Annotated in this window: 43 protein-coding genes and 3 pseudogenes; 30 read left to right on the top strand and 16 right to left on the bottom strand. The window is 49.4% G+C overall.

Annotated elements, in window-relative coordinates:
- Positions 1-413: 413 nt before the first annotated feature.
- The 4 genes from AYY16_RS17845 to AYY16_RS17830 all read right to left on the bottom strand — a co-directional run bounded on the left by AYY16_RS17845 (position 414) and on the right by AYY16_RS17830 (position 5,997).
- Positions 414-617 carry an HHA domain-containing protein gene (locus AYY16_RS17845; RefSeq protein ID WP_067369990.1) on the bottom strand — a complete coding sequence of 68 codons (204 nt, stop codon included), beginning with the start codon at positions 615-617 and terminating at the stop codon, positions 414-416.
- A gap of 64 nt (positions 618-681) precedes the next feature.
- Positions 682-1,041 carry an Hha toxicity modulator TomB gene (gene tomB, locus AYY16_RS17840; RefSeq protein WP_067369782.1) on the bottom strand — a complete coding sequence of 120 codons (360 nt, stop codon included), beginning with the start codon at positions 1,039-1,041 and terminating at the stop codon, positions 682-684.
- A 570-nt stretch (positions 1,042-1,611) separates the two neighbouring features.
- Positions 1,612-4,773: an efflux RND transporter permease subunit gene (locus tag AYY16_RS17835; RefSeq protein ID WP_082970799.1), complete on the bottom strand. Its 3,162-nt coding sequence runs from the start codon at positions 4,771-4,773 to the stop codon at positions 1,612-1,614.
- Positions 4,774-4,803: 30 nt separating this feature from the next.
- The gene (locus tag AYY16_RS17830; protein WP_067369776.1) at positions 4,804-5,997 is read right to left on the bottom strand and encodes an efflux RND transporter periplasmic adaptor subunit; all 1,194 of its coding nucleotides are present in this window, start codon (positions 5,995-5,997) and stop codon (positions 4,804-4,806) included.
- A gap of 127 nt (positions 5,998-6,124) precedes the next feature.
- Here AYY16_RS17830 and acrR point away from each other — a divergent pair, with 127 nt between their 5' ends.
- The 3 genes from acrR to mscK all read left to right on the top strand — a co-directional run bounded on the left by acrR (position 6,125) and on the right by mscK (position 10,687).
- Entirely contained in the window at positions 6,125-6,772 is a 648-nt protein-coding gene (acrR, locus tag AYY16_RS17825; protein ID WP_067369773.1) for a multidrug efflux transporter transcriptional repressor AcrR, read from the top strand.
- Positions 6,773-6,811: 39 nt separating this feature from the next.
- Complete coding sequence (locus tag AYY16_RS17820) at positions 6,812-7,165, top strand: DsrE/DsrF/TusD sulfur relay family protein (RefSeq protein WP_067369770.1); 354 nt, start codon at positions 6,812-6,814, stop codon at positions 7,163-7,165.
- Positions 7,166-7,276: 111 nt separating this feature from the next.
- Entirely contained in the window at positions 7,277-10,687 is a 3,411-nt protein-coding gene (gene mscK, locus AYY16_RS17815) for a mechanosensitive channel MscK (RefSeq protein ID WP_067369765.1), read from the top strand.
- On the opposite strand, the gene rsmS is transcribed toward mscK, so the two are convergent.
- Together rsmS and priC are read right to left on the bottom strand one after the other, a co-directional pair.
- Positions 10,675-10,839, bottom strand: a complete 165-nt coding sequence (gene rsmS, locus AYY16_RS17810) for a pleiotropic regulatory protein RsmS (protein ID WP_067369762.1) — start codon at positions 10,837-10,839, stop codon at positions 10,675-10,677. The genes mscK and rsmS overlap by 13 nt on opposite strands.
- Positions 10,840-10,932: 93 nt before the next feature.
- Positions 10,933-11,478, bottom strand: a complete 546-nt coding sequence (priC, locus tag AYY16_RS17805; protein ID WP_067369759.1) for a primosomal replication protein PriC — start codon at positions 11,476-11,478, stop codon at positions 10,933-10,935.
- A 164-nt stretch (positions 11,479-11,642) separates the two neighbouring features.
- Here priC and apt point away from each other — a divergent pair, with 164 nt between their 5' ends.
- From apt to AYY16_RS17710, 18 genes and pseudogenes are all read left to right on the top strand, one after another.
- Positions 11,643-12,194 (top strand): adenine phosphoribosyltransferase, encoded by a 552-nt coding sequence (apt, locus tag AYY16_RS17800; RefSeq protein WP_067369757.1) that lies wholly within the window; start codon positions 11,643-11,645, stop codon positions 12,192-12,194.
- 93 nt (positions 12,195-12,287) lie between these two features.
- Positions 12,288-14,232, top strand: a pseudogene (gene dnaX / locus AYY16_RS17795) (DNA polymerase III subunit gamma/tau).
- A gap of 44 nt (positions 14,233-14,276) precedes the next feature.
- Positions 14,277-14,606 carry a YbaB/EbfC family nucleoid-associated protein gene (locus AYY16_RS17790; RefSeq protein ID WP_067369754.1) on the top strand — a complete coding sequence of 110 codons (330 nt, stop codon included), beginning with the start codon at positions 14,277-14,279 and terminating at the stop codon, positions 14,604-14,606.
- Entirely contained in the window at positions 14,606-15,223 is a 618-nt protein-coding gene (gene recR / locus AYY16_RS17785) for a recombination mediator RecR (protein WP_067369751.1), read from the top strand. The genes AYY16_RS17790 and recR overlap by 1 nt, the downstream gene beginning before the upstream one ends.
- Positions 15,224-15,381: 158 nt before the next feature.
- Positions 15,382-17,259, top strand: coding sequence for a molecular chaperone HtpG (gene htpG, locus AYY16_RS17780; protein ID WP_067369748.1), 1,878 nt, complete (start codon positions 15,382-15,384; stop codon positions 17,257-17,259).
- Between the two features lie 211 nt (positions 17,260-17,470).
- On the top strand, positions 17,471-18,115 hold the full coding sequence (adk, locus tag AYY16_RS17775) for an adenylate kinase (protein ID WP_067369745.1): 645 nt from the start codon (positions 17,471-17,473) through the stop codon (positions 18,113-18,115).
- A 338-nt stretch (positions 18,116-18,453) separates the two neighbouring features.
- Positions 18,454-19,407 carry a ferrochelatase gene (gene hemH / locus AYY16_RS17770; RefSeq protein ID WP_067369740.1) on the top strand — a complete coding sequence of 318 codons (954 nt, stop codon included), beginning with the start codon at positions 18,454-18,456 and terminating at the stop codon, positions 19,405-19,407.
- A gap of 176 nt (positions 19,408-19,583) precedes the next feature.
- A complete protein-coding gene (locus AYY16_RS17765) occupies positions 19,584-20,555 on the top strand; it encodes a Wzz/FepE/Etk N-terminal domain-containing protein (RefSeq protein WP_235846351.1) in 972 nt (323 codons plus the stop codon).
- 114 nt (positions 20,556-20,669) lie between these two features.
- Positions 20,670-21,980 carry an inosine/guanosine kinase gene (locus AYY16_RS17760; RefSeq protein WP_067369738.1) on the top strand — a complete coding sequence of 437 codons (1,311 nt, stop codon included), beginning with the start codon at positions 20,670-20,672 and terminating at the stop codon, positions 21,978-21,980.
- 424 nt (positions 21,981-22,404) lie between these two features.
- On the top strand, positions 22,405-22,929 hold the full coding sequence (locus tag AYY16_RS17755) for a hypothetical protein (RefSeq protein WP_067369735.1): 525 nt from the start codon (positions 22,405-22,407) through the stop codon (positions 22,927-22,929).
- Entirely contained in the window at positions 22,916-24,211 is a 1,296-nt protein-coding gene (locus tag AYY16_RS17750; RefSeq protein ID WP_162271074.1) for a calcium-binding protein, read from the top strand. The genes AYY16_RS17755 and AYY16_RS17750 overlap by 14 nt, the downstream gene beginning before the upstream one ends.
- Positions 24,212-25,001: 790 nt before the next feature.
- A complete protein-coding gene (locus AYY16_RS17740; protein WP_150385108.1) occupies positions 25,002-26,000 on the top strand; it encodes a 3-oxoacyl-[acyl-carrier-protein] synthase III C-terminal domain-containing protein in 999 nt (332 codons plus the stop codon).
- On the top strand, positions 25,997-27,001 hold the full coding sequence (locus tag AYY16_RS17735) for an NAD-dependent epimerase/dehydratase family protein (protein ID WP_067369721.1): 1,005 nt from the start codon (positions 25,997-25,999) through the stop codon (positions 26,999-27,001). Before AYY16_RS17740 ends, AYY16_RS17735 begins: the two co-directional genes overlap by 4 nt.
- Complete coding sequence (locus AYY16_RS17730) at positions 26,998-27,798, top strand: MBL fold metallo-hydrolase (RefSeq protein WP_067369718.1); 801 nt, start codon at positions 26,998-27,000, stop codon at positions 27,796-27,798. The genes AYY16_RS17735 and AYY16_RS17730 overlap by 4 nt, the downstream gene beginning before the upstream one ends.
- Positions 27,795-29,072, top strand: a complete 1,278-nt coding sequence (locus tag AYY16_RS17725) for a F390 synthetase-related protein (RefSeq protein WP_067369715.1) — start codon at positions 27,795-27,797, stop codon at positions 29,070-29,072. Before AYY16_RS17730 ends, AYY16_RS17725 begins: the two co-directional genes overlap by 4 nt.
- A complete protein-coding gene (locus tag AYY16_RS17720) occupies positions 29,069-29,686 on the top strand; it encodes a phosphatase PAP2 family protein (protein WP_067369712.1) in 618 nt (205 codons plus the stop codon). Before AYY16_RS17725 ends, AYY16_RS17720 begins: the two co-directional genes overlap by 4 nt.
- Positions 29,679-30,803, top strand: a complete 1,125-nt coding sequence (locus tag AYY16_RS17715; protein WP_067369709.1) for a sterol desaturase family protein — start codon at positions 29,679-29,681, stop codon at positions 30,801-30,803. The genes AYY16_RS17720 and AYY16_RS17715 overlap by 8 nt, the downstream gene beginning before the upstream one ends.
- The gene (locus AYY16_RS17710) at positions 30,790-31,899 is read left to right on the top strand and encodes a fatty acid desaturase family protein (RefSeq protein ID WP_067369706.1); all 1,110 of its coding nucleotides are present in this window, start codon (positions 30,790-30,792) and stop codon (positions 31,897-31,899) included. The genes AYY16_RS17715 and AYY16_RS17710 overlap by 14 nt, the downstream gene beginning before the upstream one ends.
- A 40-nt stretch (positions 31,900-31,939) precedes the next feature.
- Here the strand turns inward: AYY16_RS17710 and ybaL are convergent, their stop codons facing one another.
- A complete protein-coding gene (gene ybaL / locus AYY16_RS17705; RefSeq protein ID WP_396673333.1) occupies positions 31,940-33,823 on the bottom strand; it encodes a YbaL family putative K(+) efflux transporter in 1,884 nt (627 codons plus the stop codon).
- A gap of 552 nt (positions 33,824-34,375) precedes the next feature.
- Here ybaL and ushA point away from each other — a divergent pair.
- Complete coding sequence (ushA, locus tag AYY16_RS17700) at positions 34,376-36,043, top strand: bifunctional UDP-sugar hydrolase/5'-nucleotidase UshA (protein ID WP_067369984.1); 1,668 nt, start codon at positions 34,376-34,378, stop codon at positions 36,041-36,043.
- 53 nt (positions 36,044-36,096) lie between these two features.
- Here the strand turns inward: ushA and ybaK are convergent, their stop codons facing one another.
- The 3 genes and pseudogenes from ybaK to copA form a co-directional block, all read right to left on the bottom strand.
- Positions 36,097-36,576, bottom strand: coding sequence for a Cys-tRNA(Pro)/Cys-tRNA(Cys) deacylase YbaK (ybaK, locus tag AYY16_RS17695; RefSeq protein WP_067369703.1), 480 nt, complete (start codon positions 36,574-36,576; stop codon positions 36,097-36,099).
- A gap of 50 nt (positions 36,577-36,626) precedes the next feature.
- Positions 36,627-37,436, bottom strand: a complete 810-nt coding sequence (locus tag AYY16_RS17690) for a TraB/GumN family protein (RefSeq protein ID WP_067369700.1) — start codon at positions 37,434-37,436, stop codon at positions 36,627-36,629.
- A 216-nt stretch (positions 37,437-37,652) separates the two neighbouring features.
- A pseudogene (gene copA, locus AYY16_RS17685) lies at positions 37,653-40,398 on the bottom strand (copper-exporting P-type ATPase CopA).
- A 141-nt stretch (positions 40,399-40,539) separates the two neighbouring features.
- On the opposite strand from copA, the gene cueR reads away from it, so the two are divergent.
- The 6 genes and pseudogenes from cueR to AYY16_RS17660 all read left to right on the top strand — a co-directional run bounded on the left by cueR (position 40,540) and on the right by AYY16_RS17660 (position 50,148).
- Complete coding sequence (gene cueR / locus AYY16_RS17680) at positions 40,540-40,959, top strand: Cu(I)-responsive transcriptional regulator (RefSeq protein ID WP_067369697.1); 420 nt, start codon at positions 40,540-40,542, stop codon at positions 40,957-40,959.
- 186 nt (positions 40,960-41,145) lie between these two features.
- Positions 41,146-42,855: a ShlB/FhaC/HecB family hemolysin secretion/activation protein gene (locus AYY16_RS17675; protein ID WP_067369694.1), complete on the top strand. Its 1,710-nt coding sequence runs from the start codon at positions 41,146-41,148 to the stop codon at positions 42,853-42,855.
- 36 nt (positions 42,856-42,891) lie between these two features.
- Complete coding sequence (locus AYY16_RS17670; protein ID WP_067369689.1) at positions 42,892-47,532, top strand: hemagglutinin repeat-containing protein; 4,641 nt, start codon at positions 42,892-42,894, stop codon at positions 47,530-47,532.
- Between the two features lie 244 nt (positions 47,533-47,776).
- Positions 47,777-48,001 carry a hypothetical protein gene (locus tag AYY16_RS21585; protein WP_328585688.1) on the top strand — a complete coding sequence of 75 codons (225 nt, stop codon included), beginning with the start codon at positions 47,777-47,779 and terminating at the stop codon, positions 47,999-48,001.
- Entirely contained in the window at positions 47,991-48,419 is a 429-nt protein-coding gene (locus tag AYY16_RS17665; RefSeq protein ID WP_328585687.1) for a hypothetical protein, read from the top strand. The genes AYY16_RS21585 and AYY16_RS17665 overlap by 11 nt, the downstream gene beginning before the upstream one ends.
- 243 nt (positions 48,420-48,662) lie before the next feature.
- Positions 48,663-50,148, top strand: a pseudogene (locus AYY16_RS17660) (C69 family dipeptidase).
- A 273-nt stretch (positions 50,149-50,421) separates the two neighbouring features.
- On the opposite strand, the gene AYY16_RS17655 reads toward AYY16_RS17660, so the two are convergent.
- The 5 genes from AYY16_RS17655 to tesA form a co-directional block, all read right to left on the bottom strand.
- Positions 50,422-50,874: an NfeD family protein gene (locus tag AYY16_RS17655; RefSeq protein WP_067369685.1), complete on the bottom strand. Its 453-nt coding sequence runs from the start codon at positions 50,872-50,874 to the stop codon at positions 50,422-50,424.
- On the bottom strand, positions 50,871-51,809 hold the full coding sequence (locus tag AYY16_RS17650) for an SPFH domain-containing protein (RefSeq protein ID WP_067369683.1): 939 nt from the start codon (positions 51,807-51,809) through the stop codon (positions 50,871-50,873). Before AYY16_RS17650 ends, AYY16_RS17655 begins: the two co-directional genes overlap by 4 nt.
- A 180-nt stretch (positions 51,810-51,989) precedes the next feature.
- Positions 51,990-52,856 carry a co-chaperone YbbN gene (locus AYY16_RS17645; protein WP_067369681.1) on the bottom strand — a complete coding sequence of 289 codons (867 nt, stop codon included), beginning with the start codon at positions 52,854-52,856 and terminating at the stop codon, positions 51,990-51,992.
- A 59-nt stretch (positions 52,857-52,915) separates the two neighbouring features.
- Positions 52,916-53,701, bottom strand: coding sequence for an SDR family oxidoreductase (locus AYY16_RS17640; RefSeq protein WP_067369678.1), 786 nt, complete (start codon positions 53,699-53,701; stop codon positions 52,916-52,918).
- A gap of 61 nt (positions 53,702-53,762) precedes the next feature.
- On the bottom strand, positions 53,763-54,389 hold the full coding sequence (tesA, locus tag AYY16_RS17635; protein WP_067369981.1) for a multifunctional acyl-CoA thioesterase I/protease I/lysophospholipase L1: 627 nt from the start codon (positions 54,387-54,389) through the stop codon (positions 53,763-53,765).
- Here tesA and ybbA point away from each other — a divergent pair.
- The gene (gene ybbA / locus AYY16_RS17630) at positions 54,357-55,043 is read left to right on the top strand and encodes a putative ABC transporter ATP-binding protein YbbA (RefSeq protein ID WP_067369675.1); all 687 of its coding nucleotides are present in this window, start codon (positions 54,357-54,359) and stop codon (positions 55,041-55,043) included. The two genes, tesA and ybbA, sit on opposite strands and share 33 nt — an antisense overlap.
- Positions 55,040-57,472 carry a putative ABC transporter permease subunit YbbP gene (gene ybbP / locus AYY16_RS17625; RefSeq protein WP_067369672.1) on the top strand — a complete coding sequence of 811 codons (2,433 nt, stop codon included), beginning with the start codon at positions 55,040-55,042 and terminating at the stop codon, positions 57,470-57,472. Before ybbA ends, ybbP begins: the two co-directional genes overlap by 4 nt.
- Here ybbP and AYY16_RS20660 read toward each other — a convergent pair.
- Positions 57,469-57,671 (bottom strand): hypothetical protein (locus tag AYY16_RS20660; protein ID WP_208020749.1); only part of this gene is annotated, 203 nt, incomplete at its 5' end. The two genes, ybbP and AYY16_RS20660, sit on opposite strands and share 4 nt — an antisense overlap.

Below are 57,671 nucleotides of genomic sequence, written 5' to 3'. Positions count from 1 at the left end.
CCTGTTTAGCGCAAACAGGTACAAACCTGAGATAGCCCCCGTCAGTGTTCTGCCGCAATTAAAGTGAAACAGGCTATTTGTCCCGGGTTGAATGATATGTCTCTCATCAGAAAATAGCATGATAAGATCAATTTATTATACTTGATTCAACTCACTGGATGAGTAAAAAGAATAAATACACTTTCTGCTATTATATAAACACAGTGTTCTATTCAATAACTTTGGGAAGGAATAAGTCAGGAAATATACATTTTTCTTATAAAGTGTATATTTATCGTAATATAAAAAATGAACAACGCGGGAAAGATGAGATAAACGGATGAGTATGATCGGAGCCAAAGTCAGTAGTGTCTTTGGCTCTGGATCACTAAAATAAGACTATTACTTTATAGGTCGCCGGCTACAAGACCGAATTAACGTACGAATTTCCAGACAGATGGCGGAATTTTATCGTACAATTTATTCATGGTTAATTCTGCCAGACGATGGTCGGCGGCTGAATAAAAAAGCTCCAGTTCATCATCAGTCAGTTCATACTTGTTCTTCTCAATAACACGTTCCAGTGTTTCGATAGAAGTGCACTTGCGTAAGCGCATCAGATAGTCTGTTTTAGTCATCATAATATTATCTTCTTGCTGGTTTATTGTTGCGCAATGTATTGATATTTAAGTTTATATTCCCTTAATGAACAAGATGTCCCTCGCTGGTGAGCATACAGCTTACAAGCGACGCCATCTTCTTCCATTCCTCAATATCATTAAATGAAACTTCCATACACCCGAAAAGCGCATAGGTTTCATCGATATATTCATCGATAAATGAAATGAGGTCCTTATTTTGAGTATGTTTTATCTTAAAACTCCAGACTACGTCAGCAATGTAGCCTAATAATTCATTTAGTTTTAAGTTTGAATCAGATGTTAAATCATTAACCCAATAACTATTGCTTCTGATGAGTGTGTGTATGCCATCGTGGCAGAGTTCATCACACAGATACTTCAGTACCGCAATATCGTAATTTCGTGGCGTATACTCGTCCATAATCACCTCCTGGATGTAGCCGAGAATGATAAGGCGCTGAAAAACGTTAAATAATAATTAACACGTGAGTAAGTTATTACGTTATCGTCGTCGGTATATTTAAATATAGTCAGCCTTTATTTATAAATAAAGGTAATGTAAAGTTTGACGCTATTTGAAACAGTAGGTCACACAGACTCTGATTAAGTGTTAAATCCATTTCAGTTAATGAACATGGTGTTCTGAAAAAAAGATGCGGATAAAGAGATCTGAGATAACCTTGCCTGTAATATAACACTATTTATGCTGATGTCACTAGCTAAAATACAAAAAAATGCAAAGGTAAATGCAGAATAAATGCACTAATACGTAAGTTGTAATTACACAGGTACTTAAATTTACTGATTTTTTTTATGGATGGCTGATACTAAATATAATTTAGCATGACAAAACATTACATTATCCGTAATGTTATAATTTACATTTATCAATTGTTTATTTAAGTTCCGATGACACAAATTTAAAAATATTCATAATGATAACGAAATAAAAAAAAGGTCACTAATGTGACCTTTTTACGTTTAAGCAGGATTAAAATCCGTCGGGGCTATTACTCTTCTGAGTCACTGCATGAGCATGCTCAATGTCTTCATTCTTGCTGCCAAAGCGGCGACGAATCACCACATAGAAAACAGGAACGAAGAAGATAGCCAGTGAGGTTGCGGCAATCATACCACCGAATACCCCTGTACCTACGGCGTTCTGTGCACCGGAACCGGCACCGTTACTCAGGACTAACGGAATAACCCCGAGCATAAAGGCCAGCGATGTCATCAGAATCGGACGCAGACGCATTTTGACAGCTTCCAGCGTGGCTTCGATAAGCCCTTTGCCTTCTTTCTCCATCAGGTCTTTGGCGAACTCAACAATCAGTATGGCGTTCTTCGCCGATAGCCCGATCGTTGTCAGTAAGCCGACCTTAAAGTAAACGTCGTTATCCAGTCCGCGCATGTGGGTCAGTAACAGAGCACCAATTACCCCGAGTGGAACAACTAACATAACAGAGAACGGCACAGACCAGCTTTCATACAAGGCTGCCAGGCAGAGGAAGACCACGATGAGTGAGATGGTGTACAGAGCAGGTGCCTGGTTACCGGAAAGTTTCTCCTGGTAAGACATACCCGTCCACTCAACACCAAAGCCCTGTGGTAACTCTTTTGCCATGCTTTCCATCAGCGCCATTGCATCACCACTACTTTTACCCGGTGCCGCACTCCCCTGGATTTGCATCGCAGGTAAGCCGTTATACCGTTCTAAGCGTGGTGAACCAAATGTCCACGGATCTTTCTTTGTATCGATAAAGGCGGAGAACGGTACCATTTGCCCGACATTATTGCGGACATACTGCTCAGCAATATTCTTCGGCTGCATACGGAACGGTGCATCGGCCTGAACAAAGACTTTCTTCACACGACCACGGTCGATGAAGTCGTTGACATAAGTACCACCGAACATGGTGCTCAGTGCGGCATTGATAGTACTGATATCAACACCGAGTGCTTCCGCTTTCTGCTGATCGATATGGATACGATACTGTGAGGTATCTTCCATCCCGTTCGGACGAACCTGAACCAGCATATCCGGATGTTCACCTGCCATTTTCAGCAGTTGGTTACGGGCGGCGGTCAGCGCAACGTGACCCTGGTTTGCGTTATCCATCAGTTCGAGATCGAAACCACTGGATGAACCCAGTTCCACAATCGGCGGAATATTAACGGCGAAAATCATGGCGGAGGATTGGCCGTAGAAGTGCTGGTTAGCACGATCAACAATCGCTTCCACTTTATCTTCTTTGGCTTTACGTTCATCCCAGTTTTTCAGAACGACGAATGCCAGACCCATATTCTGTCCCTGACCCGCGAAGCCGAAGCCGTTAACGGTAAAGACAGATTCCACCACTTTTTTCTCTGTTTCCAGATAGTATTTACTGACATCACTGAGCACAGTCTGTGTCTGCTCCTGGGTTGATCCCGGTGGTAACTGAACCATCGAGAGCAGAACCCCCTGATCTTCTTCCGGCAGGAAGGAGGTCGGCAGGCGGGTGAACATAACGATCATGGCCGCTACCAGCAGTACATAGATAACCAGATAACGACCTGTACCACGCAGCATACGGCCTACGCTGTCAGTGTAATGGTTAGTCTGTTTCTCAAATATGCGGTTAAACCAGCCGAAGAACCCGGTTTGTGAACCGTGGCTGCCTTTGGCGACAGGTTTAAGCATGGTGGCACACAGTGCCGGTGTCAGAATCATCGCAACGAAAACGGAGAGAACCATTGCCGCAACAATCGTGACGGAGAACTGACGATAAATAGCCCCGGTTGACCCGCCGAAGAAGGCCATCGGGATAAATACCGCAGATAACACCATCGCGATACCGACCAGTGCACTCTGAATCTGTACCATTGATATTTTTGTGGCTTCTTTCGGCGGAAGCCCGGTTTCCTGCATTACACGCTCAACGTTTTCAACCACAACGATGGCGTCATCCACAAGAAGACCGATGGCCAGCACCATCGCAAACATCGTCAGGGTATTTATTGAATACCCGAACGCGGCAAGGGTGGCGAATGTCCCCAAAAGAACAACCGGTACGGCAATCGTCGGGATCAGTGTGGCGCGGAAATTCTGTAAGAACAGATACATCACCACGAACACCAGCATAATTGCTTCAGCCAGCGTTTTTACCACTTCAAAAATAGAGATCTTAACGAAAGGCGTTGTATCGTACGGATAAACCAGCTCCAGGCCTGCCGGGAAAAACTCGGACATTTCAGTCAGGGAATCACGTACGGCTTTGGCGGTATCCAGGGCGTTAGCCCCGGTTGCCAGTTTGATACCGATACCTGATGCCGGTTTCCCGTTATAGCGTGCGATAATACCGTAGTTTTCCGCGCCCAGCTCAACATAAGCCACATCTTTCAGGCGGACGACTGAACCATCGGTATTAACCCGCATCATGATTTCCTGAAACTGCTCAGGTGTATTCAGACGGGTCTGCGCGATAATTGAGGTGTTCAGACGCTGGTTTGCAACCGGCGGTGTTCCCCCTAACTGACCGGCAGCAACCTGGTTATTCTGGACTTTAATGGCATTGATGACATCCAGTGTGCTCAGGTTGTATTTGATCAGTTTGTCCGGATCAAGCCACACACGCATTGCATACTGTGTACCGAAGAGCTGAGTTTCACCCACCCCGGTAACACGGCTTATCGGGTCTTTTATATTTGATCCGACGTAGTCTGCAATATCGTCCTGCGTCATATCTCCGTTTTCAGAAACAAAGCCGGCAACCAATAAGAAGGAACTGGTTGATTTCTCAACGGTAATACCCTGCTGCTGCACTTCCTGCGGCAGTAAAGGCATGGCCAGTTGCAGTTTGTTCTGCACCTGAACCTGTGCGATATCCGGGTTGGCGTCAGCGTCAAAGGTCAGCGAGATATTCATGTTACCCGCTGAGTCACTTGTTGAAGACATGTACACCATTTTGTCGATACCGTTCATGTTCTGCTCGATAACCTGGGTTACCGTATTCTGAACTGTCTCGGCATCTGCACCCGGATAGGTTGCAGAAATTGAAATTGTCGGTGGTGCAACAGAAGGGTACTGTGCCACCGGCAGTTTCATGATCGCCAACAGACCTGCAAGCATGGCAATAATCGCTATTACCCATGCAAATATCGGTCTTTCAATAAAAAAACTTTGGCATGAATCACTGACTCCTTATTGGGACTTCTGAGCAGATTCAGTATTTTTTGGCGCAGCCGCCGGCTGTGCATCTGAACCTGCTTCAGTTGCCTTAACGACAGTGCCGGGCTTGATTTTCTGGAAGCCTTCGGTCACAACGCGTTCACCGTTACTTACACCAGAGGTCACCAGCCAGTTGTTACCGTATGCCTGACCAACAGTGACCGGGCGGACTTCAACTTCATTTTTGGCATTGACGACGTTAACAACGGCACCGCCTTTCGCTGTACGGATAACTCCTTCCTGCGGAATAAGGATGGCATCAGGGCGCACACCTTCGTCCACGCGGGCACGGACAAACATACCCGGCAGCAGAGATTCAGACGGATTAGGGAACACCGCCCGCATCGTGATTGAGCCGGTGGTTTCATCGACAGTCACATCGGAGAATTCCAGATACCCTTTATGGGTATAATCTTTGTTCTCAGCAGTCACAAGGCTGACCGCAATCTTGCCTTGCTCTTTATTGACAGCACCACTGGCAATTTCCTGCTTCAGACGCAGGTAATCATCACTGGACTGGGTCACATCGACATAAATCGGGTCGATTTGCTGAACCAGTGTCAGCGCCTGAGCTTGTCCTGAGGACACTAATGCGCCTTCTGTCACAGTGGATTTACCGGAAAGCCCGGCAATCGGTGATGTGACTTTGGTGTAGTTCAGGTTTATCTGAGCAGTCTGAACAGAAGCCTGTCCTGCCTGAACAGCAGCCTGAGCCTGCGCGAGAGTTGATACTGCCGTATCATATTCCTGGCGGCTGATATAGTTAGTACCCAGCAACGATTTATAGCGGTTCACTGTCAGGCGGGCCAGCTCTGCATTGGCTTTGGCTTTGGCCAGTTCAGCCTGAGCGCTGCTGAGTGTTGCCCTGAAAGGGGCCGGATCGATCTGATAGAGCGATTCGCCCTCTTTGACGTCACTTCCTTCTTTATAATTGCGTTTTAAAATAATGCCGCCGACCTGCGGACGGACTTCGGCAACGCGGTAAGCTGAAGTTCGGCCCGGAAGCTCGGTACTCACGGTCAGTGGTCCGGCTTTCAGTGTGACGACTTTAACGTCCGGCGGTGGCATTTCGCCCCCTTTTTGTTGCTCTTCACCACAGCCGGACAGCAGAATACTTCCGGACAGGACGAACAGCGCCAGAGGTAGAACGCCTCTGTTTTTTCGCATAGTAAACCTCTATAAAATGTCGATATTTCAACCAGTGAAATAGGGTTGCTTCACTCTTAATTCAGCGTGCTATAATACAAACATACACGAATGTATGTAAATTAACTTCAGGTGATACTGACCGTACATGGCACGAAAAACTAAACAACAGGCCCTGGAAACCCGCCAGCAGATTATTGATGCCGCATTAATCGCCTTCAGTGAGCAAGGCGTTTCGTCGACGTCATTAGTGGATATTGCAAAACAAGCGGGTGTCACCCGTGGCGCGATCTATTGGCACTTCAAAAATAAAGTGGATCTGTTTACTGAAGTCTGTGCAATAACTGATACAAAAATTGGATTGATTGAACAAGAGTATCGGGCAAAACACCCGGATAATCCACTTTTAGTGTTTAAGAAAATATTAATTTACATTTTAAAATCAGCCGCATTGGATCCGAAAATGCGGGCCATTATGAGTATGTCATTTCACAAATGTGAATTCACCGGTGAAATGAGTGAGCTTATTGCTATTCGTCAGAATTTATACGCAGCAGAATATTCCAGAATTGAAGTGTATTTGATCGAAAGTGTCGCGCAGGGGTTCCTGCCCGCCACTCTTGACCTGCGCCGTGCCGCCATTATGTTGCGGGGAATGATAACCGGGCTGTTAGAAAACTGGCTCTTTTCCAATGAGAGTTTTAATATTGTCGGACAGGCTGAATATTTGGTTGACGGTTATCTGGATATGCTGATGCTCAGTAATAATATGCAACTACCGCCGGCAGACGCCTGACACCTATTTTCCGAACAATCTGACTCAAGGATCTCATGTATGAAGCCTGTATTAATTATTGCCAATGGTGCTGCGTATGGCAGTGAATCTCTGTTTAATGCACTACGTCTGGCTATTGCGATTAAAGAACAAGACGGTCAGGTGCCGATGAATGTCTTTCTGATGTCTGATGCCGTTGTCGCCGGGTTACGCGGGCAGCAGCCGAAAGAGGGATATAATCTGAAACAGATGCTGGAGATATTGCTGGCGCAGCAGGTGGAGATTAAACTGTGCAAGACCTGTACCGATGCCCGCGGAATGACAGACCTTCCTCTGGTTGACGGTGTGCAGATTGGCACACTCGGTGAACTGGCACAGTGGTCACTGGATGCTGAAAAAATTATTACGTTTTAATTATTATATACCCAACGTCATTCAGGATGCAGTCAACCAACCTGCGGTTTGAGTGAAAAAGTGGATACAAACTGAAACAGAACGCCGGGGCAGGTACAGGTGAATATTACTATGAAGCGAGTCAGTCGCATCCCGGCGTCCGGTTTATCCCTGATGCTTTTTTTCCGTATATTCACCTGTTCTTTACTGATGCTGTCAGTGCTGTGGCAGAGTGCCGCTCTTGCGACAGCACAGGATATTCCGGACCGCAATACTATTCAGACTGAACTGAGTGCGCTGAATAACCGCAAAGACCAGACCGCAAATGACAAGCTTGCGGTTCAGGATCTGGAACGCGCCCTGGTTTTTTATGACAATCTCGATTCCCTGAAAGATAAATCACAGCAACTGAAAAAACAGGTGGATGAAGCCCCGCGTCTGTCTGAACAAGTCTCACAGAAATTAACGCAGATAAAATCATTAACGGATGAAGGGCTGGCGGAGTATAAAGTCAGTATTGAGAACCTGCCCCTGGCTCAGCTTGAGCAGAAGCTGAACAGCACACTTGAAGCCTTACAGACGGCACAAAATAATCTCTCTTCTTATAACAGTGACCTGATAGCACTTCAGACCCAGCCTGAACGCGCACAAAACATTATGTATGCCAATGTGCAGCGTCTTCAGCAAATCCGCGCGCTGCTTAATGACTCTCAGGCGGCACAAAAAGTGCTGCGCCCGACGGAGATCGAAGCCCTCCAGATAGAGCAATATACCTTACAGCAGCAGATTGATTACCAGAAACGGGCATTACAGTCGAACACCCTGTTGCAGAATGTATTACAACTCCAGCGTGATTATGTGGTGGAGCGCATTAAGCAACTGGAAGGGTATATTGATGTCATTCAGGAAACGGTCAGTGGCAAGCGTCTGGATTATTCGGAAGAGGCGGCTAAGGAAGCGCAGAGCTCGGATGACAGCCAGCGCAATATTCAGGATGATCCGCTGGTCCTGCGTGAAATTGCACTAAATCATGATTTAAGTGAAAAATTAGTCGCCGCAACCCGCAATAATAATCAGCTTGTGCAGCGGAGTATTAAAGTCAAAAGTATTCTGGATCGCGCACTGCAATCAGAACGGAACCTGAAAGAACAGATAACCGTTTTGCGCGGCAGTTTGCTGCTCTCCCGCATTTTATTTAAAGAACAAATCGACCTGCCGCAGGATTTACTGATTAAGGATTTACCTGACCGGATAGCAGACCTGCGTCTGGAGCAGTTTGAAATTAATCAGCAGCGCGACAAGCTCTATCAGCCGGACAGTTTTGCAGATACCCTGATTGCTGATTATGCCAAAACCCATGATATGCCGGCATCTGAAGCCGGGCAGCGGGCGCAAAAACATGCCCTGGTGCAGGTGGTGTCAGTCCGCCAGGATCTGCTTGATCAGCTCAACACCCAGATGGGTAATCAGATCTCACAGGCGATTAACCTGCAACTGGATCAGACTCAGCTGGTGACTGTTGTCGCCTCACTGGAAAAAACCCTGGCGCAGCAAATTTTCTGGGTGAACAGTAACAAACCGGTGAATCTTGCGTGGTTTCAGTCTTTTCCGGGGGCGGCGAAACAGGAACTGACTTCGCTGGATCTGAACTGGTCACTGCAAAGCCTCGGTAACGGGTTTATTGATTCCCTCTATATTACAATTCCGTTGATGATTATTGCGCTGCTCCTGCGTTTCGGCTCAAAGAATATCGATACCCGGCTCAGTGAAATCAACGCCAATGTCGGACGGCTGAAAAAAGACAGACAGATATATACGCCGATGGCGCTGGGATTGGTGCTGATTAAAACACTGCCATCCTCATTATTTGTCATTGCATTCGGCTACTTCTGCCTGAAAACAGGCAGTGCGGACTCTGCCCTGATGTGGACAATCTCCCGCCAGCTTGCGTTTTTCTGGGTATTGTTTGAGTGGAGCTACCGGATAATGAAGCCGGACGGTATTGCCGTTACACACTTTGGCATTGATGCGGAACTTTGCCGTACCGGGCGCAGGCGTCTGATTCGTCTTGCGCTGCCACTGCTGCCGATTATGTTATGGGCGGCATACGGAATGGAATATCCGCTGCGTCTGGTGGATGACGTGATAGGTCAGCTGGTGGTGCCGATAGCGCTGGTCTTTGTGTTTGCCTTCACATTACCGTTTTGTATTGAAATCTGGCGGGAGAAGGGCTCACATCTGGTGCGCGCCTTTCTGCTGACGCTGCTGACATTTTCCCCGCTGGTGCTGGTGGTTCTGGTCGGGCTGGGTTATTACTACACCGCGCTGCGTTTGAGCAGCCGCTGGATTGACAGCCTGTATCTGCTGCTTATCTGGTATATCGTGTATCACTCAAGCCTGCGCGGGCTGGCACTGGCGGCGCGAAGGCTGACATATCAGCGGGCCCTTGCCCGCCGTCAGAAACAGATATCACAACATAAAGAACAGAATGAGAGTGATGATATTCCGGAAGTCATAGTGGAGGAGCCGCCGATGTCAATGGAGCTCATTAATCAACAATCTCTGCGTATGACATCCATGGTGCTGTTTATTGTTTTCGCCGCCGCGTTTTATGGTATCTGGTCTGATTTTATTACTATTTTTTCTTTCTTTGACAGCTTTACTCTCTGGCATTCGAATGTTGATACCGCGCTGGGAAATGTCGTGGAAGCAGTAACCCTCGGGGATCTTATACTGTCGGTGCTGATTGTTGTCGTGTCCTGGATAATGATGCGCAACCTGCCCGGACTGCTGGAAGTGCTGGTTCTTTCGCGGCTCTCTCTGCGCCAGGGAACATCGTATGCGATAACTACAATTATGACATATATGATAGTAGGGATAGGGACTATTGCAGCCTTTGGTATGCTGGGAGTATCGTGGGGAAAATTACAATGGCTGGCAGCGGCCTTAACTTTTGGTCTGAGCTTCGGGTTACAGGAAATTTTCGCCAACTTTGTGTCGGGGATAATTATTCTGTTTGAGCGTCCGATCCGTATCGGGGATACCGTGACTATCGGTACATTCTCCGGGACGGTGAATAAAATCCGCATTCGTGCAACCACGGTGATTGATTTTGACCGCAAAGAAGTGATTATTCCAAACAAAGCCTTTATGACCGAGCGCCTGACCAACTGGTCACTCTCAGACACCGTCACCCGTATCGTTATCAGTGTGGGCGTGGCTTACGGCTCTGATCTGGATAAAGTCAGGGAGGTGTTACTGAAAGCGGCGACAGATAACCCGAAAGTGATGACCGACCCGGCACCGGGTGCCTATTTCATGACATTTGGTGCAAGCAGCCTGGATCATGAATTACGGTTTTATGTCCGCACCATCGGCGATCGCGGGGCGACTATGGATGAAGTGAACCGGGCGATTGACCAGATGTGCCGTGAAAATGATATTAATATCGCGTTCAATCAGCTGGAAGTATATCTCCACGATCAGAACAGCGGAAAAGAAGTGCAGGTACAGGGACCAGATAACGGGGTTCAGCCTGCCTGACCACCGGGCGCATTGCGCTGTTTTGTTTCATAATCCTGCCGGACAATCTCTAATGCCGCCAGAACCGTCTCTGCCGGTATCTGGTGGCTTTCCAGTAAACAGATGAGGTCAACAGCCAGTTTTACCTCATCGGGTGCGTTGTCCAGACTCATAGGTTCTCTGTATTATTTAGAGTATATCCCCGTATTCATCCAAACTGCAGGTTCGTTGGCTGCATCCTGAATGACGTTGGGTATATTGTATGATTAAAATTCAAGCCCGTCGCGGCGCTCAATCTGTTTTTCGATTCGCTGTAATGCCTGACGGCAGCGTACCAGCCGCCCGGAAAGGGCCGCCAGCTCTTTCTGTATTTTCTGCTGTTCGGCAAATGACGGCGCGCTCCCGAGTTCCAGCTCACGGTCATTTGTCATCTGTGCCAGCCGGCGCTCGTAATCCTGATGCTGCGCCAGGCGCTGATACAAATCTACCTGACTGTCGCGCTGTGTATAATGCTGTTCTTTCTTACGCAGGGACTGTGTGGCGGCTTCGCGGTTCAGCGCTGCTATCTGGGCAACAATTTTCTCAGCCAGAAAGCGCACCTGATCCGGACGGTTTTCATCCACACATTGTGTCAGTTGGTTAACATGGCGCTGTAGTTCATCCATATTCTGGCGCAGTGTTTTATTGCGGGCAGAAAATAAATTGTCATCGAACCGGCGCTGGGCCAGCTCCTGGTCAGCAATCGGCGCAATCTGTGCTTCCAGCGCGGCTATTTTCTCCTGCAAGGCCAGTAAAAGCTGTCTGGTGTTCATTTTCTGCCTCAGTGAAATGTGCCCGGGATCATAGTTACAGCCACATTTTTAGTTCTGTTTGACATAAAACAACAAATAATCGTCAAAGTTACGGGATACGGTTGCAATTTTCCCCTGATTTGCATAGATTCTGATGTTTCGTGTTCTCTATACTGGCACCTATTATGAGCGCAACTGCTGAACAACTGCAATTTATTAAAGAAAGTATCCGGGCTATCCCTGACTATCCTAAGGAAGGGGTTTTGTTCCGCGACATCACCACATTACTGGATAATCCGCAAGCGTACCGGATGACCATCGATTTGTTAGTCGAGCATTTCGAGAATAAAGGGATCACTAAAGTCGTGGGTACTGAAGCCCGCGGATTCTTATTCGGCGCACCGGTTGCGTTACGTTTAGGCGTCGGCTTTGTCCCTGTCCGTAAAAAAGGGAAATTACCCTGCGAAACCCTCAGTGAAACATACGATCTGGAATACGGCACCGATACCCTGGAGATGCATAAAGACAGCATCAAAGCAGGTGATCATGTGTTAGTTGTGGACGATCTGCTGGCAACCGGCGGTACTGTTAACGCAACTATCCGTCTGATCCGCCGTCTGGGTGGTTCTGTCCATGAAGCCGCCTTTATTATCGGTCTGCCTGATCTCGGTGGTGCTGCGCGCCTTGAAGCCGAAGATGTCCACAGTTTCTGCCTGCTGGAATATGCCGGCGACTGAGTCTCTCCTGCATTAAACGCAAACTCAGCCTCGCCCATAATGGTGAGGCTGTGGTAGCATGATGCAAAATCATGTTCACTCTCTGCGGAATCCATGAGCTATCAAGTCCTTGCCCGTAAGTGGCGACCACAAATATTTTCACAGGTTATTGGTCAGCAGCATGTTCTGACAGCGCTCGCTAACGGGCTGGAACATCAGCGGCTTCACCATGCCTATCTTTTTTCCGGTACCCGGGGTATCGGGAAAACCACACTTGCGCGTCTGTTTGCCAAAGGGCTTAACTGTGAGCAGGGTATTACGGCAACGCCGTGCGGAAAATGCCAGAATTGCCTGGAAATTGAACAGGGGCGGTTTGTTGATCTGATTGAGATTGATGCCGCGTCACGCACAAAAGTGGAAGATACCCGCGAATTGCTGGATAACGTCCAGTACGCCCCCGCACGCGGGCGTTTTAAAGTCTATCTTATCGATGAAGTTCACATGCTTTCCCGCCACAGCTTCAACGCGTTATTAAAAACGCTGGAAGAGCCGCCGGAGCATGTGAAATTTCTGTTGGCAACAACCGACCCGCAGAAACTGCCGGTTACTATCCTTTCCCGCTGCTTACAGTTTCACCTGAAAGCATTGGATGTGGATCAAATCAGTCAGCAGCTTGATACTATTCTGACCGCTGAGAAAATTGAAAATGACGCGCGCGCCCGACTGTTACTGGCACGCGCCGCTGATGGCAGCATGCGTGATGCGCTCAGTCTGGCAGACCAGGCGATTGCACTGGGTGCCGGAAAAGTAACCGCAGATATTGTCAGTCAGATGCTCGGTACGCTTGATGACGAACAACCTCTGACTATCCTGGAAGCCCTGGTGAAAGGCGACGGTGTGCAGGTGATGGATGGCGTGAATGACGCTGCCTCACGGGGTGCGGACTGGGAAAATCTGCTGGTGGAGATGCTGGCGGCACTGCATAAAACGGCCATGCTGCAATTGCTGCCGGTGCAGGAAAATACCGCCGATGTCACGCAAGAGCGCCTGCGTATTCTGGCGCGGGCAGTGGCACCTGCGGATCTGCAACTTTATTATCAGACGCTGTTAGTCGGACGTAAAGAACTGGCGTACGCGCCGGATCGGCGGATGGGCGTGGAGATGGCGCTGTTGCGCGCACTTGCATTCCATCCGCGTAATATTATTGATGAAGTGATTAGTGCGCCGTCAGTGGCACCGGTTTCACTGCCGGGTCAGCCGCGTGCATCTAAGCCGGTCACGCCTGCTGCTTCACAAAGTGTTGCATCACAGAATGAAACGTTCTCTGCTGAGATGGAAAACAGCCCGACGGCTCAGCTGCTGAAAGCGCGTGATGTTCTGAACCGGCAGGAGCCTCCGCCGTCAAAAAAGTCTGAGCCGGTTGCCTTAACTGATAAGGTTAAACCGGCGAACTCAGCACTGGCGCGACTCGCGGCCGTCGCTGAAAATCGTCCGGCGCGGGCAGTGTCCGCACCGAAATCAAAAACACCGGATAAACCACAGGCTTATCAGTGGCGCGCGCAAACACAGGATGTGATTGAAGAAAAAACACCGGTTGCGCGCCCGAAAGATATCAAAAAAGCCCTTGAGCATGAAAAAACACCGGAAGTTGCTGAGAAATTAGCGGTTATATCCCGTGAGCGGGATGCCTGGGCGGCGGATACAGACAAAATGCCGCTGCCGAAACTGGTGCAGCAACTGGCGCTGAATGCCTTTAAAGAGCAGACAGATGAAAATACTATTTGTCTGCATCTGCGTTCATCACAGCGCCACCTGAATTCAAAATCATCACACAGTGTGCTGAGTGATGCACTGAGTGAACTTTATGGTAAAGTTATTAATCTCACTATCTGTGAAGATGATGATTTAAGCATGAAAACGCCGCTGGAATGGCGGCAGGCCATCTATGAAGAGATGCTGGCGCAGGCGCGTCAGTCTATTGTGACGGATAAAACGATTCAGACGCTGCTGACCTTTTTTTGATGCGGATCTGGATGAAGAGAGTATCCGGCCTGTTTAACCACCTTGTGCCGGAAGGCACAATTGAATCAAAGAGAGAAAACTATGTTTGGTAAAGGCGGTTTGGGCAATCTCATGAAGCAAGCCCAGCAAATGCAGGACAAAATGCAGCAAATGCAGGAAGAGATTGCCACTATTGAAGTCACTGGTGAATCCGGTGCAGGTATGGTTAAAGTCACCATCAACGGCGCGCACAACTGCCGCCGTGTTGAAATCGATCCAAGCCTGATGGAAGACGATAAAGAAATGCTCGAAGATCTGATTGCTGCTGCATTTAATGATGCTGCGCGTCGTATCGACGAAACACAGAAAGAAAAAATGGCATCAGTGTCCAGCGGTATGCAACTGCCGCCGGGCTTTAAGATGCCGTTCTGATGCAAACCAGCCCGCTCCTTGAGTCTTTGATGGATGCACTGCGCTGTTTGCCGGGCGTTGGCCCGAAATCTGCGCAGCGTATGGCATTTCAGATGTTACAGCGCGACCGCAGTGGCGGAATGCGTCTGGCACAGGCGCTGACCCGCGCGATGTCGGAAATTGGTCATTGTCAGGACTGCCGGACATTCACCGAGCAGGAACAATGCACAATTTGCGCCAACCCGCGCCGTCAGCAGACGGGGCTTATCTGTGTGGTGGAAAGTCCGGCGGATATTCATGCCATTGAGCAAACCGGACAGTTCTCCGGGCGCTACTTTGTGCTGATGGGACATCTGTCCCCGCTGGACGGCATCGGACCGGCAGATATCGGGCTGGACATACTGGAAGCGCGGCTGTCGCGGGAAACACTCAATGAAGTGATCCTTGCGACTAACCCGACAGTGGAAGGTGAGGCGACTGCCAACTATATCGCTGAAATGTGTGAACAATTTGGTATCTCAGCCAGCCGTATCGCACATGGCGTACCGGTTGGTGGTGAGCTGGAAATGGTGGATGGCACAACCTTATCCCACTCTCTCGCCGGGCGTCAGAAAATTCGTTTTAACAACGATTACTGATTAGTCGTCGCGTTTTCCCGGACAGACGGCTTATGCCGTCTGTCCTCTTTTCTCAGGTTTCTCATAAAAAATACACCTTTCACCTTGAAAATCCCATGACTGACCCCACCTGATCTCTATACCATTTTTTCGTTTATGATGTCAGCGTGAGGTTATTAATGAGTCTGCAAGAACAAGAAACCCGTGGTTTTCAGTCAGAAGTAAAACAGCTTCTGCAATTAATGATCCACTCTCTCTATTCCAATAAAGAAATTTTCCTGCGCGAGCTTATCTCAAACGCATCTGATGCGGCGGATAAACTGCGTTTTCGTGCGTTATCCGATAACACGCTGTATGGAAATGACGGTGATTTGCATGTGCGTCTTTCTGTGGACAAAGAAAAGCGCACACTGACTATCAGTGATAACGGTATCGGGATGACCCGCGACGAAGTTATTGATAATCTGGGGACTATCGCCAAATCCGGGACCAAATCATTCCTGGAATCCCTTGGATCTGATGCGGCAAAAGACAGCCAGCTGATTGGTCAGTTCGGGGTCGGTTTCTATTCGGCATTTATTGTTGCGGATAAAGTGACGGTTGTTACCCGCGCCGCCGGTGTGCCAAGTGACCAGGCTGTTTTCTGGGAATCTGAAGGCGAAGGGGATTACTCCATCGCCAAAACCCATAAAGATACACGCGGCACCGCTATCACCCTGCATTTCCGCGAAGGCGAAGATGAGTACCTTGATGACTGGCGTCTGCGTTCGGTTATCGGCAAATATTCTGACCATATTGCACTGCCGGTTGAAATCGAAAGTAAAAATGAAGAAGACGGCACCGTGATATGGGAAAAAATCAATAAAGCTCAGGCACTGTGGACGCGCAATAAAAACGACATCAGTGATGAAGAATATAATGAGTTTTATAAGCATCTGTCTCACGACTTTGCCGACCCGCTGACGTGGGCGCATAACCGTGTGGAAGGTAAGCAGGAATATACCAGCCTGCTTTACATCCCGTCTGTCGCTCCTTTTGATCTGTGGCAGCGTGACCAGCGTCGCGGGTTGAGCCTGTATGTTCAGCGCGTCTTTATTATGGACGATGCCGAACAGTTTATGCCGAATTATCTGCGCTTTGTGCGCGGACTGGTGGACTCGAACGACCTGCCGCTGAATGTGTCCCGCGAAATTTTACAAGACAGTGCCGTCACCCGCAGCCTGCGTACCGCGCTGACTAAACGTGTTTTACAGATGCTTGAAAAAATTGCGGCAAATGATGCTGAAAAATATCAGGCATTCTGGCAGCAGTTTGGTCTGGTACTTAAAGAAGGTCCGGGCGAAGACAGCAGCAATGCGGAGCTTATCGCCAAACTTCTGCGTTTTGCGACCACAAAAGAAGAGAGTTCCGCGCAAACCGTTTCGTTGGCGGACTATGTTTCCCGCATGACGGAAGGTCAGGACAAGATTTATTACATTACGGCAGACAGCTATGCCGCAGCAAAAAACAGCCCGCACCTGGAATTGTTCCGCAAAAAAGGTATCGAGGTACTGCTGCTCTCTGATCGTATTGATGAGTGGATGATGAATTACCTGAATGAATTTGACGGTAAATCATTCCAGTCAGTCAGTAAAGCCGATGAATCTCTGGATAAACTGGCAGATGATGAAGATACTGCCGCTAAAGAAGAGACAGATAAAGAGCTGGCACCGTTTATTGAGCGCGTAAAAGCCCTGCTGGGTGAGCGGGTGAAAGAGGTAAAACTTACTCACCGTCTGACCTCAACACCGGCTATCGTGACAACCGATGCCAGTGATATGAGCACGCAGATGGCGAAATTATTTGCTGCTGCGGGTCAGGAAGCGCCTGAAGTGAAATATAACTTTGAGCTGAATCCGGAGCACCCTCTGGTTAAACGCGCCGCAGAACAGCAGGATGAAAGTCGTTTTGCAGATTGGATCAATTTGCTGATGGATCAGGCGCTGTTTGTTGAGCGCGGCACACTGGAAGATCCGAACGAATTTGTTTCCCGGATGAATAGCCTGTTATTAGGCTAAAATGAGATTCATTTCCGGTGTGTGTGTGTAATCACGCATAACCTACTTAAAAACCACATGATTTCCTGATAATCATGTGGTTTTTTCTTTTATAAAAATGAAAACAGGCAGGGGAGTTACCCCTGTTTTCTTGAGTCTATGCCCTGACAAATGGTATGGTAGCTTGTTTTCATCCGAATTATAAAAAAGCAACCAGCAAGGGGTTTACGCAATGCGTATTATTCTGCTCGGCGCACCGGGCGCCGGTAAAGGAACGCAGGCTCAATTTATCATGGAAAAATACGGGATCCCTCAGATCTCGACGGGTGACATGCTGCGTGCAGCAGTGAAATCCGGCAGTGAATTGGGTCTTCAGGCAAAAGAATTGATGGACAATGGTAAGTTAGTGACTGATGCATTAGTTATCGCACTGGTCAAAGAGCGTATCAAACAAGATGATTGCCGAAATGGCTTTTTGTTGGATGGGTTCCCGCGTACCATTCCACAGGCTGATGCAATGAAAGACGCCGGTATTTCAGTTGATTTCGTTCTGGAATTTGCTGTACCGGATGAAATTATTGTTGACCGTATTATCGGTCGCCGTGTGCATTCCGGCTCAGGCCGTGTTTATCATGTCAGATACAATCCGCCGAAAGTGGAAAATAAAGATGATGTGACCGGCGATGAACTGACTATCCGTAAAGATGATCAGGAAGAAACCGTACGCAAGCGTCTGGTGGAATACCATCAGCTGACCGCGCCATTAATTGCGTATTACCAGAAAGATGCACAGGCAGGCGATGTAAAATATACCTGCATTGACGGCACCCGTCCGGTAAATGAAGTCAGTCAGGAATTAGCGCGTATTTTAGGTTAATACGCCCTGCATTTCTGCCAGGCAGCCGTATGGCTGCCTTTTTTTATTCCGGAAGCACATACATCAGTATGTGACCGGGGGAAAAAGAGCAGCCAACGCCCCTGTAGGTTGAAAGATAAAAGAATGGTATTCAAAATCATTCAGTTTGCAGGAAGGCGGCAAGCGAGAGAATCCCCCGGGAGCATACATCAGTATGTGACCGGGGGTGAAAGAGAGCAGCCAACGCCCCTGCAGACTGAAGGATGAAGAATATGGCAGAAAAGAATAAGAATCATTTATAATATTGCACTACCCTGATAACCCTAATTACAATCAGTAGCTGACAGGATTTTCTGACAATGAATCAACATAAACGTGGTGTTTTACTGGTCAATCTGGGCACACCGGATGCACCGGATACGGCGTCGGTTAAACGTTATCTGAAACAGTTTCTCAGTGATCCGCGTGTGGTGGATATGTCTGCGCTGCTCTGGCAATGTATTTTGCGGGGTGTTGTGTTGCCGTTCCGCTCACCCCGTGTGGCAAAGCTTTATCAGTCTGTGTGGATGGATGAAGGCTCACCCTTGCTGGTTTACAGCCGCCGGCAGCAGGCGGCGCTGGCAAAAGCCCTGCCGGATACCCCTGTGGAGCTGGGCATGAGCTATGGCTCTCCTTCTCTTGAATCGGCGGTTGAAGCATTACTGGCACAGGGTGTTACGCACTTTGATGTGCTGCCGCTGTACCCGCAGTATTCCTGCTCAACCACCGGCGCTGTATTTGACGGGCTGGCGACTATTTTTAAGCGCTACAGAACATTACCGTCACTGAATTTTATCCGCAGTTATGCAACACATCCGCTCTATATTGAGGCGCTGGCGCAATCGGCTGAAGCGTCTTTTGCCGAACACGGTGAGCCGGACAGACTGATTTTGTCTTATCATGGTATTCCTGTGCGTTATGCAAAGACGGGGGATATTTATCCTGCTGAATGTGAAGCGACAACCGCATTACTGCGTAAACGTCTGAATTTCCCAGCTGAGCATATTATGCATACTTATCAGTCCCGCTTTGGCAGAGAGCCGTGGCTGGCACCTTATACGGATAAAACAATGCAGTCATTGCCCGGCGAAGGTGTTAAATCTGTTCAGGTGATGTGTCCGGGATTTTCGGCTGACTGCCTTGAAACGTTAGAGGAAATAAAGGAACAGAATAAAGCTTTCTTTTTAACTGCCGGAGGTGATGAATATCATTATATCCGGTCTCTTAATGACAATGATATCCATATAAAACTATTAGGCACTCTTGTTGGCTAGTTTTTTACATTGTAATAAGGATTAGTCTGAGATATACCTCTGTAATGCGTAGAATTTTAAGGAATTAATGTTAAAATTAAGATTGTGACAATTAATTTATCTTAAAATGACAGATACTTTTGTTCGTTTTGAGTGAAATGGCGTATTTCATAGCAGAAATGACGGGTGGCGCGGATATGATGAGTACAAGGGAACCAGCGAATCTGAATGATGATGAGATTGATATTATCGATCTCATTAAACTGCTTTATCGCTATAAAATTTTTATTATTATAGTGACACTGCTGTTTACGGTCGCCGGGTTTGGTTTGTCAAAACTTATGCCGCAAAAATGGACAAGCACGGCTGAAATTGCCGCCGTTGATGTCCGTGATATGCCATTATTAGATAAGCTGCGCCTGCAAATGGGGGCGCTGAATGTGTCTGCGGTATCTGACCTGCCTGCTGCATTTAATGTACTCGGTGCTGTCTGGCAGTCACCGGATATTCAGCAGAGTTTTTTACAGTCAACGGGCAATCTGACAACATCCGGTACATTCGGTTTTCAGGGAAAAGAGGCCAATTTACTGATGCCGGCAACAGCCAAAGTCTCTTTCACGGCGAATAACCCGCAAACTGCGCAGCGCATACTATCAGACTATCTGGATTATACCCGCGACTATAGTCGTACAGTGCTGCAAACCCGGTTACAGGAAAATCTGGATGCTGCGCTGGATAAGGGAAAAAGTGAATACCGTGTTGCATTTATACAGGTTGAGCATGAGCGCAATCAGACACTTGCCTACCTGAATATGGCCGGAAAAATAGCCGGAAACAGTCTGGTTGTTCCACCACAAAATACGGTGTCTGATCCGGTAGCTGCCTACAGTGCGTTAGGGCGTCCGGCTATTTCTGAAATAGAAAATGCATTGAAAAACATGGATTTGTCTAAAGTGAATGCAGGGCTTCGGGACAAGGCTTATGTTTTACGGGCGATTAATAATGCGGATACCCGCACGCTGGATTTTATACCGTTTTCCGTGAAGGAAGCACCTGCTCTGCCGGTCGTAAAAGACGGACCGGGGGTTAAAATGTATATCCTGGCTTCTGCATTTTTAGGTTTTATTCTCTCTGTTCTGGCCATTTTTTTCATGGAATATGTTTGTTAACCGGAAAAAATCAGCGTAATTTCCGGTTGAGCGGGCATTCATGTGTCTGCCCGCTCACATTCCTGTCAGCTTATGATAAAATGCGCTATCTTTTTCTGGCGCCATTAAATCACTATGAAATTCCCCGGTAGACGTAAATCCAAACACTATTTTCCTGTCAGCCTGCGTGATCCGCTGTTACAGCCTATCCAAATGATGATGGATGATGAAAATACCCGTTCTTATGTTGTGGGTATCGATCAGACACTCGTGGATATAGAAGCTAATGTAGATGATGATTTCATCAACCGTTATCAGTTGAGCCGCGGGCATTCTCTGGTTATCGAAGATGATACGGCAGAAGCGCTTTACCGGGAGTTGATTGAAAAGTCACTGATTACCCACGAGTTTGCAGGGGGAACTATCGGTAACACATTACATAACTACTCTGTTTTAGCGGATGACCGTTCTGTATTGCTGGGCACGATGTGCAGTAATATCCGGATCGGCAGTTATGCTTATTATTACTTGTGTAATACATCCAGCCGGATGGATCTGAATTATTTGCAGGGCGTTGATGGTCCTATAGGGCGCTGTTTTACCCTGATTAGTGAAAATGGCGAGCGGACATTTGCTATCAGCCCCGGGCTGATGAATCAATTGCGTCCGGAAAATATTCCAGAAGATATTATTGCTGAGGCGTCAGCCCTGGTACTGACCGCGTATCTGGTTCGCTGTAAGCCGGGCGAGCCGATGCCGGATGCCACCATGAAAGCCATCGAATATGCAAAGAAACATAATGTTCCGGTTGTTTTGACACTGGGTACAAAACATGTGATTGCGGAAGATCCGCAGTGGTGGTGTGATTTCCTCGCAGACAATGTGTCAGTGTTGGCAATGAATGAGGAAGAAGCGCTGGCGCTGACCGGGCTTGCCGATCCTCTTCTGGCGTCAGACAAAGCACTCGACTGGGTCGATTTGGTGCTCTGTACCGCAGGTCCGGCGGGTTTATATATGGCCGGATATTCTGAGAATGAATTTAAACGCGAAACAACACATCCGTTATTACCGGGCGGACTGGCTGAATTTAACCGTTATGAATTCAGTCGTGCAATGCGTAAAAAAGATTGCACAGAGCCATCACGGGTTTATTCCCATATTGAACCCTATATGGGCGGGCCGGAAAAAATAATGAATACTAACGGTGCCGGAGATGGTGCATTATCTGCATTGCTTCATGATATTACGGCAAATAGCTATCACCGGATGAATATTCCTAATTCTGCTAAACATCAGCGCCGCTATCTGACGTATTCTTCTTTAGCTCAGGTATGCCGGTATGCTAACCGGGTAAGCTATCAGGTACTTATTCAGCATTCACCGCGTCTGACTAAAGGATTACCGGAACGGGAAGACAGCCTGGAAGAGTCTTACTGGGAACGGTAATATATTTAAATACCGGATATACCCTTATTCATTCAAACTGCAGGTTCGTTGGCTGCACTCAATCAGCCGGGTCACATACTTGTGTATGCTCCCCGTCTGTTTTCCCTTGCCGCCTTCCTGCATCTTGAATGACGTTGGGTATAAATAATATTGGATTCAGATAAACAGCCTGTTTTTATAACAGGCTGTTTTATTTTATATTGAAGGTGTTAATACTTGGTGTCGCTATAATAAATAATAAGCCTTGTTTTAAGGTTGGTTTAATTGCCATTACTCAATATTTGAACTACATTAACATCGATTTAAATATGAATGGTAATTATGGCAAGGAATAAATTCAAGGAATGAATGATGATATTTAATTATAAAGATTATACAGCGCAGGAATCAATAGATTTAATGATAACTGCTAAAAAAAATTGCTATGTATGATAACTTACATACACAGATTGGTTTTTTTCCTATAGGGAAAGTAATTACACATTTACTTGAGCCATTATCTAATGCATTTAACTGGATGCCAAGTAAAATGGACGTGGGTATTCCTGCCGGATGGCGGGAATTAAAACCAGCCGAACTTAATTTACCAAATAGTGCCGTGGACCGCTTTGGTTATTATAAAGTAACCAGTCCGGTTACCGGTAAAATTTTTCCATCTCAGGGTTTGCAATCGCATATTTTAGGTGAATTTGATGATCATAACCAGCTGACAAAGATCACGCTATCCTGGACCGGAACAAATGACCTTGTTGATATGATTGACTATACTCAAATAAACAACGGAAATATTGCAAAGCATCTTGAGCCTTTGCTGGAAGCGGTTAAAGATCTGGCGATTAAAAATAATCTGGCACCTGAAGATATTATCATTACCGGTAATAGCCTGGGGGGTGGTATGGTTAATATTAATGCTGCGGCGAAAGAAACCCTGGCAGGTGGTTTTTTTTAAGGATTCAAATTATATTGCGTTTGCCAGTCCGAATATTCATGATGATGGTACTGTATTGAATATCGGATTTGAAAATGATGGTGTATTTCGTATTACAGGAGATGCAACCTCATTTATCGGCGCTATTTTAGATATGAAGCCGCTTTTTGTTAATGCGGATAAAGATTATAACTCTACACTTAATAACATTATATCTTTTGATGACCCTCATTCCCTTTCTCTGGTCGGCGGTGGCAGCTATCTGAGTAAGAGTATACTGAATGTTCCGATCAGCTGGACGCCGCATGTTATGAATATGGTGACAGATAGCTGGGAGCGAATTGCTGCATCTAAATTTTATCCGTTACTGAATAAAGACAGTGTTGTTATTGTGGATAATTTATCTCAGTTGATGCGCCATACCAAATGGGTGGGGGATATTTATCAGAACACCGGGCACTACGGTAAACCGGCATTTATATTAGGCAATGAATACGGCAATATGCTCAAAGGCAATGATGCCGGTGATTATATTTCTGCCGGTGGCGGTAATGATAAAATTAAACCGGGTTTAGGTGCCGATGTTATTGACGGAGGAACCGGAACAGATACCCTGATGTTGCATGGATTCGCCAGAGACTGGGATATTTACAACGTGGATAATTTTGTATATTTCCGCGCGAAAGATGGTACCGGAATGAAAAAAACAGAGTCCATTGAAAAAGTGGAATTCGCCAAAGAATGTTATAAAACCTTTGATGTAAATGATCAAAATCTGAGCTATGAATCTGGTTTTATTTTCAAAACCAAAGAGACAGTACAATATAAAAATGCGGTTATCGGCACAGACGGTGACGATGATTTAACCGGCAGTGTGGTATTTGGTCTTGGAGGTAATAATACGCTTCATGCACTGAAAATTGCCAGCTTATTAGTCGGCGGGGAAGGCAATGATATTCTTCTCGGCAATGACGGTAATGATGAGTTATACGGGGGGGAAGGTAATGACTTCCTGTATGGCGGCAAAGGTAATGACATCTTGTTTGGTGGTATCGGTAATGATATTTTCCACTTTGATAAAAACAGTGGCGGAAAAACCGATATTATGGATTTAAATCAGTACGCACATGATAAAGATACCGTTCAGTTCACCTCTGATATGTTTAAAGATGTCTGCGATGTACTGCTCCACGCCCGTGATGTAAAAGGGAATGTTGTTATCAGTGATGCACAAAATACCATTACTATTCATGATTACTCGATTGACTTACTGATTCAGAATCAGGTACTGAGTGTTGTTTAAATATCTATAATTTTAATATCATGAATAAGCCGGTTAATTATTACCGGCTTTTTTTAATATAAACGTCTTTTCATAAAAAGAAAATAACATTATTGTGTAATTACTTTCTTGATGTTCCCGGAGGAATTATGCCTGATGCAGGTCAGTATACAATTGCCATTTTATTAAGTCTGTTTAACGTTATTAATTTCAGAGAGAAAATATTTAAACTAAATGTATCAATAAGATTTATTTTGGTTTTTATTATTTCATGTTTAGTTATTACACTTTACTGTGTGATGACTAATTTTTTTTATAAAAAAATATACCCGTTAATTTTTTTATTTATGCCGGATAAAAATTACAATATTGCTGTCATCTCATGTAGTGCTATTAATTTGTTTGTACTATGGGTATATCATTCAATAAAAACAAGCAAAGAGACATCATGAGATTATTTATCGCAATCTAATGCCTGGTTCTGTTCTGTATGGGGCGCGGTTCATTAAGTGCCGGAAAGAGTACACAGAAAACACAGAAAAACGGAATATCCGGTCATATTATCACCAGCGTGCTGATGGATACTAATAATCAGCCTGCATAAGTGGTATTATTCGTTTATTATCATATGGATATAATAATTAATCACTAAAATCCTGCTTCGGCAGGATTTTTTTTTGGGCGCTGCGCGGCAGAAAATAGTGCTGTTTTGAGCATGATTTTTTCATATGCGCATTTTCCTATACCATATACGACAATAATTTGGTAAATGAATTAATTAATAACGATAAAAATGAGTAAGGAAATTATGATGTCAGACAACACCGCGCTTGTTCCGCTGAAAATAGTGGCTTCAGGTGTTGCGCTACCGGCTGACCGGGTTTTATCGACCGACCTGGATAAACGTTTCAACAAGCGCAGCGGGTATGTGGAAAAACGGGCCGGGATCCGCTGGCGCTATCATGCCACCCATTCAGACAGCCAGGCTGTACTGGCGGCGCAAGCGCTGCATCATGCACTGGCACAGCAGAACATTGACCCGGGCTCTGTGGATGCCCTGATTTGTGCATCCGCCATTCCGGTTCAGGCGCTGCCGTGCAGTGCCGCACATATTCTTGCCTGCTCATCATTGACGCCGGGAATTGCTTGTTTTGATGTTAACGCCAGTTGTGTCAGTTATTTATCTGCATTACAGGTCGCCGGGGGATTGCTGGCAACAAATCAATATCAGCGCATAGCCATTGTCTCAGCCGACCTTGCGTCACGGGGTATTGACTGGACGCATGAAGAGTCATCCCTGATTTTCGGCGACGGTGCTGCCTGCACCATTGTTGAGAAAGGCGACGGGTGCAGCGGTATTCTCTCGTTTCGCCTGGAAACCTACCCCGAAGGGCTGGATCTGTGTGAGATCCGCGCCGGTGGCACCCGCTGTAATCCCCGGACCGGTATGGAAGAGGATGACTTTCTGTTCCATATGAAAGGTAAGCCGTTGTTCCGTCTGGCATCGTCACTGATCGAAGATTTTATGGATCGCGTGCTGTCACCGACGGGTATTGCTCTGTCACAGATTGATACCGTGGTGCCGCATCAGGCGAGCCATCTGTCGCTGGAACACATGCGCAAACGGCTGGGGATCACCGATAAACAGCTTGTGGATATTTATGCCACCCGGGGAAACCAGGTGGCGGCATCGATTCCGTCAGCGCTGCATGAAGCCATTATTACCGGGCGATTTTACGGAAAATCCGCTGTACTACTGGTTGGCACAGCCGCGGGGCTGGCACTCTCTGCAATGGTACTGGTGCCGTGAGAATTTTAGTGACGGGGGCAACCAGCGGGCTGGGACGCAACGCAGCAGACATGTTGCTGCGGGAAGGGTATGAAGTTGTCGCCTGCGGGCGTGATACGGCAGCGGGTGCAGCACTGACGGTTGCCGGTGCGGTTTTCCGCCCCGCTGATCTGCGCACACTGACCCCGGAAGCAGCCACGGCTCTGATGGCGGATTGTCAGGCAGTCTGGCACTGCGCGGCACTTTCCGCCCCCTGGGGGGATAAGGCAGAATTTGAGGCGGTGAACCTGACCGCGACCCGGATACTGGCTCAGGCGGCAGCGGACGCCGGTATTGTGCGGTTTGTGCATATTTCGACCCCGGCAATTTATTTTAACTTTACGCACCAGCAAGATATCCGGGAATCGGTGGTGAATCACCGGTTTGCCAATGAGTATGCGCGGACTAAATATCTGGCGGAGCAGGCGATTGCTGACATTGTGGCGTCTTACCCGGCAACTATTTTTGTGATTCTGCGTCCGCGCGGGCTATTCGGACCTCATGACCGGGTATTGCTGCCGCGCCTGATGGCACAGGTTCGTGCGCGTAACGGCAGACTGATCCTTCCCGGCGGCGGAAAGAATGCGTTTGATCTGACCTATGTGGAAAATGTGGTGCATGCCATGTCGCTGGCGACTACGCAGCCGGTAAAAAGCGGCTCAGTTTATAATATTACCAATCAGGATCCGCAACCGCTTATCACCACGCTACGCGCACTGTTTGCACTGACCGGCGCACAGTGCCGGGTGAAATCTGCACCTTATCCGCTGTTGTATGGTCTGGCGTTTTGTCTGGAAAAATTAGCGGGATCGGGAAAAGAGCCGCTGTTGACACGCTACAGCCTGGGCGCGGCATATTTCACTATGACACTTAATAATGAGCGTGCGCAGAATGAGCTGGGATATTATCCGCGTTACACGATGGCGGAAGGAATAGCCCGCACCGCGCACTGGCTGAATAATGAAAAGCAGGGTGAGTTATGATGAAAATCCGGGTTTTTGAAGCCGGTTACTGCACCCATCCGGGCTGTGTGGCGCTCAAAGGGGCGAGCATGAAAGCCTGTAAATTTCCGGCGCGGGCATGGCTGATTGAGGGGCATGGTCAGCGCTGGTTGTTTGATACCGGTTACGCTGACCATTTTTATGACCATACCCGGCGCGGCGTGATCCGCCTTTACCGCACGGTAACACCGGTTTATTTTGATGCCAAAGATGCGCTGGTTTCTCAGCTGAAATCTGATGGTATAACGCCTGCTGATATATCGGGTCTTATCATTTCTCATTTCCATGGCGATCATATTGCCGGGCTGCGCGATTTTCCCGGCGTACCTATGGTTTGTTCCGGCGACGGCTGGGCGAAAACCCGCCATCTGACAGGTTTTTCCGCTCTGCGCAAAGCCTTTGTGCGCGGGCTTATCCCGGATGATTTTGAAACACGTACCCGGTTTTATGAACAGTTTGAGCAGGTGGCACTTCCGGCTGAACTGGCTGTTCTCGGGGACGGGTATGCGGTTAACCGTGAAAAAACGCTGCTGGCGGTGCCGCTGCCGGGACACGCTGCGGGGCATATCGGGTTATGCGTGGCAACAGATGACGGCTGGGTTCTGCTGGCAGGTGATGCGGCATGGTCACCTGCAAATTACCGCGAATTACGCGGTCCGATGGCGGTTGCCAATCTGATTATGGATGACAGCCGTGCTTATTATGAGACGCTGAATAAATTGCATCAGATAGATAACCGGCAGATCCCGATACAGCTTTGTCATGAAGGTGACTTGTGAGCCTGCTGAAAACCCTGTGGTATTACCACAGGGCGCGAAAGCAGCATTTCCGGGATCGCGGCGCACTGGAGCGCCATCAGCAACACATGTTGTCGCGTTTTATCCGCCGCGTTCTGTGCCGCAGCCCCTATTTTTCACCCTATTGCGCTTTACCGTTGGCACAGTGGCCGGAGATGGATAAAGCACTGATGATGAAGTATTTTGATCAGATGAATACCGCCGGTCTGAAAGTGGATGAACTGCTGGAATGTGCGCGGCGAAGTGAATCCTCGCGGGACTTTTCGCCGATGGTCGGGCGGTTCAGTGTCGGGCTGTCATCAGGGACTTCCGGACGGCGTGGTGTGTTTGTCGTCAGCCCGCAGGAGCAGGCGGTCTGGGCGGGAACCATGCTGGCCAAAATGCTGCCGGACGGTTTATTTGCCGGTGAGCGTGTCGCATTATTTCTGCGGGCGAACAATAATCTCTATGAAAGTGTGAACAGCCGGTGGCTCTCTTTCCGGTTTTATGACCTGCTGGGGGATTTTGAGGACAATCTGAATGCGCTGGTGGCGTATCAGCCCTCCATTATTGTGGCTCCGGCGCAGGTTCTGGCAGAGATTGCGCGGCGAAAAATAAAAGGTGAGTGCTCACTGTCACCGAAGCGGGTAATTTCAGTGGCGGAAGTGCTTGAATCGGATGGTAAAGTATTGTTAAAACAGGTATTTGATGATGTCGGGGAAGTCTACCAGGCAACGGAAGGATTTCTTGGCTGTACATGTGAGCATGGCACTCTGCATCTGAATGAGGCTTTTTTGTATATTGAGAAAGAGTGGCTGGATGAGCGCCGCTTTTCGCCGGTGATCACGGATTTTACCCGCAAAACGCAGCCAATTGTCCGCTACCGGCTGGATGATGTGTTAGTTATCCGTGACACGCCGTGTCCGTGCGGAGATGTGCAAACCGCTATTGAGCGCATTGAAGGGCGTTGTGATGATCAATTATTGCTGACTGATGTGCAAAACAAACCCGTCAGGTTGTTTGCGGATGCCTGTAACCGCATAATTTGTAACACATTACCGGCAAAAACGGATTTCCGTCTGCATCAGAAAGGGCGGGTGTTCAGTTTGTCTGCGCAGTGCAGCAACGCAGAGCTTCAGGCATGTCAGCAAGCACTTACCCGCTATTTTGAACAGCAGGGCGCGGATACCTCCGGGTTGCAGTGGCAGTTATTGACTGAATTACCTTCTGTGACAATGTCAGTCAAGCGGCGGCGGATCACGCGGGAGCCTGAATGAGCAGCTCTCAGGGAATTGCTCACCGGTTTTTTTATCTGTTGGCGGGCTGGGGAACGGTGGGGGTGATTTATTCTCTGACCGGCGATATACATGCAACGGCACACATGATTACGCCAGGAATTATTGATAAAGTAATCATGTATAACCCACATGCAGTCTGGGTTTATCTCTCTTTTTTTCTGTTTATCCCCTGCGGGTATTTATTATCATTACCCGGGAAAGCTAACCTGCTGATGTGGCAGATGATATTATGTGCGGTACTGTCCGGAACTGTGTATCTGTTGTATCCCACCACCGCAGATTTTCCGGGCGATACCGGGAGCGGGCTGACACAATACCTGCTGACAGCGCTGCTTGTGGCTGATACCCCGCAAAATATGCTGCCGTCCCTGCATGTCTCTCTGACGCTGATTACACTGGCGGCCTTATGGCAAAAAGGGGCGCATTATGGCAATGCGCTGTGGCTGGTGTGGGCGCTGGTGATTATTCTTTCTGTTTTGTACCTTAAACGGCATCTGTTTATTGATGTATTTGCCGGGGCAATCTGCGCCACGGTTGCCATAATGAGTGTACGGATGTTCAAAATGCCGCACAGGATCAATCTCAATGAATGAATTAACCTTTCCGGTTATTTTTATGGTGATGATAGTGATCGCGGAAGCGGCGGTGATCGCCCGCAAAAGCCCTGCGTCATTCCGCTGGCGTGATGTGGTGTTCAATCTCAATTCCGGACATATCATGCTGTGGCTGTTTCGCGGGCTGGAGTTGTTCTGCTACGGGTTTGTGGTAACTCACTTCTCCGCCGGGCTGACTGACACCTGGCCTGCGTGGGCGGTTTGGTTGTTTGCACTGATCGCATGGGATTTTGGTTTTTACTGGCTGCACAGGTTGCACCATAAATATCGTCTGTTATGGGCGGTACATGTGGTTCACCATCAGGGGGAGCACTTTAATCTCTCTCTGGGGGTGCGAAATTCCTGGTACTCTTCTCTGACATCGGTTCCGTTTTTTTTGCTGCTTGCCTTTGCAGGCGTGCCGCTCAGTGTCTTTATGGCTGTTTCGGTGCTGCATTATACTATCCAGTTTTTCAATCACAGCGGATTGATCCCGCGCCTGGCGTGGCTTGAGAAAATCATGGTTACGCCGCATCACCACCGGGTTCATCATGTTAAAGACGGCGGTTTTGCCAATCGCAATTTCGGTGGCAGTTTTATTCTCTGGGATAAACTGTTCGGGACATTTTCAGAATCCCCCGGGATACCACACCGCTACGGAATTGGTGGTGAGGCAGCAACAGAAAACCCGCTGATTGACAGCAACCGTCCGTTTTTACGGGTGTTCGGGATAAAAAATAAACCGCGACAGATTCGCTCTGCACAATACCATATCCGCGATGCGTTTTTAGTGAGCGGAACGCTGCTGCTTTTTGTACTGGTGATCGGCTATATTTATCGTTACGGCTACGGATACAGCGGCACCACGGCGGTACAGGCCGCACTGTTTGTTCTGCTTGCTGCCGGTACGGTGGCATTGTCCGGGCTGGCTGCGGGGCAGCAATGGGGGCGGGTAAGCTGGTTTGTGGTGGCAACATTCATATTACTGCTGATTATTGCTGTGGGCTGGCTGACACCGTTCTGGCTGATGTCCGGGGGACTCTTGTGGCTGCACAGTCTGCTGTTGCTTACGGGGGCGGGGACAGCACCGGCGGGGGAACCGGATGCACAATCCTGAACCATTGCCGCCGCTGGGATTTAAGTCACAGGACGATCTGGCTTTTCATCGTGCTCTGCAACAGGCGGCAAATCAGTATCTTCAAAACAATTCTGAGCACCGTTTTGCGGACAAGCGGGCGTATCTGAAAAGCGGGTTATTGCTTCTTGCCTGCCTGAGCAGCTACGGACTGATGCTGATATCAGGCGGCGGCATTGTATTTTTTATTTGTTACCCGCTATTTATCTTTTTTGCTCTGTTACTGGCGATTAATGTGGTTCACGATGCGTCACATAATGCGGTATTGCGTAGTGCTGCGGCAAACCGCATCCTCAATTTCTGGATAACGCTGCCGCTGGGACTGGATCCGGACTGCTGGCGCGTGCGGCATATTGTTTTCCATCATGCTCATATTAACGTCCGTTATTACGACCTTGATATCGAAGAGAATTTTCTTCTCAGACAGACCCCCTATCAGCGCTGGTATCCGTTTATGCGCTGGCAGCATGTGTACTGGCCGCTGATTGCCGCAATGACATTTCCGGCACTGATCTGGGGATATGACTGGTTTGATCGCTTTAATCTTACGCGCGTAACACCTGAAATGCGCCATCAGGGCGGACGGGGAACGGGGCTGTTTTTGCTGAGTAAGGGGCTGCATCTGATAGTGGCACTGCTTATTCCTTACTGGCTTTTATCATCGGCCGGGATAGGTTTTGGTACTTTTCTGCTGGTTTATCTGCTGAGTCAGATGCTGGCATCACTGGTCTTTGTTGTCTTGATCCTGGGAACACACTGGGCAAAAGCCACGTTTTATACTGCACCGGATTCCGGGCGCATGACGCACGGCTTTTATACCCATACCTTTTCCACAACCTATGACTGGCAGACAACCCCGCGCACGCTGACTTACTGGCTCGGCGGACTGAACCTGCATCTGACACACCACCTTTTCCCGAATTGGCACCACCGTCACTATCCTGCGCTGGCAGAGATTATCAGACAGACAGCAGCGCAATTTGGTATGGATTATCACTGTATCTCAGCGCGGGAACTGTTCCGTTATCAGCAACAGTTTCTCAAGCGGATGGGGGCGGGAGAGAAAACGGAAAGATAAAAAAGCCCGGACTGTGCCGGGCTGGTAGTGTCTGTCTTATTTATGCAGATGGCTGCGGCGTGCTGTCCGCCGGTGTTTTCGGTTCCGGCGTCACTTCCGGCGCTTTGCGCAGCATTTCATGCAGTGAACGGCCTTCCTCTTCTTCTTCCTGACGTTTTTCCGTCACCGGATTAACCACCACAGGGCAGCCGAACTCATGATCTGTCTGGTCTTCAACCAGCAGACTGCTCATTGCACGGGCAATTTCAAACTCACCGATAACCACACGGTTTGCGCCGCGCTCCATAATATACGTGCGTTCATCGTCATAATGCGCACGGACAATAATCGTCATATGATCGTTCAGGGCGCGGGCTTTTGCCACAATCTCACCGGCCTCATAGCCATTCGGAATGGTCAGCAGCAGTGAGCGTGCGCAATCCACACGCGCCAGTTCCAGCACATCAGGTGAAACCGCATTGCCCATCACGGACGCAAAACCGCGTTCTGCCAGTTCTTCAAAGCGGGCGCGGGTATCTTCAATTACAACAACCGGATAGCCTTTATTGTGCAGTTTTTCTGCCAGCATTGAACCGACCCGGCCATAACCGACAATGATAGTATGACCGCAGATATTGACCGGAACCTGGGTCACTTCATCCAGTGTTTCTTCTTCCTGTTGTTCTTGCGGTGTTTCCGTTTTTTCAAGGTAACGGTCAAGCAGGGTGAATAAAATCGGATTGAGCATAATCGAGACTATCGCCCCGGCTAAAATCAGGTCATTGGCCTGGCGGTTGAGGACTTCCAGCACCACGCCCATTCCGGCCAGGATAAAGGCAAACTCACCGATTTGTGCCAGACTCACCGCAACTGTCAGCGCGGTTCGCCGGTTATGTCCGAACAATCGCACAAGCAGCATTGCCGCCGCTGACTTACCGACAATAATGATCGCCAGAACACCTAAAATACCCAGCGGATGATTAATCAGTACCATCGGGTCAAACAGCATCCCGACGGAGACAAAGAACAGAACGGCGAATGCATCACGCAGCGGCAGGGTATCCTGTGCGGCGCGGTGGCTCAGTTCCGACTCGTTGAGCACCATACCGGCGAAGAACGCGCCCAGAGCAAATGAGGCCTCAAAGAGTGTAACGGCCGCGTAGGCTATCCCCAGCGCCAGTACCAGTACCGCCAGCGTGAACAGCTCACGGGAACCGGTTGCGGCGGTTCTGGCGAGTAACCAGGGAATAGCACGGCGACCGATGAAAATCATAATCAGAATGAAGGCGACCACTTTACCGATGGTCACGGCGAGGCTCAGCAGCAACTCAGAACTGCTGGCGCTGGCTTCCGGATTATTGATGATGGACGCTGCCGCCGGTAACAGGACCAGGGTCAGCACCATCGCCAGGTCTTCCACAATCAGCCAGCCGATAGCTATCTGACCGCGCTGACTGTCAATAAGCTGCCGCTCTTCCAGGGCTCGCAGCAGCACAACCGTACTTGCGGTAGATAAGCTCAGACCAAAGACAATACCGGTAAACAGCCCCCAGTCAAACAGACTGGCAAGACCCAGCCCCAGAATAGTGGCTACCGCTATCTGACAAATTGCGCCGGGGATTGCGATATTTTTAACCGCCAGCAGATCTTTGAGGGAAAAATGAAGCCCGACGCCGAACATCAGCAAAATAATACCAATCTCAGCAAGTTCCGGGGCCAGAGACGCATCGGCAACAAATCCCGGTGTAAAAGGTCCGGCCAGCACACCCGCTGCCAGATAACCCACTAACGGCGAAATTTTTAACCGCTGAGCTAACATACCAAATAAATAAGCGAGAACGAGACCACCAACAATTGTTGTAATGAGAGGCGTTGAGTGCACTTTTTCATTCTCCTTTTGATTCGCAATGTGAATAAATGTGGATATATTATAAATATAGTACATGTTTTTGTGACATAAATCGCGTTAAAAATATAAGTAATTATGTAAAAACCGGCTGTTAGTAGCAGATACCATTCAGCTTTGCCTGTTTTCAGCTTATTATGCTCTTTATGCTGCCGGTCTTATCTTGGATTTGCTGTGTTTTTATTTTTTATTTTTTGTTTATTAACAATGTCTTTATGATGTTTAGTTACCTTTTGACATGTAAATAGCCATAATATGTAAATTGTCAGGGAAAGGATGGGTCTTGTCGGCGTATTTATACGGGTATTGCAAAAGTAATGCGTAGGTCGGTATAAAATAAATGCGATTCCCGGTATGGGGTAATTACACGTTTTCTATGATTTATTATTGATATTTAAGGTTTTTTAAGACGCTGATGCCGGCATTGTGACGATATACTAAATGATAGAATATTGAGTGATGTCTCACTTTTTTTGTCGGATTTGTCAGAACAGGTATTAAAAATTGTGAATTTTAATCATACTTTCGGCAGGGATCGGCATGCCTCCCGGCTATTTGCCGTTATCATCATTCAGAACATGGGGAACGACCATGACATTTGCATTTAAAACCACCATCAGTGCTCTGGCGGTTTCTGTGGCACTTTTTCCGGCACTTGCCGGTGCGTGGGAAAAAGATAAAACCTATGATATTACGATTTTGCATACAAATGACCATCACGGGCACTTTTGGCAGAATGACCACGGTGAATACGGACTTTCCGCTCAGAAAACGCTGGTGGACGGCATCCGTAAAGAAGTGGAAGAGAAGGGCGGCTCTGTTCTGCTGCTCTCCGGCGGGGATATTAATACCGGCGTACCGGAATCTGATCTGCAAAATGCCGAGCCGGATTTTAAAGGTATGAATCTGGTGGGTTATGATGCGATGGCGCTGGGTAACCATGAATTCGATAATCCGCTGGCAACCCTGCGGACTCAGGAAAAATGGGCAAACTTTCCGTTCCTCTCTGCCAATATTTATCAGAAAAGTACCGGCGAACGTTTATTTAAGCCGTATGCGCTGTTTGATAAACAAAGTATAAAAATAGCCGTTATCGGCTTAACAACGGATGATACCGCCAAAATCGGTAATCCGGGCAATTTCCCTGATACTGAATTCCGTATTCCGGCAGAAGAAGCCAGAAAAGTGGTTGAGAGCCTGCGCGAAACAGAAAAGCCTGACATTATCATCGCCGCCACTCATATGGGACATTATGATGATGCCAATCATGGCTCCAATGCCCCGGGGGATGTGGAAATGGCACGCAGCCTGCCAGCCGGGTATCTGGATATGATTGTCGGCGGGCACTCTCAGGACCCGGTCTGTATGCAGCCGGAAAATAAAAACTATAAAATTGCGGATTATGTACCCGGTACGCCATGTGCGCCGGATAAGCAGAACGGCACCTGGATTGTACAGGCTCATGAGTGGGGGAAATATGTCGGTCGTGCGGATTTTCAGTTCCGCAACGGGGAATTCACACTCAAACACTATCAGCTCATTCCTGTGAATCTTAAAAAGAAAGTCACGAAAGACGATGGCACATCAGAACGCATTTATTACACCAGTGAAATTACTGAAAGCCCGGAAATGCTGAAACTGCTGACGCCGTATCAGGAAAAAGGCGACGAACAGCTTAGTGTTAAAGTCGGGTCGGTGGACGCTAAACTGGAAGGCGATCGCAGTAAAGTGCGTTTTGAGCAGACTAATATGGCGCACCTGATGCTGGCCGCGCAGAAAGAGCGTGCTGGTGCCGATTTTGCCATTATGAGCGGCGGCGGTGTGCGTGATTCTATTGATGCGGGTGAGATCACGTACAAAAATGTATTGAAAGTTCAGCCGTTTGCGAATGAACTGGTGTATGTCGATTTTAAAGGATCAGAAGTACTGCCGTATTTACAGGCGGTTGCAAATATGAAACCGGACTCTGGTGCGTATGCGCAGTTTTATAATGTCGGGCTGACACTGAATAAAGACGAAACAATCAGTGATGTGACTATCGATGGTAAACCGGTCTACCCGGAGAAAACCTATCGTATGGCGACGCTGAACTTTAATGCTATCGGCGGGGATGGTTATCCGAAAATTGATACACATCCGGGATATGTCAGTACGGGTTTTGTCGATGCAGAAGTGCTGAAAGGTTATATTGAAGCTCATTCACCGCTGAAAGCGGCAGATTATGAGCCAAAGGGCGAAATCGTTTATAAAAACAAATAGCTGATTTCAGATACAATACAATACCGGAGATATTCCCGGTATTGTATTTAGTATCAGTCCCGCTTTGCCACCGGCGCAAACTTTCCGTCCAGCACGTTTGCCAGATCCTGCGGGGCCAGTTCAATATCCAGACCGCGCTTGCCGCCGGACACAAAAATAGTGGCAAACTCCTGAGCGCCTTCATCAATCAGGGTCGGCAGGCGTTTTTTCTGTCCCAGCGGGCTTATTCCGCCGAGCAGATAACCGGTCACTTTCTGGGCATTTACCGGATCTGCCATTTCAGCTTTTTTCGCCCCCAATGCTTTGGCAACCGCTTTTAAATCAAGCTGTTCTGATACCGGCGTGACAGCGACGGCGAGATGTTTATTATCCCCGTTCAGTGCCACCAGCAGGGTTTTATATACCTGACCGGCATCAAGATTGAGTTTGCGGACCGCTTCATCACCGAAGTTATGGTCATTCGGATCGTGCTCATAGGGATGCAGCGTAAATGCAATCCGGTTTTTTTCCAGGAGTTTTACAGCCGGTGTCATAGTATTTCCTTGCTGATAATTCAGACGGCAGAGTCACAAGGTCTGCCAGTTTAGCACAAAATTGACGGCAGATTATGCTCGCCATACAGATGCAGCGCACCCACCGCCACCACATAATTTCCGGGCGGCAGTTGGTTCAGGCGGGTTTTCCACGCGTCATTGCGGCTTATCATCAGATGCTGATAAGTCAGCTCACTGAAGGTTTCCGGCAGCGGCTGAGCCATTTTTTCCGGATGGTAATCCAGCCACCAGCCGAGCATAATTTGCAGGGCGCGGGCATTGTCATGCCAATAGGTCAGTGTATCTTCCAGCAGGCTCATGCCTTCATCCGGAAAATTGAGCAGCATCTGCATCTGAGATTGCGTGCCTTCCAGTTCAAACACCGGGATATTTTGTCCGTGCGCCGCGTTCAGCATCTGATAATCAATTCCGTAATGCGGACGCAGCCCGAGGTTTTGTGCCTGGGTGGATTGCAGGATCAGCGCGATTTGCCAGGCGGGCAGGGTATCGAGTGTTTCTGAGGGCTGCCGTTGCTCTTCACAATAGCGGCGATAATCATCCCGCAATCCCTCTGGTAAGCGCTCACTTACGGGGCGGCGTATATACTCCGGGTCCTGCCCGGGAAATGACGGCGCAGGTTGTGTGATATCGGCTTCCACAATCAGACCATCGGCATGCGCAATTTTTTTCAGCAGCGGACCGGGCAGCGGAGACATATTTTCCGATCCCATATGTATCGTGCCGACCAAGTGGAGTGCAATGCCCCCGGGCAGCGTGATATCAACGGCGGGCCAGGTATAAATCCCCTGCGGATCTGACGAAAGCAGGTATTCTTTCAGCCGGTGGAACAGTTTTTTCATGACGACTCCTGTCGTGACTCATTCCCTTAGTTGACTGCAATCGTAACAAATTTTCAACCCTGATTAATAATATATGATTAATTAGTAAGAAAAAAATAAGGGAGCGAATTATTCGCTCCCTTATTAGTTTGCACCCAACGTCATTCAGGATGCAGGCAGGCGGCAAGCTGAGTGCAGCCAACGAACCTGCGGTTTGAATGAATAAGGGTATCGTTATTAATCTTTAGGTTTAAACCTCAGCAGCCGGTTAGCATTACTGACCACGGTAATCGAAGAGAGTGCCATTGCCGCACCTGCAACCACCGGGTTGAGCAGTGTGCCGGTGAACGGAAAGAGTATTCCTGCCGCGATCGGTATCCCCAGCGAGTTATACACAAAAGCACCCAGCAGGTTCTGCTTCATATTGCGCAGTGTCCCTTTTGAGATAGCCACGGCATCTGCCACACCATGCAAGCTGTGGCGCATCAGGGTTATTGCGGCAGTTTCGATGGCGATATCACTGCCGCCGCCCATGGCGATCCCCACATCCGCACGCGCCAGCGCGGGTGCATCATTAATGCCATCCCCGACCATTGCCACTCTCTGCCCGGCTTGCTGCAATTTTTCAATTGCGGCTGATTTGCCGTCCGGCAGCACACCGGCGATTACATCATCAATACCTGCTTCTTTTGCGATAGCCCGGGCGGTGATTTCATTATCCCCGGTCAGCATGACCAGGCGATATCCCTGCTTACGGAGCCGCGCGAGAGCGCTGATGCTGTCTTCCCGCAGCGGATCACGGATGGACAGAACAGCGGCAATTTTGCCGTCTGCCGCCAGCATCACCGGCGTCACGCCTTTACCGGCCTGTGACTGAACCAAGGCATCGGCTTGTGCGGTGGTCGCGATATTCTGCGCATTCATCAGGGCATGGTTACCAAGCAGGAGTGTCCGGCCTTCTGACTCCCCGCTGATCCCCATTCCGGCGAGCGTACGGAACTGTGTGACAGACGGCACTGAGAGATCTTTTGCCCGTGCGGTAATAGCGCGCGCCAGCGGGTGATTAGAACCGCTTTCCAGAGCTGCCGCCCAGCGCAGTACATCCTCTTCACTGTAACCATTAAAAATATGAATATCAGTAACCTGCGGCATTCCCTCGGTCAGAGTCCCGGTTTTATCGAAAACGATAGTATCCAGGTTACTGGCCTGTTGCAGTGCATCCGCATCCCGTACCAGTACACCAAACTCAGCCGCACGTCCGACACCGGAGATTATCGACATCGGTGTTGCCAGACCCAGCGCACACGGACAGGCGATAATCAGCACCGTGGTAATAATGACCAGTGCATAGGTTATTTGCGGCGCAGGACCAAAGACATACCAGATGGCACCGGCGATCAGGGCGATCACCACCACAACCGGCACAAACACCGCTGAGATTTTATCGGCTAACTGACCAATCTCCGGTTTACTGCTCTGTGCCTGACGCACCAGTTTTATGATGCGCGCCAGTGTGGTTTTGCTGCCGACAGCCGCAGCACGGAACAGTACGGTACCATCCTGCACGGTTGTTCCGGCTGAAACCGAATCACCAATGGTTTTTTGCTGCGGGATGGGCTCCCCGGTCAGCATGGCTTCATCCATCCACACTTCGCCCTGTGTTATCTCACCATCGACCGGCACCCGGTCACCGGTGGTCAGACGCAGGATCATACCCGGCTGAATCTCTGCCAGCGGCAGATCTTTCTCACCTTCAGGCGTTACAACCCGTGCGGTCGGCGGAGTCAGATCCAAAAGCCGCTCCAGTGCTTTTGATGAGCGCTGGCGGGCGCGCTGTTCCAGCATGTGACCCAGGTTTATCAGACCGACTATCATGGCACTGGCTTCGTAATAAAGATGACGCGCCTGTGGCGGAAAGACATCCGGCCACAGATTGACAGTAATAGAGTAAAGCCACGCGGCACCGGTGCCGAGCGCGACTAAGGTATCCATCGTCGCACTGCGGTTTTTCAGTGATTGCCATGCGCTGCGGTAGAAATGCCCGCCTGCGGTGACCATCACCGCCAGGGTCAGCACACCGATGGTGAGCCAGATCCCGTTGTTGGCGGGCGTCAGCATCATGTTGTCGCCGATCATGCCCCAGATCATCACCGGAACACCCACTGCCAGTGCGACAACGGCCTGCCAGCGGAAGCGTTTCATGTTTGCTGTCGCCACTTCCTGCTGACGCTCACGGCGCTTTATATCATCCTGAATCAGCTCTGCGCCGTAACCGGCTTTCTCCACTGCCGCGACAAGCGCATCAGGTGAAGCGTGTCCGGTGACCAGCGCGCTGCGCTCTGCCAGATTAACGCGGACGTTTTCCACGCCGTCCACACTGAGCAGGGCTTTATTCACTTTACTGACACAACTGGCACAGGTCATGCCGTCGAGCAGAAACGACAGGCTTTCATCGTCATCTGCAATATCCGCCATTACCGGGGTGTTGTCCGGGGTGGCAGGAATGTCGCAATGTGCCGCTGATACCGTCTCATCCGAAGATGTGACCGGTGTCAGCGGTTCAGTTTTTGGGTGCTGGTTTTCTCCTGCCACCGCTGCCTGAAAACCGGCGGCTTCCACCGCACTTATCAGAATCTGCGCATCTGCGCTGCCATACACTTTGGCTTCTTTGGTATCCACAACAGCGGCGGCGACACCGTCAACGGCTTCTAATGCACTTTGCGTTTTCGCAGCACATTTCATACAATTGAGCCCTGAAAGCTGCAAAATTGTACCGGGATGCTCTGCCACCTGTGCTTCATAGCCGGCATCTTCGATTGCGCTGATAAGCGATTGCGGATCGGCATCACCGGTGACTTTTGCAAATTCAAGGGTGACAACGGCGGATTCAACATCCGGACGGGCGTCCAGCACTTTTTTTTACACTGCCGACGCAATGCATACAGGTGAGTCCCTGTAATGCAAGAATAGTCGTATTAGCCATCTTTTTTTCCTTAACTGTTTCGCATCATCACCCCGCAGTAAACCCGGGGGGTGACAGAGAAAAAATTCCGTTCGGGGGAATGGGAATTTTGATTTAAGATGATGGTAAACCTTCCTTCAAGGGTAAGGTCAAGGAGAAGTTATGAATATCAGTGATATTGCACAAAAAACGGGTTTAACGCCAAAAGCTATCCGTTTTTACGAAGATAAATCTTTGATAACACCCCCGGATCGGGGTGAGAACGGCTACCGCTATTTCAGTGAACGCCACCTGGATGAGCTGACATTGTTGCGTCAGGCGAAAGAAGTGGGCTTTACGCTTGATGAGTGCCGCGAACTGCTGGCACTGTTTCGTAATCCGAACCGCCATGCGGCAGATGTGAAATCTGCCACACTGAGTAAAGCGAAGCAGATTGAAAAAACCATTACGGAGCTGAGTGCTATCCGTGACCGCCTGCTGGTGCTGGCGGAATCCTGTCCGGGCGACGACAGCGCAGACTGCCCGATTATTGAACATCTTTCAGGGGGCTGCCGCCACAGTAAACCCGCCTGTCATAAGTAATATTTTCCTCAGTGCGTCTGCCGGTCCCGGCGGGCGCCTTTTTCATCTGAAACAGTTAAGTTTTGCTTACTTCTGCCGATAACAGATAAAACCCCGGCGTTTTTTACAATCCGGTGCCACGCCGGATGACTCGGGGTTCTCTGCCCGGAACGGGCGGTGAATATCGTGCGGGATAAGTAAGCTGAATTGACTAAATTACCGGTATTACCGATATTGCTCTGCCGCATTGTCTGTTGCATAGCCTTGCCCGCGATATTTCTCTGTCGGGCAGCGATTGCCGCACCATTTCCTTCCGTGCCTGACAATCCGGGCGTTGATGCCTCGCGCCGGGCATTGCAGGACACCACGCACCAGGTAAATGACCTGCTGGAACAGCAGGCTTATCAGCAACTTAATAAATCTCATAATACCAAACCGGCGGCGGAATCTGTTCTGCAACTCGCCGGGAATGACCACTGTCTGCCGGTGACCGGTGTGTATCTTTCCGGGATTACGCTGTTATCACAGGCGGATCTCTCTTCGCTCTCTCCACTGCCTGCGCAGTGTATCCGCAGCCGGGATATCAATATCCTGGTTGCAGAGCTGATGGAGCGTTACCTGGCGAAAGGTTATATCACTGCGCGTATCCGGTTTTTGCCGGTCAATACGTACCAGGAAATCGGGATCGGCGTAACCGAGGGCATTATTGAGCGGATCGACGGCGCAGACGGCGGGATTAATACCGCGATGCTGTTTCCGTCACTGACCGGAAAACCGCTGAAAATAACCGAACTGGAGCAGGGGCTGGATCAGGCAAACCGCCTGCGATCCAATCATGTCACGATGGATATTCTTCCCGGAAAGCTGCCGGGCGGCTCGGTTGTGCATCTGAATAATCAGCGCGGCACACCTTTGTCCCTCTCTCTTACGGCTGATAACTACGGGCAGAAAAGTACCGGGCGGCGTCAGATGCGCGCCACAGCATCAGCAGACAGTCCGGCGGAGTTATCGGACTTTCTCAGCCTGAGTGGCGCAACCACGACAGATGACCGGAAAAACCGCTACAGCCGTTCCGGGATGCTGTTCTATTCCGTTCCGTACGGCGCGCTGACCGTCAGCACTTACGCCAGCATGTCCGGTTACCGGATAGACCAGGCTTTGCGTTATAACCGGGTCATTTTACACGGAGACAGCGCGCAGGCTGCGCTGCGGGCAGACTATGCCATTTTCCGCAACCAGACCCGGATTGATTCTCTGATGGCGCAAATCACATACAAACGCAGCCGCAATTATATAAACGACACACTGATTGGCGTCAGCAGCCCGTCCCTGAGCATCGCGGAAGCCGGTTACACCGGGCTGCTTATGGTGCCGGGCGGTGTTATCAGCACTACGCTTTCGGCGGAGAAAGGCACGACACTGTTTGGTGCCGATACCCGGCAAACCTTACCGGGGTCTGATCCGCAATATACCAAAGGTAAATTTTCGCTCAATTATATTCAGGGCTTTTCGTTGTCGGGTGATGCGTACCTGCTCAGCAGCAATCTGACCGGTCAGTACACTCAGGACAACCTTCCGGGTGTGGAGTGGCTGACACTGTCAGGCAGCAATGCTGTCAGGGGCTTTGGCGACGGCTCGTTATCGGCGGATAAAGGGGGGTACTGGCAAAACACCCTTTCCCGCCGTTTTGTCCGGCAGGGCGTCGCTTTGACGCCGCGTGCCGGTGTGGACTACGGACGGGTGATGGCTCAGACCGGACATGCGGGATGGCAATCTGCCACCGGGGTTTCTGCGGGCATCAATTTCAGTTACGGCGGAGCACTGCTGGATGCGGAAATCAGTCGTGCCCGTACAACTGCCGCGGCAATGCCTGCGCAGGATACGTTATTTTCCCTGCGTCTCGGATATCAGTTCTGATCACATTCGTCTGTTGTTGGATGGTAAGGAAATAATATGAAAAAAGAACGGTTTAAACTCTCTTCTTCCGGAAAAATCGCCGCGTGGATGGCGCTGGCGTTTGTCACCTTTAACTGCAATGCTGTGGGTATTGTGGCGGATACGGGTCTGAACGGACCCGGGGTTTCTCAGGTAAACGGAACAGATATTATTAATATTGTGGCACCGAATAATAACGGACTGTCACATAACCAATATCGTGATTTTAATGTGGATAATCAGGGGGCGGTCTTTAATAACGCCCTGAACGGCGGGCAGTCACAGCTTGCAGGACATCTGGAGGCAAACAATCACCTGAACGGGCAGGCGGCCGGGGTTATCCTCAATGAAGTGATCAGCCGCAATCCGTCTCTGCTGCTGGGGCAGCAGGAAGTATTCGGCATGGCGGCGGATCTGATCCTTGCGAACCCGAACGGGATCAGTTGCCAGGGCTGCGGATTTATTAATACCAACAACGCGGCGCTGGTGGTCGGTAATCCGTTGATTGACAAAGGGATGATCAATGCCTACAGCACGCTGGATAATTATAATCAGCTGACGATCGGCAACAAAGGGATCGCCACCGGGCAGGTGTTGGATCTGGTTGCGCCCGCTATTAATGCAGACGGAGCGATCCGCGCCGGTACGCTGAATGCGATCACCGGTAACAATATTGTCTCCGCCGATATGCAGACGATTACTGCCGGGAAAAATGCCGTACCGCTGGACAGTTACTATCTGGGCGGAATGCGGGCAGGACGTATCCGCCTGGTGAACACCGCGCAGGGCAGTGGTGTGAAACTCTCCGGAACAATTGATGCGGTGAATGGTTTTGATGCGCAGGCACAAGGCGCGCTGACACTCACGGCAGCACAGGTAACCGGCGGGGATATCAATCTGAACGGCGGTTCGCTGCGTACAGAAGGTCTGTTGCGCCGTGACCATCATCAGACAGAGAATAAACACAGCGGGCAGACACTCACAACCACCACAAACCAGGCGCGCTATACCCGCACCACGCTGGACGGCAAAAATATCACCTTAGTGGCAGCACAGGATGCGCGACTGACCGGGACTGATGTGACCGGGCAGAATGTCACTATTCAGGGCGCGGACGTCACTCTGGACAGCGACCAGGTCGCGCAATCAGAAAGCCGGACCCATAATCAGTGGAAAATGTCCTGGGAGAATAACGAAACCCGCAAAGATGAAAGTGTAAATCAGCAAACCACGGCGGTTCGTGCCGCCGGTGATATCCGTATTACCGCTAAAACCGGTGATATTGTGATGAAAGGGGCAACCGCAGACGCGGGCAATCATCTGAGTGCTGATGCAGCGGGCAGTATTCATCTTCAGGGCGTGAAAAACACCCGTACACAAACCGTGTCCGGCAATAAACGTAATGAATCGGCAAAACTGCACAGTGGCACATGGGCAGATGTGACCTCCCGTGAGCAGCTTGTCAGAACGCAGCTGAGTGCGGGCGGAAACCTCGGACTGAATGCGGGCAGTGATATCAATGCACAGGCAGCAAAGGCACAGGCCGGGCAGGATATGATCCTGAACAGCCGCAATGACCTGCGCATCGGCACGCAAACCGCCACGCAACATGAGGGACACACCAGTAATATCACCTCCTGGGGCGGGATAGGCGGCGGGCAGCGTAAAAACACGGCAACCACAGAAGAAGCGGCTCAGGGATCTGAATTTACCGCAGGCGGTAAACTTCTGCTTTCCGGCGGGAACGCCGTGGTGGTGACCGGCAGTAAAGTAAAAGGCACACAGGACAGTCTGGTACAGACCGGGCGCGGTAATCTGGTGATAGAGAACGGTGTCAGCCGGACGGCACAACATATTGATAACCGTAATGGCGGCGCATTTAATATCACCAGCAGCACGCTGCGCGAAAACAGTGAAGATACCCGCATTGTGCGCAGTGAGCTGAAATCAGATGCAGATCTGCGGCTGGCAGGGAAAAATGATATCACTATCACCGGCAGTCTGATTGAAAGTGCGGGCGCACTTCACATTGATACCCTTGGTGATATTAATGTCCGTGCGGCGCAGGCAAAAAAACAGTCTGACAAAACAGAGACTGAACTGAAAATCAGCGGCTATGCCAAAGAGCAGGAAGATAAACAGTACCGCGCCGGGCTGGATATCCGCCATACCACCGACTCTGAAAAACAGGAAACAGTTCAGAATCAGGGAAGTGAACTGAAAGGCGGCAGTGTTACCGCGACTGCCGGGAACGATATCACTCTGACGGGCTCATCTCTGACAACGACACAAGGTGATGCTGCGCTTTCGGCGGAGAATATTCACCTGAATGCGGCGGACAACAGCGACACCCGTACTCAGCAGAAAAAGGAAACGCACGGCGGGGTTTATCTCACGGGCGGAGCCGATAAAATCGGCGGCGGACTGAGTGTGGGTCATACTGACACCCGACAGGAGCAGGAGAAGCATCAGGCTGTAACATCCGGCACGCAGGTGCAGGGTGATTTAACTCTGACCGCTAAAAATACCATTACACAGGAAGGTGCGGCACACACAGTCGGCGGAAAATACACCGAAACGGGTGATACCGTTGTGCATCAGGCCGCGCACAACAGTGATAAAACCACTGAAACCACCAAAGGCGGGGAAGGTAATCTCGGTATTTCTCTTGATTACAGTAAGATTTCCCGTCCGCTGGTGAATGCCGGTGAAAAAGTGGCAGAAGGAAATATCGCTGCCGCCGCAGACAGCACAAGTGCGGTCGGGCTGCCGGATATTGGTGTGGATCTGAGTGGCAAAGGTGAAAACCGTCAAACCGTTACGCAGAACAGCAAAGCGGTGACCACCACGATTCAGTCCGGATCCACGCAGATTAAGGCGGGGAATAGTGTCCGCGATGAAGGCACGCAATATCGTGCAGATAACGGCGGTATTGTGATCGATACCGGCGATTATCTGTCAGCCGCAGCGGCAGATAGCCATCAGGAGTCTGCCAATGTTGCTGAAGGCTCCGGCAGCCTGCGTGTTGCGACCTCCACCGGACAGGATATTTCTGTCAGTGCAGAAGGTCGCGGACGTAACCACGCCACCACGGAAAGCAGCAGCAACGCAGTAACCGGTTCACTCTCTGCAAAAGAGGGTATTACTATTAACGCCGGGCGCGATATCACGTTGCAGGGCGGTACATTGCGCAGTGATGAAAGCAATGTTGCGCTGCGGGCGGGGGATAATCTGACACTGGATCAGGCTAATGACACCCACAGCAAAACAGTTAACGGATTTGATGCCAATGCGAAGGTAAATGTTGAATCAGTTAATCTGAAAAATGCGGGCGGCGGTCTTGGCGGCGGACGTGAAGTATATAACGAAACCGGCACAACGGCGAAAACCGGGCTTATCGATGGCAGCAAAGGTGTTGTTCTGCAAGCCGGAAATGACCTGACACTCAAAGGTGCTGATCTGAGCAGTGACGGGGATATCACGGTAAAAAGCGGGCACCGGACCGATCTCAACAGTGCTGAAAGCACAAATACGGTTACCGGTCACAAGTGGAACGCGGGTGTGCAGGGCAGCGGCGGTAACACCGATACCGGCAGTAAACTCGGCGGCGGTGGTGACTTCGCTGTCAGTAAACAGGCAGAGAATCAAACTGATCAGCGCGGCGGCAGTATCCGCAGCGGGGGAACCGCGTCTGTTTCCGCAGACGGTATGCGCGGTGATGCTCTGCATCTGAAAGGGACTCAGATTGATGCACAAAATACCGCACTGACAGCAAGGGATGGCGGGATTGTCATTGAATCAGCCCAAAAAACCACAGACAAAGCCAACTGGAATGCGGGCGCAAACCTGAACATCGGCACCAGCCGCAGTAAGGAAAACCCGGAAACCGGCTCGCGGCATAATGTCAGCGCCGGGCTGAAAGGCGGGATCGATAACAGTCAGACCGTGACACAGAAAAATGCGTCAGTTGAAAGCAAAAACCTGACACTGAACAGCCGGAACGACACTCAGATCCTCGGGGGAAATGTTACGGCGGATAATGTCAGCGGGCGTGTCGGCGGGGATCTGGTGATAGAGAGCCGGACCAATACGCAGGCAGTCACAAAGATGGATGTTGATCTTTCTCTCAATAATACGAATGAGGAGAGCAGCAGCACAACGGCAAAACTGGCGAATGCCGGAACACCGGTGTATGCGGATAAAATCAAAGCAAGCCTAGAAAGCGGATTGGACAGTGCCGCTGATTCTGTCAGAGACAGCGCCGGTTCCGGCGCAGGCGTTGTGGCGGATAAAGTAAAATCCGGACTGACGGCACCTGCCGGAACCAGCGGAAAGATCAAAGGTGCGTTTGAAACCCGCTCAGTTGAGCAGGTGAGACAACAATCCGGACTGACAGCCCGGGAGCAGGGCACTCTGCGCACCGGCGGCAGTACGGTTCTCACCGGGGCTGCAATTGGCGGAATAGCGGATGTGGCAAACGGGCGGACAGAAACCCGCTCAGTGGCGGTAAAAAACACCGGCACCCGTGTTCACGGCGAATTGCCGCTCAATGCCGGGCAGGCAATCAGTGCGGTCAAAGACGGATTGCTGAACGGGAAATCCCCTGTAGGCATTTCGGTCACGGATGAGCATAGCAGCGTGGAAAGTCGGGTGAAATAATCCCGTCTTTGCTCTGTAAAACCAAACGGCTCTTCGCTATTAAGGAAGAGCCGTTTTTTTTAATATAACAGTGATTATTTATTTGTGTTAATTAAATAACTAACTGATGTATATAATTTTATTTTCTTATAATAAGTTATAAGAAAGCATATTGTTTAAGGAAAAGTGAAATTTTTATAACAAGAGATATCAGGTGATATCTGTGTATACTGTGTTTATAAATTGTACGTAATGAGGCGCTAATATGAAGAATGAAAAATCATCACTACAAGCCAGCGCCATAATGCCAAAACTTATTCCAACCGCCGGGTTTAACCGGAATCTGAACTTGCCGTCTGAGAATAATGAACAAACAAAGCAGTTTTTGATAGCGGGTGCTCAGGATTTTATATTACCCGGATATCCGGCAGAGAACGGATATCGCTTTGTTAAGTCAATAAAAAAAACATCACTACAGATTGATTACTGACGGAGATACTCCTGAAACGGTTTACGTGGTTGAACTTCGTTTCAGAAATGACATTGTTGCCGGCAAAACAACGTGTACGCAAATCAAAGTCTGGCGTACTACAGCAGACAAACACCGGCTTGCAGTGGCTGACCTGCCAAGGCACTTTTTCAGTTGGCTACTGGAAACCTATCATATTGTTATTACAGATGAAGAACAAACCGGAGATGGTCGTCGTTTTTGGGAAGTTATGATCTCCTGGGCACAGGGAGCAGGTTTTTATGTCTATGTTTCAGATGGCGGGAAGCAGGACAGACCGTTATTTATTATTCACGATACAGAATCATTTTTTGAATACTGGAGTGACTTTTGTTGGGGACATGATCCTGATATTCATACACACAGACTAATTATTATCAGTAAAACAGAAATCAGATAGTTATGTTTTTTTATTTGTTTCATATTCTGCATTCCCTCTCCCGATCAATTCCTCTGCTAAAAAAAATAACCTGAGATTTTAACCAAAACAGTCATCCGTAATTAAAACGTAATTTAGTGAATTACACCATGTTTTGCGAATAAAGCAGTGGTTGACTTTGCATTATGCGATCTACGTAAAAGAAAATTTAGTTGGTAATGGATAGCGTAAGCGCAATTCATAACGCAATGGAAGGTCTTTTCTATGAAACGTAGTATTTTATCTCTGGCTGTGGGTGTTGCTCTGGTGATTACTGATGCATCTGCATGTACCACTATTTTTGTCGGGGCGGACGCCTCTTCAGATGGCGCACAATATATTGCCCGTAATGAAGATATGAACCCGGCAAACCCGAAAGTGTTGCAGGTGAATCAGGAAAAAGTAAATAAAGAAACAGAGTTTAAAACGAATTTAAATAAATTCACGTATACCCTGCCGGAAAAAGCAATGCGCTATACCACTATTCCGGAGTGGAATGATAAAGGCCAGTTCCGTTTCAGTTCTAACGGGTTTAATGATGCCGGTGTCGGGATCAGTGCTACAGAAACCATTTTTGCCAACGACGCATCTTTAAAAATTGACCCGTATCTTGAAGACACCGGGATTATTGAAGATGCTATTCCGGATGTGGTATTACCGTATGTTTCCTCAGCAAAAGAAGGGATCATGCGTTTAGGTAAAATCATTGAAGAAAAAGGCGCAGGTGAAGGGTTTGGTGTCGCCTTTATTGATAAAGACGGGATCTGGTATTTAGAAACCGGTAGTGGTCATCAGTGGATGGCGGCTAAAATTCCTGCGAATACCTATTATGTAACGGCAAACCAGGGTCGTCTGGAAAAGTTTGATATCAATGATAAAGATAATTACCTTTCATCACCGACACTGATTTCCTTTGCAGAGAAAAACGGATTATATGATCCGAAGAAAGACGGCGAATTTAATTTCAAAAAAAGCGTATACAAAAGATAATGCGAAAAGCGACGGTTATTATAACTATCCCCGCGTATTAGTCTTACAGAAGATGTATAACCCTGAAACTAAAACCGATTTTAAAGATGTAAAATCTAACGATCTCCCGGTCTTTTTAAAACCGGCTAAAAAACTGGGTCTGGAAGATATTAAAAACGGGCTGCGCAATCATTATGAAAATGTAGGTACATCACCTTACGCAACCACCTATCCGGATACAACAAAACGACCTATTTCTGTCTTCAGAACTCAGCATTCCCATATTTTACAGGTGCGAAAAGACTTACCAAAAGAGATTGGTAATGTCCGCTATATTGCATTCGGTATGCCGACACTCTCTGTTTATGTCCCGGTCTATTACGGACCAGACAGCTATGTGGAAGCTTATACAATAGGGTCACCGGAAACCGATAATCTCTCAGCGCACTGGAAATTCCGTAAATTACAGACACTGGCAATGATCGATTTTAATAAATATTCGAAAATTGTGCAGGCGGAATACAGTAAACAGGAAGCTCAGTTTGCCAAAGAACAGCAGGCAATGGAAAAAGAGTATCTGAGTATCTACAAAACGGATCCGGCAAAAGCGAAACAGTTATTGCAGGGTTTCCAGAACAAAGTAATGCAGGATGCGTTAAATACCACTGATAAGCTGACTAATATTATTCTTCAGGACCTGACTAATTCAGTGAATGAGCGCTACCGTTTTAAAGGTGCCTAAAATACGCGTCATCCTTCGCTCTGTGGCTGTGTTGGCTTTGTTCAGCTACCCCGGTCACATACTGATGTATGCTCCCGGGGATATCTTCACTTCGCCGCCTTGCCACAAAACGAATGATTTAGCGTAATGTCTGAATAAGTTAGTGTGCGTCATCCTTTGCTCTGCAACGGCGTTGGCTGCATTCAGGGTATCGGGTCACTGTATTTTTGATCAGTAAAAAAACGGCCTCTGTTTTCACAGAGGCCGTTCAGATATGACAAAGATACTGCTGCGTTACCGGCTGACGGCTCTGACGGTCAGCGTAATGCCATCAACAGCGATCACTTCCACTTCTGTACCGGCAGGAAGCGGGGTGACACTGTGAATACGCCAGCTGCCGTCCGCGAGGCGGATGCGGCTGAAACCATCTTCAGTATCGGTCAGCAGATGTGAGCGCAGACCGATAAGCTTATGGTTCACCTGGTTTGGTGTTGTGCTGTCGGGCCGCTGGCGGCGGCGCTGCCAGTTACGCCAGAGCACCGCACAGACCACTGTCATTGCGGCAAAAATAATACCCTGCCACTCCCAGCTCAGACCCGGCACCAGCCAGACCAGCAGCGCGACAACTAACGCAGCCACACCGCTCCACAACAAGTAACCGCCGGTTCCCAGCATCTCCAGGATCAGGAGAATACCGCCGAAACAGAGCCAGAACCACATTGCCTGCGATGCGATCAGTTCAATCATGCAGATTTACCCTGACTGTTTTTATCTTTTGATACATTAAACATTTCAGCCACGCCGCCGATAGCACCCATCAGGTTGCTGGCTTCAAGTGGCATCATGATCACTTTGCTGTTGTCAGCAGAACCGATTTTAGCCAGTGCATCGGTATATTTCTGGGCGATAAAGTAGTTAATTGCCTGCATATCACCATTTGAAATTGCATCAGAAACCATCTGAGTTGCACGGGCTTCCGCTTCTGCACCACGCTCACGGGCTTCTGCTTCCAGGAACGCAGACTGGCGTAAACCTTCCGCCTTGAGGATCTGAGATTGTTTCTCACCCTCTGCTTTCAGGATGGCCGCCTGACGGATACCTTCCGCTTCCAGGATATCAGCACGCTTGGTACGCTCTGCTTTCATCTGGGCGTTCATCGCTGAAATCAGTTCTTTCGGCGGACGCACGTCACGGATTTCGATACGGGTGATTTTAATCCCCCACGGGTTAGTTGCTTCATCAACAATATGCAGCAGGCGGGAGTTGATAGAATCACGCTGAGACAGCATTTCATCCAGTTCCATCGAGCCAAGCACGGTACGGAAGTTGGTCATGGTCAGGTTGATGATAGCTAAATTCAGGTTACTGACTTCATAAGCCGCGCGAACCGGGTCAACAACCTGAATAAAGCAGACTGCATCGATAGTTACGTTGGCGTTATCGCGGGAAATAACTTCCTGTGACGGAATATCAAGTACCTGTTCCATCATGTTGATTTTACGACCAACGCGATCCATAAACGGGACAATAATGTGCAGACCCGGCTGCAATGTTTTAGTGTAACGACCGAAACGCTCAACCGTCCATTGAAAGCCCTGCGGAACGGTTTTGACGCCCGTTGCTACGATAATAACGGCGATTAAAATAATAATCGGGACAAAACCCAGCGAGAACAAATCCATGAGCCAAAATCCTTATCAGTAATGAGTCAGTTAAATAATTTATTCGCGTATACCCTTATTCATTCAAACTGCAGGTTCGTTGGCCGCACTCAGCCAGCCGGGTTACATACTGATGTATGCTTCCCGTCTATCTTCCCTTGCCGCCTGCCTGCATCTTGAATGACGTTGGGTATAGTATAATTAGTAGAGTAATGAGTATAGCTTACGGCGATAAGATGCGGCAGTACTATCCGCCGTGCCCATTGCCGCCATAATATCCATCATCGTTTTACGCACACGACCTTCCGCCGCACCCAAATCGCGTTTCAGGAAGCTGAATAACAGTGGCAGAGCTTCATCATTACGATGAACTTCATGCAGCTTCAGCGCCAGTTGTACCGCGAGTTCCGCATTTTCAGCATCTGCGGCAAATGCCGTTTGCAGCTCCTGAATTTCAGGGGTATCCGCTGCTTGTTTTTGTAATTCAATTTGAGATAAGAAACTATGATAGCGCGTATCCTGATCCTGAATCGGGACAGACTTCAATACTTTTTCAGCTTCTTCCGAAAGATTAACTTCCAGTAATGTCTGCACCAGCAGCAACGTGATCTCACTGTTGCGTTCATCAAGCTGATGCGCATCACGCAGCAGCGGTAAAGCCGCCTGAAAATCACCCGCTTCAATCAGTTCGATTGCTTGTCCTGCTTTTATTTCTGATTCATTTGGCAGGAATTTAGCTAAAAATGTGCGGATGGTTTCTTCACTCTGTGGTCCTTCAAACCCGTCAACGGGTTGCCCTTCACGGAACAAATAGGTTGTCGGCACCGCGCGCAGACCAAACTGGGATGCAATCATCTGTTCGGTATCGCAGTTCACTCTGGCGAGGATCATCATTCCGGCATATTCAGCAGCGATTTTTTCCAGAGTGACACCCAGCTCCTGACATTGCGGTGATTGCGGGGAATGGAAGAAAAAAACAACCGGCACCTGCATGGAGGCGTCAATAACCTGGCGTAAGTTGCTTTCGTTAACATCAGTGCTGTGTGTGTTATTCGCGTTTGATAACATATTCATTCTCTTAATAAATTGGCGGACTTAAAGTTAACATCTGGGCGCTGCGCTGCATTTCAAGCGGCGGGCGGTCTTTTATTCAGTATTTTATCCATCAGCCGTTGTGGCAATAAACGTTTAAGCCACATAACAATGACAGTCAGCCCTGTTACAGGATAGCGCATTTTCGGATTGCGGTGCTCCAGGGCATGAATAACTTTGTTGACCACATCTTCCGGTTTTCCGGTAAAAAGACGTGCAATTCCCGGATTTTTGATCGGTTTATCCTGCTGAGTTTGTGTGACATTGTCGGTAAAGCGCGTGGCTATGGGGCCCGGTTCAATCAGACTGACACAAATGCCGGTGCCGGTAAGCTCCATGCGCAACGCATCAGACCAGGCTTCCAGGGCATATTTACTGGCGGCGTATGCGCCGCGTCCGGGGGTGGATATCAGCCCCATAACAGAACTGGTCTGGATTATCCGGCCTTCTCCTGCGTGTTTCATCGCGGGCAGCAGCAGACAGGTTAACTGATGCGTGCCGAACAGATTAGCGGAAAATTGTCTTTCCAGGTCAGTGCGGCTGATAGTCTCTATCTGACCGTATAATCCGAAGCCGGCGTTATTAAATAAACCATACAAACGATTGTTTGTTAATGTCAGCACAGTTTGTGCCGCGCGGGCAACACTTTCCGGGGAGTCCAGATCCAACGCCACCGGCTCAAACCCGAGGCGGGTCATTTCGGCTAAATCCGCCGGTTTGCGGCAGGCGGCAAGGACGCGGTATCCCCGTAGTTTCAGTGTTTTAGCGGCACACAGCCCGATTCCGCTGGAGCATCCGGTGATCAAAACGGCTTTTTGCATTTCTTTACCTGCTTAACTGCTTATATACTCTAAACAAATCATTTAGGATAATCCGGCAACCCTAGTGTAAATAAGGCAGTAATGTTTTATCCATCCAGTCTGTAATATAGGGCTGCGCCGTTTCATTCGGGTGTATGCCGTCATCCTGTATCCATTGTGGATTTGTCACGACGGCTTCCATATAAAACGGGATAAGCGGGATGGCATTGTCCGCGGCAAGTGCCGGATAAATCGCCGAAAACCGCTCGGTGTAGCGCTTGCCATAATTCGGCGGGATGCGGATCTGCATCAGTAACGGTTTCGCCCCGGAGGCATTTACAGTATTAATAATGGTCTGAAGGTCGTCACGGGTTTGTGCGACCGGCAGACCGCGCAGACCGTCGTTGGCACCCAGTTCAATCAATACCCATTGCGGCTTGTGTTGTTCCAGCAGTGCGGGCAGGCGGGCAAGCCCCTGTGCGGCGGTATTGCCGCTGATACTGCCGTTTATCAGTGTGATGCCGTTCCCGGCCTGTTGCCAGCGTTGCCCCAGTTGTGTCGCCCACGCCTGTTCGGCGGGCAGACGATAACCGGCACTCAGGCTGTCACCCAGAATCAGTAACGTTCCGGCGGCAAAGACATTCCCGCTGAACAGCAGCAGAAAAAGGAAACAGAGATGGCGTTGGAGCGTATTCTTGAAGTTCATCATCTTATTAAGCGCGTCGGTCAGGATGAAAATGAGATCACTATATTGCAGGGTGTTGAATTGGTTGTCGAGTCTCAGGATACACTTGCGCTGGTCGGCGAGTCCGGTTCGGGGAAATCGACCCTGCTCGGGATCATCGCAGGGCTTGATGACGGCACGTCCGGAGAGGTAAATCTTCTGGGGCATTCTTTGCCTGAACTGGATGAAGAAGCTCGGGCAAAACTGCGCGCGCAGGATGTCGGGTTTGTTTTTCAGTCCTTTATGCTGATCCCCACACTGAACGCACTGGAAAATGTGCAATTGCCTGCATTGTTGCGCGGCGAATCAGAATCTGCTTCGCGGGAAAATGCCGTGCGTCTGCTCACACAACTGGGTCTTGAGAAACGTCTGAAACACATGCCCGCGCAACTCTCCGGCGGCGAACAGCAGCGCGTTGCGATTGCCCGCGCCTTTTCCACGCGCCCGAAAATTCTTTTTGCCGATGAACCAACCGGTAACCTTGATCGCCAGACCGGCGAAAAAATTGCCGATTTACTCTTTTCCCTGAACCGTGACCACGGCACCACACTGATTTTAGTCACTCATGATCTGACCCTGGCGTCACGCTGTCAGCGGCGGTTAAAACTCGCTGACGGCAAACTGGAGGAACTGGCATGATCTGGCGCTGGTTCTGGCGGGAGTGGCGCACGCCGTCTCTGCTGGTGGTCTGGCTCTCTCTGACCCTGGCGGTGGCATGTGTGCTGGCGCTCGGGCGGGCAGGGGATCGCATTAATCAAAGTGTTAATTATCAGAGCCGTGATTATTTAGCGGGTGATTTAGTGCTGCGCGGCTCTCATCCGCCGGAAACAGCCTGGCTTGTCGCCGCACAGACAAACGGTCTGCGCCTGAGTCAGCAGATGAGTTTTAACACCATGGTGTTTGCCAATGATGTGCCGCAACTGGTGTATGTCAAAGCCGCAGATGATGCTTATCCTCTTTACGGCGAATTAGAAACTGATCCGCCGGGGCTGAAACCGCAGCCCGGTGAGATCCTGATAGCACCGCGTCTGGCGGAACTGCTTTCGGTGAAACCGGGCGATAAGCTGGAAGTCGGGGATACGGATCTGAAAATAGCCGGTTTTTTGATCCAGGAGCCGGACAGCGGGTTTAATCCGTTTCAGATGGCACCCCGCGTCCTTATTCATTTAAATGATGTGAACGCAACCGGCGCGGTACAGCCCGGCAGCCGCCTGACGTACCGTGATATGTTTGCCGGTGAACCGGATGCGGTGACTGCGTTTCAGGCAAAATTTAAAGATACTCTGCGTATCGATCAGCGCTGGGTGACACTGGATCAGGAAGGCGGGGCGCTGGCGAAATCGATTGATCGTGCACAGCAGTTCCTGGTGCTCTCCTCCCTGCTGACGCTGTTACTGGCGATTGCGGCTGTTGCCGTGGCAATGTCGCACTATTGCCGCAGCCGCCACACATTGATTGCTGTGCTCAAAACACTCGGCGCAGGTCGCCGTGAGCTGCGCTACTGGGTTATCGGACAATGGGCGGTACTGATGGCGGCGGCAATGGTTGCAGGGTCGCTGCTCGGGCTGGTGTTTGATGTTGTGCTGATGAGCCTGCTCGCACCGTTGTTGCCGAAAGAACTGCCTGCTCCGGGCTGGTGGCCGTGGATCTGGGCGCTGCTGACACTGCTGGCGATCACTGTGCTGGTCGGCGCGCGTCCGTACCGTCAACTGATGCTGACGCAGCCGACGCGTGTGCTGCGCAATGATGTTATCTCCCCTGTCTGGCCGCTGCGCTGGTATCTGCCGCTGGTGGCGCTGATTGTTGCGGGTGGGCTGGCTGTGCTGACAAACGCCTCTGTGCTGCTCTGGGCGGTGTTATCGGGAGTGGTGCTGATCGCGGCTCTGCTTGCGGTGGTGGGTTACGGCGGTTTATGGCTGCTGGCGAAAATTCCGTTCCGGCAATTAAGCCTGCAACTGGCTATCCGGCGTTTACTGCGCCAGCCGGGGCAGACGTTGGTACAGACCGGCGCATTTGCGCTCTCTTTTATGCTGCTGGGATTACTGGTGATGGTGCGCGGGGATCTGATCGGGCGCTGGCAGCAACAATTGCCGCCGGACACACCCAATTATTTCCTTGTGAATATGACGCAGGCACAAATTGAACCGGTCAATCAGTTGCTTGCAAAACATAATGTAACGCCGACAGAATATTACCCGGTTGTGCTGGCGCGGTTGTCCGGTATCAACGGCGAAACTGCGCTGGCATGGGCGGATGCGCGCGATCCCGGCAATAATACTGTCCGCCGTGAACTGAGCCTCACCTGGCACGATAAATTACCGCCGATGAATGAACTGGCGGACGGCACCTGGCCGCCGAAGCCCGGGGAAGTCTCCATTGAAATGGAAGTGGTGAAACAGCTCGGGCTGAAAGTGGGCGATACCCTGACGTTTGTCGGTGATACACAGCCATTCACCGCCACGGTCAGCAGTATCCGTCAGGTGGACTGGGAGAGTATGCGCCCGAATTTCTTCTTTATTTTCAATCAGTCATCTTTACAAAATCAGTCGGCGATGTGGCTGACCAGTTTTCATTATGAAGGTAATGACGGGTTAATTACGGCAATGAATCGTCAGTATCCGTCCATCAGTATTTTTGATACCGGCGCGATGCTCAAACAGATCCAGACTATTTTGGCGCAGGTCAGCCGTGCGCTGGAAGCGATGGTTGTGTTGGTACTGATTTGCGGCGTCCTGCTGTTGCTGGCGCAAATCCAGGTCGGGATGAATCAGCGCAGAACGGAACTGGTGGTATACCGCACACTGGGAGCCGGAAAACGCCTGTTGCGGCGCACACTGTGGTGTGAATTTGCCCTGCTGGGCGCGATGGCGGGTGTTGTCGCGGCATTGGGGGCTGAAATCGCCCTGTGGCAGTTACAGACCCGGGTGTTTGATTTTCCGTGGCAGCCGCAGTGGCCGCTGTGGATTGCTCTGCCGCTGATTGGCGGTTTCCTGCTTTCGCTGTGTGGCAGTGTGCTGGGGATCCGATTATTAGGCGATTCACAGCAATACCGCAGTTTGCAAAGTTAACAAAGGCGCATCTGATGACAACAGAGATAATTACCGGCGGCTGTTTGTGCGGGCATATTCGTTAACATAATCCGTCCCCTATTATTCTGATAGTGTGACTCGCGGACAGGTAAATTTGCCTTAAGTAAAATATACTTATCTCTCATTTGATGCGCAAAGGAAGCGGTGTATGCAATGGTGGTCCGGGCTTGTTCTGATT

The organism is Morganella psychrotolerans, assembly GCF_001676155.1.
Classification (GTDB): Bacteria; Pseudomonadota; Gammaproteobacteria; order Enterobacterales; family Enterobacteriaceae; genus Morganella; species Morganella psychrotolerans.
Note: the sequence above shows the minus strand (reverse complement) of the source record. Positions and strands in the feature narration are given on the sequence as shown.

Coding starts and splice junctions, on each gene's coding strand:
- AYY16_RS17845 (WP_067369990.1), bottom strand. CDS start 617: ATGACTAAAACAGACTATCTGATGCGCTTACGCAAGTGCACTTCTATC.
- tomB (WP_067369782.1), bottom strand. CDS start 1,041: ATGGACGAGTATACGCCACGAAATTACGATATTGCGGTACTGAAGTAT.
- AYY16_RS17830 (WP_067369776.1), bottom strand. CDS start 5,997: ATGCGAAAAAACAGAGGCGTTCTACCTCTGGCGCTGTTCGTCCTGTCC.
- acrR (WP_067369773.1), top strand. CDS start 6,125: ATGGCACGAAAAACTAAACAACAGGCCCTGGAAACCCGCCAGCAGATT.
- AYY16_RS17820 (WP_067369770.1), top strand. CDS start 6,812: ATGAAGCCTGTATTAATTATTGCCAATGGTGCTGCGTATGGCAGTGAA.
- mscK (WP_067369765.1), top strand. CDS start 7,277: ATGAAGCGAGTCAGTCGCATCCCGGCGTCCGGTTTATCCCTGATGCTT.
- rsmS (WP_067369762.1), bottom strand. CDS start 10,839: ATGAGTCTGGACAACGCACCCGATGAGGTAAAACTGGCTGTTGACCTC.
- priC (WP_067369759.1), bottom strand. CDS start 11,478: ATGAACACCAGACAGCTTTTACTGGCCTTGCAGGAGAAAATAGCCGCG.
- apt (WP_067369757.1), top strand. CDS start 11,643: ATGAGCGCAACTGCTGAACAACTGCAATTTATTAAAGAAAGTATCCGG.
- AYY16_RS17790 (WP_067369754.1), top strand. CDS start 14,277: ATGTTTGGTAAAGGCGGTTTGGGCAATCTCATGAAGCAAGCCCAGCAA.
- recR (WP_067369751.1), top strand. CDS start 14,606: ATGCAAACCAGCCCGCTCCTTGAGTCTTTGATGGATGCACTGCGCTGT.
- htpG (WP_067369748.1), top strand. CDS start 15,382: ATGAGTCTGCAAGAACAAGAAACCCGTGGTTTTCAGTCAGAAGTAAAA.
- adk (WP_067369745.1), top strand. CDS start 17,471: ATGCGTATTATTCTGCTCGGCGCACCGGGCGCCGGTAAAGGAACGCAG.
- hemH (WP_067369740.1), top strand. CDS start 18,454: ATGAATCAACATAAACGTGGTGTTTTACTGGTCAATCTGGGCACACCG.
- AYY16_RS17765 (WP_235846351.1), top strand. CDS start 19,584: ATGATGAGTACAAGGGAACCAGCGAATCTGAATGATGATGAGATTGAT.
- AYY16_RS17760 (WP_067369738.1), top strand. CDS start 20,670: ATGAAATTCCCCGGTAGACGTAAATCCAAACACTATTTTCCTGTCAGC.
- AYY16_RS17755 (WP_067369735.1), top strand. CDS start 22,405: ATGTATGATAACTTACATACACAGATTGGTTTTTTTCCTATAGGGAAA.
- AYY16_RS17740 (WP_150385108.1), top strand. CDS start 25,002: ATGTCAGACAACACCGCGCTTGTTCCGCTGAAAATAGTGGCTTCAGGT.
- AYY16_RS17730 (WP_067369718.1), top strand. CDS start 26,998: ATGATGAAAATCCGGGTTTTTGAAGCCGGTTACTGCACCCATCCGGGC.
- AYY16_RS17720 (WP_067369712.1), top strand. CDS start 29,069: ATGAGCAGCTCTCAGGGAATTGCTCACCGGTTTTTTTATCTGTTGGCG.
- AYY16_RS17715 (WP_067369709.1), top strand. CDS start 29,679: ATGAATGAATTAACCTTTCCGGTTATTTTTATGGTGATGATAGTGATC.
- AYY16_RS17710 (WP_067369706.1), top strand. CDS start 30,790: ATGCACAATCCTGAACCATTGCCGCCGCTGGGATTTAAGTCACAGGAC.
- ybaL (WP_396673333.1), bottom strand. CDS start 33,823: ATGTACTATATTTATAATATATCCACATTTATTCACATTGCGAATCAA.
- ushA (WP_067369984.1), top strand. CDS start 34,376: ATGACATTTGCATTTAAAACCACCATCAGTGCTCTGGCGGTTTCTGTG.
- ybaK (WP_067369703.1), bottom strand. CDS start 36,576: ATGACACCGGCTGTAAAACTCCTGGAAAAAAACCGGATTGCATTTACG.
- AYY16_RS17690 (WP_067369700.1), bottom strand. CDS start 37,436: ATGAAAAAACTGTTCCACCGGCTGAAAGAATACCTGCTTTCGTCAGAT.
- cueR (WP_067369697.1), top strand. CDS start 40,540: ATGAATATCAGTGATATTGCACAAAAAACGGGTTTAACGCCAAAAGCT.
- AYY16_RS17670 (WP_067369689.1), top strand. CDS start 42,892: ATGAAAAAAGAACGGTTTAAACTCTCTTCTTCCGGAAAAATCGCCGCG.
- AYY16_RS21585 (WP_328585688.1), top strand. CDS start 47,777: ATGAAGAATGAAAAATCATCACTACAAGCCAGCGCCATAATGCCAAAA.
- AYY16_RS17655 (WP_067369685.1), bottom strand. CDS start 50,874: ATGATTGAACTGATCGCATCGCAGGCAATGTGGTTCTGGCTCTGTTTC.
- AYY16_RS17650 (WP_067369683.1), bottom strand. CDS start 51,809: ATGGATTTGTTCTCGCTGGGTTTTGTCCCGATTATTATTTTAATCGCC.
- AYY16_RS17645 (WP_067369681.1), bottom strand. CDS start 52,856: ATGTTATCAAACGCGAATAACACACACAGCACTGATGTTAACGAAAGC.
- AYY16_RS17640 (WP_067369678.1), bottom strand. CDS start 53,701: ATGCAAAAAGCCGTTTTGATCACCGGATGCTCCAGCGGAATCGGGCTG.
- ybbA (WP_067369675.1), top strand. CDS start 54,357: ATGGCGTTGGAGCGTATTCTTGAAGTTCATCATCTTATTAAGCGCGTC.
- tesA (WP_067369981.1), bottom strand. CDS start 54,389: ATGATGAACTTCAAGAATACGCTCCAACGCCATCTCTGTTTCCTTTTT.
- ybbP (WP_067369672.1), top strand. CDS start 55,040: ATGATCTGGCGCTGGTTCTGGCGGGAGTGGCGCACGCCGTCTCTGCTG.